Annotated in this window: 45 protein-coding genes, 1 tRNA gene and 1 pseudogene (2 of these 47 cut by a window edge); 17 read left to right on the top strand and 30 right to left on the bottom strand. The window is 67.1% G+C overall.

Features of this window, described 5'->3' with window-relative positions; translation table 11 throughout:
* From D2E24_RS03040 to D2E24_RS10785, 4 genes are all read left to right on the top strand, one after another.
* Positions 1-616 carry the 3' end of an MFS transporter gene (locus tag D2E24_RS03040; RefSeq protein WP_125967860.1) on the top strand. Its footprint begins 719 nt before the window's first position, so 616 of the gene's 1335 nt are visible here — the last part of the coding sequence; the start codon falls outside the window, past its left edge; it ends in the stop codon at positions 614-616.
* 125 nt (positions 617-741) lie between these two features.
* Positions 742-2298 (top strand): glycoside hydrolase family 32 protein, encoded by a 1557-nt coding sequence (locus D2E24_RS03045; protein ID WP_125967861.1) that lies wholly within the window; start codon positions 742-744, stop codon positions 2296-2298.
* A 138-nt stretch (positions 2299-2436) separates the two neighbouring features.
* The gene (locus D2E24_RS03050; RefSeq protein WP_125967862.1) at positions 2437-2739 is read left to right on the top strand and encodes a DUF7724 family protein; all 303 of its coding nucleotides are present in this window, start codon (positions 2437-2439) and stop codon (positions 2737-2739) included.
* Complete coding sequence (locus tag D2E24_RS10785) at positions 2732-2818, top strand: DUF7723 family protein (RefSeq protein WP_420897468.1); 87 nt, start codon at positions 2732-2734, stop codon at positions 2816-2818. The genes D2E24_RS03050 and D2E24_RS10785 overlap by 8 nt, the downstream gene beginning before the upstream one ends.
* A 4-nt stretch (positions 2819-2822) precedes the next feature.
* On the opposite strand, the gene D2E24_RS03055 is transcribed toward D2E24_RS10785, so the two are convergent.
* The 7 genes from D2E24_RS03055 to D2E24_RS10700 form a co-directional block, all read right to left on the bottom strand.
* Positions 2823-3542: a DUF4145 domain-containing protein gene (locus tag D2E24_RS03055; protein ID WP_164520977.1), complete on the bottom strand. Its 720-nt coding sequence runs from the start codon at positions 3540-3542 to the stop codon at positions 2823-2825.
* 11 nt (positions 3543-3553) lie between these two features.
* Entirely contained in the window at positions 3554-8416 is a 4863-nt protein-coding gene (locus tag D2E24_RS03060) for a type ISP restriction/modification enzyme (RefSeq protein WP_164520978.1), read from the bottom strand.
* A 344-nt stretch (positions 8417-8760) separates the two neighbouring features.
* Positions 8761-9549 (bottom strand): isoprenyl transferase, encoded by a 789-nt coding sequence (locus D2E24_RS03065; protein ID WP_125967865.1) that lies wholly within the window; start codon positions 9547-9549, stop codon positions 8761-8763.
* 2 nt (positions 9550-9551) lie between these two features.
* Positions 9552-10277, bottom strand: a complete 726-nt coding sequence (gene recO, locus D2E24_RS03070) for a DNA repair protein RecO (RefSeq protein ID WP_125967866.1) — start codon at positions 10275-10277, stop codon at positions 9552-9554.
* Positions 10277-11494 carry a flavodoxin-dependent (E)-4-hydroxy-3-methylbut-2-enyl-diphosphate synthase gene (gene ispG / locus D2E24_RS03075; protein ID WP_125967942.1) on the bottom strand — a complete coding sequence of 406 codons (1218 nt, stop codon included), beginning with the start codon at positions 11492-11494 and terminating at the stop codon, positions 10277-10279. Before ispG ends, recO begins: the two co-directional genes overlap by 1 nt.
* A 47-nt stretch (positions 11495-11541) precedes the next feature.
* Entirely contained in the window at positions 11542-12723 is a 1182-nt protein-coding gene (gene dxr / locus D2E24_RS03080; RefSeq protein ID WP_125967867.1) for a 1-deoxy-D-xylulose-5-phosphate reductoisomerase, read from the bottom strand.
* 4 nt (positions 12724-12727) lie between these two features.
* Complete coding sequence (locus D2E24_RS10700) at positions 12728-14203, bottom strand: DivIVA domain-containing protein (protein ID WP_125967868.1); 1476 nt, start codon at positions 14201-14203, stop codon at positions 12728-12730.
* 160 nt (positions 14204-14363) lie between these two features.
* Here D2E24_RS10700 and D2E24_RS03090 point away from each other — a divergent pair.
* Positions 14364-14437, top strand: a tRNA-Val gene (locus D2E24_RS03090).
* A gap of 51 nt (positions 14438-14488) precedes the next feature.
* Here D2E24_RS03090 and D2E24_RS03095 read toward each other — a convergent pair.
* A complete protein-coding gene (locus D2E24_RS03095) occupies positions 14489-14914 on the bottom strand; it encodes a DUF3052 domain-containing protein (RefSeq protein ID WP_164520979.1) in 426 nt (141 codons plus the stop codon).
* 77 nt (positions 14915-14991) lie between these two features.
* Positions 14992-15894 (bottom strand): YlbL family protein, encoded by a 903-nt coding sequence (locus D2E24_RS03100; protein ID WP_125967870.1) that lies wholly within the window; start codon positions 15892-15894, stop codon positions 14992-14994.
* 54 nt (positions 15895-15948) lie between these two features.
* Here D2E24_RS03100 and D2E24_RS03105 point away from each other — a divergent pair, with 54 nt between their 5' ends.
* Positions 15949-17508 (top strand): zinc-dependent metalloprotease, encoded by a 1560-nt coding sequence (locus D2E24_RS03105; protein WP_125967871.1) that lies wholly within the window; start codon positions 15949-15951, stop codon positions 17506-17508.
* 75 nt (positions 17509-17583) lie between these two features.
* On the opposite strand, the gene D2E24_RS03110 is transcribed toward D2E24_RS03105, so the two are convergent.
* Positions 17584-19113: an ATP-dependent helicase gene (locus D2E24_RS03110; protein ID WP_206430913.1), complete on the bottom strand. Its 1530-nt coding sequence runs from the start codon at positions 19111-19113 to the stop codon at positions 17584-17586.
* A gap of 88 nt (positions 19114-19201) precedes the next feature.
* Here D2E24_RS03110 and D2E24_RS03115 point away from each other — a divergent pair, with 88 nt between their 5' ends.
* Positions 19202-20887 (top strand): phosphotransferase, encoded by a 1686-nt coding sequence (locus D2E24_RS03115; RefSeq protein ID WP_338142201.1) that lies wholly within the window; start codon positions 19202-19204, stop codon positions 20885-20887.
* A 77-nt stretch (positions 20888-20964) separates the two neighbouring features.
* The gene (locus D2E24_RS03120; protein ID WP_125967873.1) at positions 20965-21189 is read left to right on the top strand and encodes a DUF3107 domain-containing protein; all 225 of its coding nucleotides are present in this window, start codon (positions 20965-20967) and stop codon (positions 21187-21189) included.
* Between the two features lie 122 nt (positions 21190-21311).
* Here the strand turns inward: D2E24_RS03120 and D2E24_RS03125 are convergent, their stop codons facing one another.
* On the bottom strand, positions 21312-22196 hold the full coding sequence (locus tag D2E24_RS03125; protein WP_125967874.1) for a PHP domain-containing protein: 885 nt from the start codon (positions 22194-22196) through the stop codon (positions 21312-21314).
* 160 nt (positions 22197-22356) lie between these two features.
* On the opposite strand from D2E24_RS03125, the gene D2E24_RS03130 reads away from it, so the two are divergent.
* The gene (locus tag D2E24_RS03130) at positions 22357-23025 is read left to right on the top strand and encodes a vitamin K epoxide reductase family protein (protein WP_125967875.1); all 669 of its coding nucleotides are present in this window, start codon (positions 22357-22359) and stop codon (positions 23023-23025) included.
* A 54-nt stretch (positions 23026-23079) separates the two neighbouring features.
* Here D2E24_RS03130 and dapF read toward each other — a convergent pair whose 3' ends face one another.
* Positions 23080-23976 carry a diaminopimelate epimerase gene (gene dapF / locus D2E24_RS03135; protein ID WP_125967876.1) on the bottom strand — a complete coding sequence of 299 codons (897 nt, stop codon included), beginning with the start codon at positions 23974-23976 and terminating at the stop codon, positions 23080-23082.
* A 74-nt stretch (positions 23977-24050) separates the two neighbouring features.
* Here dapF and murI point away from each other — a divergent pair, with 74 nt between their 5' ends.
* Together murI and D2E24_RS03145 are read left to right on the top strand one after the other, a co-directional pair.
* On the top strand, positions 24051-24875 hold the full coding sequence (gene murI, locus D2E24_RS03140) for a glutamate racemase (RefSeq protein ID WP_125967877.1): 825 nt from the start codon (positions 24051-24053) through the stop codon (positions 24873-24875).
* Positions 24876-25049: 174 nt separating this feature from the next.
* Positions 25050-26003, top strand: a complete 954-nt coding sequence (locus D2E24_RS03145; RefSeq protein WP_125967878.1) for a patatin-like phospholipase family protein — start codon at positions 25050-25052, stop codon at positions 26001-26003.
* A gap of 69 nt (positions 26004-26072) precedes the next feature.
* Here the strand turns inward: D2E24_RS03145 and D2E24_RS03150 are convergent, their stop codons facing one another.
* The 14 genes from D2E24_RS03150 to D2E24_RS03215 all read right to left on the bottom strand — a co-directional run bounded on the left by D2E24_RS03150 (position 26073) and on the right by D2E24_RS03215 (position 47851).
* Positions 26073-27062, bottom strand: coding sequence for a D-2-hydroxyacid dehydrogenase (locus D2E24_RS03150; RefSeq protein WP_420897467.1), 990 nt, complete (start codon positions 27060-27062; stop codon positions 26073-26075).
* Between the two features lie 19 nt (positions 27063-27081).
* Positions 27082-27981, bottom strand: coding sequence for an SPFH domain-containing protein (locus tag D2E24_RS03155; RefSeq protein WP_125967880.1), 900 nt, complete (start codon positions 27979-27981; stop codon positions 27082-27084).
* Positions 27982-28122: 141 nt separating this feature from the next.
* Complete coding sequence (locus D2E24_RS03160; protein ID WP_125967881.1) at positions 28123-30915, bottom strand: ABC transporter ATP-binding protein/permease; 2793 nt, start codon at positions 30913-30915, stop codon at positions 28123-28125.
* A 190-nt stretch (positions 30916-31105) separates the two neighbouring features.
* Entirely contained in the window at positions 31106-32401 is a 1296-nt protein-coding gene (locus D2E24_RS03165) for an O-acetylhomoserine aminocarboxypropyltransferase/cysteine synthase family protein (RefSeq protein ID WP_125967882.1), read from the bottom strand.
* Positions 32402-32558: 157 nt separating this feature from the next.
* Positions 32559-34514: an ATP-binding cassette domain-containing protein gene (locus tag D2E24_RS03170; RefSeq protein ID WP_125967883.1), complete on the bottom strand. Its 1956-nt coding sequence runs from the start codon at positions 34512-34514 to the stop codon at positions 32559-32561.
* A gap of 3 nt (positions 34515-34517) precedes the next feature.
* The gene (locus D2E24_RS03175; protein WP_125967884.1) at positions 34518-36329 is read right to left on the bottom strand and encodes an ABC transporter permease; all 1812 of its coding nucleotides are present in this window, start codon (positions 36327-36329) and stop codon (positions 34518-34520) included.
* 39 nt (positions 36330-36368) lie between these two features.
* A complete protein-coding gene (locus D2E24_RS03180) occupies positions 36369-37550 on the bottom strand; it encodes an ABC transporter substrate-binding protein (protein ID WP_125967885.1) in 1182 nt (393 codons plus the stop codon).
* 113 nt (positions 37551-37663) lie between these two features.
* Positions 37664-38704, bottom strand: a complete 1041-nt coding sequence (locus D2E24_RS03185; protein ID WP_125967886.1) for a uroporphyrinogen decarboxylase family protein — start codon at positions 38702-38704, stop codon at positions 37664-37666.
* A gap of 207 nt (positions 38705-38911) precedes the next feature.
* Entirely contained in the window at positions 38912-40141 is a 1230-nt protein-coding gene (locus D2E24_RS03190) for a trans-sulfuration enzyme family protein (protein ID WP_125967887.1), read from the bottom strand.
* Positions 40142-40455: 314 nt separating this feature from the next.
* The gene (locus tag D2E24_RS03195) at positions 40456-41280 is read right to left on the bottom strand and encodes a sulfite exporter TauE/SafE family protein (protein ID WP_125967888.1); all 825 of its coding nucleotides are present in this window, start codon (positions 41278-41280) and stop codon (positions 40456-40458) included.
* A gap of 108 nt (positions 41281-41388) precedes the next feature.
* On the bottom strand, positions 41389-43242 hold the full coding sequence (locus D2E24_RS03200) for an ABC transporter ATP-binding protein (RefSeq protein ID WP_125967889.1): 1854 nt from the start codon (positions 43240-43242) through the stop codon (positions 41389-41391).
* 1 nt (position 43243) lies between these two features.
* Entirely contained in the window at positions 43244-45001 is a 1758-nt protein-coding gene (locus D2E24_RS03205; protein WP_125967890.1) for an ABC transporter ATP-binding protein, read from the bottom strand.
* A gap of 226 nt (positions 45002-45227) precedes the next feature.
* The gene (locus D2E24_RS03210; protein ID WP_125967891.1) at positions 45228-45827 is read right to left on the bottom strand and encodes a TetR/AcrR family transcriptional regulator; all 600 of its coding nucleotides are present in this window, start codon (positions 45825-45827) and stop codon (positions 45228-45230) included.
* 263 nt (positions 45828-46090) lie between these two features.
* Positions 46091-47851: a 1-deoxy-D-xylulose-5-phosphate synthase gene (locus D2E24_RS03215; RefSeq protein ID WP_125967892.1), complete on the bottom strand. Its 1761-nt coding sequence runs from the start codon at positions 47849-47851 to the stop codon at positions 46091-46093.
* A gap of 308 nt (positions 47852-48159) precedes the next feature.
* Here D2E24_RS03215 and D2E24_RS03220 point away from each other — a divergent pair, with 308 nt between their 5' ends.
* From D2E24_RS03220 to D2E24_RS03230, 3 genes are read left to right on the top strand one after another with little or no spacing between them, the layout of a single operon-like run.
* Positions 48160-48393 (top strand): hypothetical protein, encoded by a 234-nt coding sequence (locus D2E24_RS03220; protein WP_125967893.1) that lies wholly within the window; start codon positions 48160-48162, stop codon positions 48391-48393.
* Entirely contained in the window at positions 48386-48658 is a 273-nt protein-coding gene (locus tag D2E24_RS03225) for a DUF4160 domain-containing protein (RefSeq protein ID WP_125967894.1), read from the top strand. The genes D2E24_RS03220 and D2E24_RS03225 overlap by 8 nt, the downstream gene beginning before the upstream one ends.
* 41 nt (positions 48659-48699) lie before the next feature.
* Positions 48700-49590, top strand: a complete 891-nt coding sequence (locus D2E24_RS03230) for a LysR family transcriptional regulator (RefSeq protein ID WP_125967895.1) — start codon at positions 48700-48702, stop codon at positions 49588-49590.
* Positions 49591-49608: 18 nt separating this feature from the next.
* Here D2E24_RS03230 and D2E24_RS03235 read toward each other — a convergent pair whose 3' ends face one another.
* The 4 genes and pseudogenes from D2E24_RS03235 to D2E24_RS03250 all read right to left on the bottom strand — a co-directional run.
* Positions 49609-50493: an aldo/keto reductase gene (locus D2E24_RS03235; protein ID WP_241222826.1), complete on the bottom strand. Its 885-nt coding sequence runs from the start codon at positions 50491-50493 to the stop codon at positions 49609-49611.
* A 122-nt stretch (positions 50494-50615) separates the two neighbouring features.
* Positions 50616-53510 carry a glycoside hydrolase family 3 N-terminal domain-containing protein gene (locus tag D2E24_RS03240; protein WP_125967896.1) on the bottom strand — a complete coding sequence of 965 codons (2895 nt, stop codon included), beginning with the start codon at positions 53508-53510 and terminating at the stop codon, positions 50616-50618.
* Between the two features lie 342 nt (positions 53511-53852).
* Positions 53853-54836, bottom strand: coding sequence for an aldo/keto reductase (locus D2E24_RS03245; protein WP_125967897.1), 984 nt, complete (start codon positions 54834-54836; stop codon positions 53853-53855).
* A 247-nt stretch (positions 54837-55083) separates the two neighbouring features.
* Positions 55084-55191, bottom strand: a pseudogene (locus D2E24_RS03250) (IMP dehydrogenase); the annotation flags it as partial.
* 134 nt (positions 55192-55325) lie between these two features.
* Here D2E24_RS03250 and D2E24_RS03255 point away from each other — a divergent pair.
* The 3 genes from D2E24_RS03255 to D2E24_RS03265 form a co-directional block, all read left to right on the top strand.
* Complete coding sequence (locus D2E24_RS03255) at positions 55326-55745, top strand: hypothetical protein (RefSeq protein ID WP_125967898.1); 420 nt, start codon at positions 55326-55328, stop codon at positions 55743-55745.
* A gap of 161 nt (positions 55746-55906) precedes the next feature.
* Positions 55907-56881: a DUF4236 domain-containing protein gene (locus tag D2E24_RS03260; protein ID WP_164520980.1), complete on the top strand. Its 975-nt coding sequence runs from the start codon at positions 55907-55909 to the stop codon at positions 56879-56881.
* Positions 56882-57256: 375 nt separating this feature from the next.
* Positions 57257-57671, top strand: the beginning of a protein-coding gene (locus tag D2E24_RS03265) for a Fic family protein (protein ID WP_125967900.1). Its footprint extends 827 nt past the window's final position; the window shows 415 of its 1242 coding nt (coding positions 1-415); its start codon is at positions 57257-57259; the stop codon falls past the right edge of the window.

Genomic DNA, 57671 nt, shown 5'->3' on the forward strand with positions numbered 1-57671 from the left:
CAACACCTTCTACGTCGTGTTCGACCAGCAGATGTTCCCGGTCTACTACGCCGGCCTGTTCCCCACCGCCGAGATCGGCAACGCCACCTACGGCACCCTCAACGGCTTCCAGGTCTTCCTCGAGTCCGCGATGATGGGCGTCGTGCCGATCATCATGAGGAAGATCGGCGTGCGCAACTCGCTGCTGCTGGGCGCCACCGTCATGTTCCTGCGCATCGGCCTGTGCGGCGTGTTCCACGACCCGATCATGGTCTCCGTCGTCAAGCTGTTCCACTCCATCGAGGTGCCGCTGTTCTGCCTGCCGGCGTTCCGCTACTTCACCCTGCACTTCGACACCAAGCTGTCGGCCACCCTGTACATGGTCGGCTTCCAGATCGCCTCGCAGGTCGGCCAGATCATCTTCTCCACCCCGCTGGGCGCATTCCACGGCTACATGAAGGGCATCCTGCCGGACAACGACATGGGTTCGCGCGTCACCTTCTGGCTGATCTCCGCCATCGTGCTCGCGGCGCTGATCTACGGCTTCTTCATCATCAAGCACGACGATCAGGAGGTCGGCGGCGACCCGTTCTACACTGACAAGCAGCTGCGTCAGATGGAAGCGGCCAAGGCCTGATCCACCCCATCCCGGCCGTAAGGCCGGAACACCGACTCCGGCGCCCCGCAAGGGGCGCCGCCCATAACCGAAAACCGAACAATCCGAAACCGAAACCCTCCGGAACCACCGAAAGGAACTCAACGATGAGCGATTTCACCCCCACCCTCACCCCCATCGCCGACCACGCCGAGAAGCTTGCCAAGGCCGAGGCCGGCGTCGCAGCCCTCGCCGCGACCCGCAACGACCGTTGGTACCCCAAGTTCCACATCGCCTCCAACGGCGGCTGGATCAACGACCCGAACGGCACCTGCTACTACAAGGGCCGCTGGCACGTCTTCTACCAGCTGCATCCGTACGGCACCCAGTGGGGTCCGATGCACTGGGGCCACGTCTCCTCCACCGACATGGTCACCTGGAAGCGCGAGCCCATCATGTTCGCCCCGTCGCTCGAGCAGGAGAAGCACGGCGTGTTCTCCGGCTCCGCCGTCATCGACGACAACGGCGAACTGAAGTTCTACTACACCGGCCACCGCTGGTGGAACGGCGTCGACAACACCGGCGGCGACTGGCAGGCCCAGATGTTCGCCACCCCGGACAACGACGAGCTGACCTCCGCCACCAAGCACGGCATGATCATCGACTGCCCGACCGACAAGGTCGACCACCACTTCCGCGACCCCAAGGTGTGGAAGACCGAAGGCGTGTGGTACATGACCTTCGGCGTCTCCTCCGCCGACAAGCGCGGCCAGATGTGGCTGTACACCTCCGAGGACATGGTCGAATGGACGTTCAAGACCGTCCTGTTCGAGCATCCGGATCCGGACGTGTTCATGCTCGAATGCCCCGACTTCTTCCCGATCAAGGACAAGGACGGCAACGAGAAGTGGGTCATCGGCTTCTCCGCCATGGGCGCCAAGAAGCACGGCTTCATGAACCGCAACGTCAACAACGCCGGCTACATGATCGGCACCTGGACGCCGGGCGAGGCGTTCGTGCCGGAGACCGAGTTCCGCCCGTGGGACTGCGGCCACAACTACTACGCGCCGCAGTCGTTCAACGCCGGCGGCGAGGACGGCCGCCAGATCATCCACGCGTGGATGAGCCCGTTCGTCGAGCCGGTCCCGATGCAGCAGGACGGCTGGTGCGGCCAGATGACCCTGCCGCGCGAGATCACGCTGGGCGAGGACGGTGACGTCGTCACCGCTCCGGTGGCCGAGGTCGAGGCGCTGCGCGAGGACACCGTCGACTTCGGCACGGTCGAGTTCGCGCTCGACGGCGAAAAGACGCTGCTCGACGACGCCGAGGCCGTGGAGATCGAGATGACGATCGACCTGGCCGCCTCCACCGCGGAGCGCTCCGGCATCAAGGTCCACGCCACCGAGGACGGCGCCTACACGTACGTCGCCTACGACGATCAGATCGGCCGCGTCGTGCTCGACCGTCAGGCCGTCAAGTACGGCGACAAGGGCTACCGCACCGCCCCGCTGACCGACGCCGAGCTCGCCTCCGGCAAGCTGGACCTGCGCGTGTTCGTCGACCGCGGCTCCGTCGAGGTGTACGTCAACGGCGGCCATCAGGTGCTCAGCTCCTACAGCTACGCCGCCGAAGGCCCGCGCGCCGTCAAGCTCGTCGCCGAGTCCGGCTCGCTTAAGGTCGAGAACCTCAAGATCCACCACCTGAAGTCCATCGGCCTCGAGTAAGGTCCGGGATTCCCTGAGCCGGGACTTTCCCGGCCTCCCCTACCGCTGAAGCGGCCTCTCCTTGGAGAGGCCGCTTCGTTTTTCCACGTATAATCACAGAGAGCTCTGATTACCGTTCCAAGGAAGGGAGCGCCGCTCATGTCGATACCGACGAACAACATCCAGACAACGGACGGCATCGCCCGTCTCGGAGTGGAAAACGGGTTCACCGTATTCGAATACGACGGGGAACGCATCCGCTTCCGGGCTCCGTATTCACTGGAACGGTACACGAACGTCAAGGAATGGGATCACGGCTATCTCGTCGTCGACGCACAATACCGGCATAACACCGAACCGGAAGAGGAGTACATCGATCTGGAACCCGTACTCCACGACCTATACATCAACGCCGACCGTTTCCTCGATCCCATTCGGAAAGTAGAGGTGTCCCATGCCTGATGTGGAATCCATCGCCCGCGCCGCCGGAATGATCGTGAACGGTTACTCGTTCACCCACACATCCTGCGGTCGCGCTTAGATGCTCAATCTCCTCGTGCTGCGAACAATTTCGAGGCCTTTGCCTGTTCAAATTTTTGATTCAAATTTGCCAGTTTCTTCAAGCGCTCCTCTTGTTGATAGAGATCTTCTATCAACAGATCCATGAAGCCCAGAATATAAGCCGCTTCATCCTTGCTGACTTCCTCGAAGATATTATGAGTCGCTCCGTTACCGATGTCCTTGATCGCTTTGGCAAGATCGCTTAAACGCCGATCGATGATGCCAGCGTCAGCTGCATCTTTCAATTTCACAGTCAGCGTCTTGTCTTTGCCTTGCTGATTGGCCGGATGCGAAATCTTCTCAGTAATGATGGCCTCAAGCACGCTACGTGCCATGATGACCACAGCCCGATAGGCACCTATGTTGAAGCACTTGTAGCATTCGGATGCAGCTTGGGCAACATCAGCAGGAACATCTGAGTACTGTTTGCCGGTAGCAGAAGCCGGAATCCACTCAAATGGCTCGAAGGGCTCATACGGATCATCAGAGGTCGGTTCAGCGTAATGTGCGATATTCGGATAGCCACATCGATCACATTTGTATATCACGAAATAGGTCCCATCATTCTCTTGACGATCCTCCTGCCTCGGGAACGTACAATCCATGAGATCAGTACCCCTGTCATAAGGCGTCTGTCCCCAAAATCGAGGCAGACTCATATTCGCATAAGTATGGCAATTCCAACATTCACGCGCTGATACCATGCTGCTTCTCCTTATTTCTTCCATGCGGTCGGCCAGTTGGGGGTTTGGGGAAGTTCTTCTAGGGCGGGAAGGGATTCCACTATGTCGAGGGTTTCCATGCTGACTCGGATGACCTTTTCCACGAGATCTACGATGTAGCGGGGATCGTCGCTGTAGTCGTTCGGGTCGTTGGTGATGCCGCTCTTCTTGTCGGTGGTGACCTTATAGCGGTCGATGAGCCAGCCGATGGCGCTCTTCCCGTTGACCACGTACTCGTAGGCGCGCAGCGGGATGCCCTCGATGGTCAGGTTCTCCGCCACTTTGAGCACCGTCAGGTCTGGCACCTTCCTGCCGGTCTCCGGATCCTTGATCTTCTTCGGGTAGGTCATCTTCTCGGTGCGTCCGGGGTTCGCCTTGTCGCCGACCTCCATGACCGGCCACGGGTCCAGCGACTCGTAGTCCAAGTGCAGGTGCGCGAGGGCGCGGCCTGCCTTCATGAACGCCTTGAAGTCTTTGGCCAGCGGGATGCGCGGCAGTTCCTTCTTGAGGTTGTTGGCGAAGCGTCGACGGTATTCGGGGCTGTGCAGCACGCCGTACACGTAGTAGAAGATATCCTCCTTGCTGATGCGCAGGTTCGGGTACGCTTCACGGAACACCTTGAGGCCAGTGTCGGTAATCACGTCATGGCGAATATAGCCTCGTTCATCCGCACCAGACGTATCTGACGCGGTGAACAAATCACGGTCATCCGAAGATTCGACCTTCTCATACCAATAGAGCGGGAGACATTGCGAATCTCCACAAAAATGAAGATCAGGAATCAGCTCTGCAATAAGCGCATCCCCATTGGAAACACATATTTCTCGCGTATTGCCACCCTCAACATGCAGTAATTTGATTTGAGAACTTGGACGCTCGATCAGCTGACCTGACGCATAGAGGTACTGCTTACAAAATGGACGATACGAAGCAATTCTTATTTCCTGATCCACAAAGGAAAAAACCCTCTTCTGATTAAACTTACGTTTTAAGCCGTCTGTCCATTTCAAAATATGAGACTCAGTTATAAAACCTGTTGATACACTCTGATTAAACAAATCAACACTACGGATAGCGGATGTATTCACAAAATCACGAGAGTAGTTCCAAACCCAAGCATCACGATTCGTCGAAACACCAAGCGACGAAATACTGAATAAACTATCAACAGGAATAAATTCGTTGAATGAGCCATCTCTCTTATCGAGCCAATCACCATGTGCATCAGGTTCAATACCGTCCCATTCCGGACTGAAGTTTACTACATCTTTGAGGATATTCAACTTCTCCTGTCGGGAAAGATAATCACCAATATCCCGATAGTAAACGACACCATGCTCATTGGATGATGGATTTTTAATAAGAAGAGTAATAGCAATAGTCGCGCGTGACCCAGAATCAAAAATTTTACCTCCTTCCTTCCTTGACTCCTCACCAACAGTACGCTGATTGCCACGCAGATTATATACGTAAATGGAATTAAATTCTTTGGTAAAGCATTTACGTACGCCAGCAGTTGATTCACCAGTAAGCCATCCACCATTAGTGACAAAGCAGATGACACCCGATTCCCCGATACGATCAGACGCCCATCGGAAGGCGCGAATATAGTGATCATACAGCTTACTATTCAAAGTAGCGTTCGATTCGGCCACATAGGTCTCTTCGATTCGCTTGTCGAGGGTCGGGTACTTGGTATTTTGATTGCCGGTGTTCTCGCTGTCACCGGCCCTATACGGCGGATTGCCGACGATGACCTTGATGGGCAGGCTCTTCTGTTCTTTAATGCGTTCGGTGTTCTCGGTGAACACGGTGTCGTCGAGTGTATCGCCGTCCTCGTGCATCTGGAATGTGTCCGTCAGCAGCGCACCCGGGAACGCCTGATACCCCCCCCCGATACGCTTGTGGTAGGACTGTTCGATGTTGATGTCCATGATGGTCGCGGCCAACGGCACGATTTCGTTGGAATGCAAATCATGCTCGTACTTGTACGGCAGATCCTCCGCGGCAATCAGCGACTCGTCCTCGATGAGTCGGCACATGTACGTGCCAGTGCCGGCGAATCCGTCGAGCACGTGCACGCCGCACGAACCGAGCGACTGGCCGAACTCGCGTTCCAGCGCGCGCTGGACCATGTGCAGCTGCGCGTCCACGACCTCGACGGGCGTGTACACGATGCCCAGCGAGTCGGCGGTGTCCTTGAACGCCTTGGTGAAGAACTCGTTGTAGATCTCCTTGATGAGGTTCTGCTTGGCGACGTCCGTTTCCAGCTGGCTTGCGGACAGCTGCACCGACGCGTACAGGTCACGCAGCGTGGGATTGTCGGTCGTTGCGGACAGTCCGGCCTCGTATAGGGCCGTCATCGTGCGGTCGAGTCCTCGGACGATGGGATTGTGGTCGATGACTTCCTTGTTGGTGAACAGGGTCTGGAAAATCGGCTTGGTGACCTCGTGTTGGGCGAGCACGGCGATGGCGTCCACTTCCGTGTAGCCCGGATTGAGGCTGTCCTTCAGACCGTCCACGAACTCGAGGAAGCTGTCGCGCGCACTACCGGGCTGGCTCACGAGCCGGTAGATAGCTTCGGCACGGCCGCGGGTGATGGCGGCGATGTCGTCGGTCCATTCGCCCCAGTAGATCTTCGTGCCACACTTGCGTACAATCTGCGCGTTGATGGCCTTCGCCATCTCGCCCACGCTCCAATCCAGTTCCACATCCGACCAGTTATCGGCCGTCAAAGCAGCAGTCTCGGGATCATCCTGCAAATCGTCGGACGGCTCCGAAGACTGCCCATTGCCACCGACACCGGACTTCTTCGTCTCGGCTCGCTTATGCTTGCGCAGCTTCGACTCGTCCAATACTTCAATCTCGATGATGCGCTTCAGCGACTCCTCGTCACCCAATGAGGCAGCGTTGATGATCGCGTCCAGGCGCTCGTCGTGGCTGCGCAGCGCCCGCACCACCTGCCATACGGTCTCGTAGGCGCCCGAGGAAAGCACCGCATCCGGGTCGGCGCCCAACGGAATGACCACAGGGATGATGATGTACCCGTACTCCTTGCCCGGAGCCGTGCGCATCACACGGCCGACGGACTGGATGATGTCCACCCTGCTACGCCGGGCGTTCAGATACATGACCGCGTCCAGAGCCGGCACGTCGATGCCTTCGGCAAGACAGCGCGCGTTCGAGAGAATGTGGCATTCGTTGTCGTCGGTTTCGGCGGCGAGCCATTCGAGCTTGCCCGCGCGGGTGGCGGCGTCCATGCCGCCGTCCACATGGTCGATCTCCACGTGCACTTCATGGTTCGCGGCGATCATCACCCGGTTCTGGTCCGTGTCCTCCAAGTTGCGCGTGTAGTCGTCGATGACGGTGCGGAACTTCGCGCTCAGCGCCTTCGAGTCCTTAATGGACGCGGCGAATGCAATGGCATGGTGCAGCACACGCTTGGAATCGTCCGGCGCGGTCTCAGCGGCATGCTTGCCACGGGATACGAGTTCGTCCACGCTCTTGGAGTGGCGGCGGTCGAACAATGCCTTCCAGCAGCCCACGAATTTGGCCGCGTCATCCAGCGGAATCTCGGAGTCCTTCGCACCGTACTGCCTCTGCATGACCGAACCCATCATGCTTTCCGCGACCTGCATGACCACGATCTTGTAGTCGGTGAGCAATCCCAGATCCACGGCCCTGCCGAAGCTCAGCCGGTATGCGATGCGCCCGTAGACGGTCTCGTCGTCCATGCTCGCGATTTCGATGGCGCCTTCCTTGGCCTTGTTCTTCGCCCCCTCGCCGAAGATGCGCGGCGTGGCCGTCATGTACACGCGCTTGCGTGACCGGATGAAATCAGCGTCGTGGATCTTCTGGAACGCGGCCTCCCCGTCCATCACGCCCGTGGTGCGATGCGCCTCGTCGCAGATGGTCATGTCGAATGCCGGAAGTCCCATGTCCTGCGCGTCATGGATGACCTGAATCGACTGGTAGGTGGAGAACACGACGTTCAACGCATCCGGACGGGGCTGGAAGCGATGCGCGACTGTCTCCGGATTCGTGGTCGCCGGGAACGGGATGTCCGTCAGCTGGCCGTAGGATTCCTGATCGGCCTTGCGCAGTTTGCTGGCCTTGCCGTCGGAGCACACCACGTACACGTTGATGCGGCTTCGGGTCTGGTTCACCCAGTCGCGCATCGACTGGGATACCAGTGAAATCGACGGGGCGAGGAACAACACCGTGCCACCATCGCCGACCTGCTCTTCGGCCAGACGCAGTGAGGTCAGCGTCTTGCCGGTGCCGCAGGCCATCACCAGCGAGCACCGGTCATGGCCGGCCAGTTCCGTCTTCACCGCATCGATGGCCTCACGCTGATGCGGACGGGGATCATAGGTCACACGGTCGGCGGATTCGGTGCCGTCGATGAACGCGCCCCAGTCGAGATTCGACCGTCGCATCGTATCCAAATCCAAACGCACCATATCTAGATTGGGATGCGACAGCATGTACTCCTCCAACACGGAGGTGTAGCCGGAAACCGTATCCGCGATCATGTAATGCTGGTATCGGTCGTCGGCGAGCGCATTCATGAAGAACGTCGACACGTCGCCCGCCGCGAGCTTGGGCTTGGCGTAGCATTTCGCCTGCACCGCCCAATACGAGCCGTCCGTATCCTGCGCGACCAGATCGATGCCGGTGTCCTGCTTGCCGTCGTTCGTCGGCGCCTCGTCCCACAGCCATACCTGACTGACCCGTTCCAGCCAAGCCGGATCCTGTTCAAGGAAGAACTTCACCGCACGCTCGAAGCGCGTCCCCTGTTCGCGTTTATCGACCGACTCCGACACGATGCGCGAAAAGATCTCGTCAATGCCCATTCCGGCTCCCTCGTCTATGTACACACCCACTGGGAACCAGAGTACATCGTCAGATGAGCTTTGACACGTAGATAAGCGGGCCGACACATGTCGAATCATCGAGTGAATTCAGTGGGAACCCACCCCGTCATGTCCCGGCAGCCTCACAATGCGCGCGCGATCGACGTGTCTGCGTGAGCATTGTGAGGGAACGAAGGCCCGAAACCTCACAATGCTCGCGCAGGCCTCGTGATTGCGCGTGCATTGTGACGAATTCCCGTGGAGAAAGCCGTTCTCGACACCGCAGAGGTCCGCATATGCGAACGGCCCCTCGTCGGAGGGGCCGTTGTCGGCGCGAATCGGCGCTACTTGACGCCGCCGAAGCGGCGGTCGCGGTGGATGTAGTGGTCGATGGAGCGCCACAGGACGTCGCGGCCGCAGTCGGGGAACAGTTCAGGCACGAAGTCGAGTTCGGCGTAGGCGGCCTGCCAGGGCAGGAAGTTCGACGTGCGCTGCTCGCCGGACGTGCGGATCACCAGATCGCAGTCGGGCACGTCGGGCAGGTAGAGGTGGTCGGCGATCATCTTCTCGGTGACGCGGTCGCCGCTGATCCGGCCGTCGCGCACGTCGCGCGCGATCGCGGCGCACGCGTCGGCGATCTCGGCGCGGCCGCCGTAGTTGATGCAGAACACCACGTCGATGACCTTGTTGTGCCTGGTCTTCTCCTGCGCGACCTCGAGCTCGTCGATGACGGACTTCCACAGCTTGGGCCGGCGGCCGGACCAGCGCACGCGCACGCCCCACTCGTTCATCTGGTCGACGCGGCGGTGGATGATCTCACGCGAGAAGCCCATGAGGAAGCGCACCTCCTGGGGGCTTCGCTTCCAGTTCTCGGTGGAGAACGTGTAGAGCGACAGGTAGCGCACGCCCGCCTCGATGGCGCCGGCGATCGTGTCGAAGACGACCGGTTCGGCGGCCTGATGGCCGTTGGTGCGGACCATGCCGCGCTCCTTGGCCCAACGGCCGTTGCCGTCCATGATCACGCCCACGTGGCGCGGCACGGCGCCTTTGGGGAAGTCGGGGATGCGGGACGGATCGGAAAAGGGCGCCGCGGGAATGTCCAGCGACGTGTAGTCGACGTTCTCAAAAGCCATGGTTACGAATCTAGCAACCGCAGTGAACGAATCGGGCGTTCCAGATAGTACTCGCTCCACTCCTCCACCAGCCGTCGGGTCGCCGCGTCCAGAGGCGCGGCGTCGAGTGTCGCCCAGTCGCCGTGCAGCAGCGCGCGCAGCCGATTCAGCGTGGCCGTTTCGACCCGGTGCGCGTCGCGCGTGCGGTCGGCCTGGCACATGACGCCGCCGGCCGCGACCGACAGGTACGCGGGGTCGCCGGCCGGCCGGCCGCATACGACGCATGCGTCCAGCCTCGGCGACCAGCCGGCCAGCGCGAGGGCGCGCATCACGTACGAGTCGGCGATGGCGGCCGGTTCGTGCGCGTGCGACGCGAGCGCGTGCAGCGCGCCGATGAGCAGCCGGTACTGGGCGTCGACGCGCTCATGTTCGGTGGTGACGATCCGTTCGACGGTTTCGACGATGACGCCGGCGGCCACGTACGCGTCGTAGTCGGCGCTGATGGGCGCGGCGTACGCGGCGACCGATTCGGCCTGGGAGACGCTGTCGAGCGTGCGTCCCTGCGCGACGAGCACGTCGACGCGCATGAACGGTTCGAGCCGTCCGCCGAAGCGCGAGCGCACCTTGCGCACGCCCTTGGCGACGGCCCGGATCTTGCCGTGGGAGCGGGTCAGCATCGTGATGATGCGGTCGGCCTCGCCGAGTTTGGCGGTGCGCAGCACGACCGCCTCGTCACGGTACAGCGGCATCAGGCGGCGTGGCCGGCGTGCGCGGCCGTGTGCGTGACGGGCACGACGACCGGACCGGTGGAACCGGCCGGGACGAGGCCGTCGGCCTCCATCTGCGCGGCGATCTCGTTGGCCTTCTCGAGCAGCGTGTCGACGATGCGGTCCTCGGGCACGGTCTCGATGACCTTGCCCTTGATGAAGATCTGGCCCTTGCCGTTGCCGGAGGCGACGCCCAGGTCGGCCTCGCGCGCCTCGCCCGGGCCGTTGACGATGCAGCCCATGACGGCCACGCGGATCGGCGCGGTCACGTCCTTGAGGCCTTCGGTGACGGCGGTGGCGAGCTGAATCACGTCGACCTGCGCGCGCCCGCAGCTCGGGCAGGAGATGATGTCGAACTTGCGCGGGCGCAGTCCCATGTATTCGAGCAGCTTGCAGCCGACCTTGACCTCCTCGACGGGCGGCGCGGACAGGGACACGCGGATCGTGTCGCCGATGCCCTCGGCCAGGAGCGCGCCGAACGCGAGGCACGACTTGATGGTGCCCTGCCAGGCGGGGCCGGCCTCGGTGACGCCCAGATGCAGCGGCCAGTCGCCCTTGGAGGCGAGCAGGCGGTACGTCTCGACCATGGTGATCACGTCGTGGTGCTTGACGGAGATCTTGAAGTCGTGGAAGCCGACGTCCTCGAACATGCGCGCCTCCTTGAGCGCGCTGGCGACGAGCGCCTCGGGGGTCGGGCCGCCGTACTTGGCGTACAGGTCCTTGTCGAGCGAGCCGGCGTTGACGCCGATGCGCAGGGAGATGCCCGCATCGGTGGCGGCCTTGCAGATGGCGGGGCCGACCTCGTCGAACTTGCGGATGTTGCCCGGGTTGACGCGCACGGCCGCACAGCCGGCGTCGATCGCCTGGAACACGTACTTCGACTGGAAGTGGATGTCGGCGATGACCGGGATCGGCGACTTGCGCACGATCTCGGGCAGCGCGTCGGCGTCGTCCTGGCTGGGCACGGCGACGCGCACGATGTCGCAGCCGGCGGCGGTCAGTTCGGCGATCTGCTGGAGCGTGGCGGGCACGTCGGCGGTGAGCGTGTTGGTCATCGACTGCACGCTCACGGGCGCTCCCCCGCCGACCGGCACCGGTCCGACCATGATGCGGCGGGATGCACGGCGCGGGTGCAGCGGCGACTCGCTGGTCAGGTCGACCGGATCCCCGGTCTTGCGGAACGGCTTGATGGCGGGGATGTTGTCGGTCAACTCGTGCTACCTCCGGGTATGCGTCTGGTTTCGGATCACTGCCTGTTTATCAGATCGTCGGCGCGGCGACGTGCCTCGTGTTCGATCCGGCTCATTTCCTCCACGGATTCGAACAGCGGCCTGCCGCGCAGTTCGCCGTCCATCTCGTCGAGCACGGCCTTGACGGTGTCGACGATGCCCAGATAGGGCAGACGGTGGTCGAGGAACGCGTGCACGGCCTGCTCGTTGGCCGCGTTGAGCACGGCCGTGTGCTTCTCGGATGCGCCCAGGCAGTGGCGGGCGAGCGAGACGGCGGGGAACGCGACGTCGTCGAGCGGCTCGAACGTCCAGGTCGCGGCCGTCGTCCAGTCGCATGCGGCGGACACGTCGCCCAGCCGCTCCGGCGCGGACAGGCCGAGCGCGATCGGCAGGCGCATGTCGGGCGGGGACGCCTGGCAGATCGTGGCGCCGTCGCGGAACTCGACCATCGAATGCACGACGGACTGCGGGTGCACGGTCACGTCGATGCGTTCGGGCGGCACGTCGAACAGGCGGCTCGCCTCGATGACCTCCAGTCCCTTGTTCATGAGCGTGGACGAGTTGATGGTGACGACCGGACCCATGTTCCAGGTCGGATGGTCGAGCGCCTGCTCGGGGGTCACGTCGCGCATCTGCTCGCGCGTGCGGCCGCGGAACGGGCCGCCGGACGCGGTGACGACGAGCTTGGATACCTCGCCGTGCGTGCCGGAGCGCAGCGACTGCCAGATGGCGGAATGCTCCGAGTCGACCGGGTTGATCTGATGCGCGCGCACCTGCGCGTCGAACAGCAGGTGGCCGCCGGCGACGACGGACTCCTTGTTCGCCAGCGCGAGCTGGGAGCCGGCGCGCAGCGCGGCGATGGACGGCTCCAGTCCGATCGAGCCGGTGATGCCGTTGAGCACGACGTCGGCGCCGGCGCCGGCCATCGCGTTGACGGCGTCCGGGCCGGCGTGCACCTGCACGTGATCGGCGCCGGCGGCGTGCAGCGCCTCACGCAGCGGGGCCGCGGCGGCCTTGTCGAACACGGCGACCTGCGGCACGCGGAAGCGCACGGCCTGCTGCGCGAGCAGCGCGACGTGCGCGCCGCCGGCGGCCAGGCCGGTCACGGTGAAACGGTCGGGATGCCGGGCGATGACGTCGAGGCCCTGCGTGCCGATCGAGCCGGTCGATCCGAGGATGATGACGGTTGCGGAGGTCATGCCGTCACTTCCTTTCGCCGTTGCCGTACAGGGGCGGGAACGACAGGTCGGGGATGTCGGTGTCGACCGACTCGTCGAGCTGCGGGAACATCGACGGACGGGTCGCCTGATCGATGCGGGCCGGCTGGTCGACGCCGGACGTCGGCGGCGTCGGGACCGCCGACTGGGCCACACGGCCCTGCGGCACCGTGCGTTCGGGCCTGCGCTCCGGCGCGTAGGACGCCGGCATCGAAGCCGGAGGCTCCGACAGCGCGGAGTCCGACGAGGTCCCCAGATCGGGAACGACGGGCGCGATGGCCGAAGGAAGGTCCGGGATGTGCGGACGGAACGCCTGGGGTGCGGTCTCGGCGGCCTGCTCCTGGGTCTTCTCGGCCAGCTGGGCCAGCTGCGCCAGCGACGAGTCGGCGCCCGGCATGGTCGGCGCGGCGAGCGGGGAATCCCCGGCGGGCGCGAGCGACGGGACGGACGACGGTTCGGCGTCCATCCCGGCCGTGGATTCCGCCACGGTGGGAGCCACGGGAGCCGGAGCGGCCGGGGCTGCCGGGGCTGCCGGAACGACCGGCTTCGGCGGCGCGAACGACGGGATGGTCTCCGGGAGCACGGAGGCGGCCGGCGTCGTCGGCGTCGATGCGACGGCCGGCGTCGCGGGCGCGGCCGGCGCGGCCGGAGCGACCGGCACCGGCGGCACCGGGACGGAGACCTTCGTCATCGCCGCGGTCGCCTCGACGGCGCTTGGCGCGAAGATCGCCCGTTCGGCCTCGTGCACCGCGTCGAAGGAGTCGTCGGCGGCGGGGAACAGCGGACGGGCCGTCGCATGCGGCTCCCCGTCGCCGTCATGCTGCATCATCTCGGACACGCGGGCGAAGGATTCGATGCGCGTGAGCAGCTGCACGCACGCGTTGAGGAAGAAGTCGACCTGACGCTCGTCGTAGCCGCGGGCGCCCTTGCGCTGGGTGAACACGCGGGCGGTCACGCCCGCCGCGGTCAGCTCGCCGCTGCGGTCGCGCGCGGCCGGGGCGACCGGCGCGTCCATGCCCAGTTCGTCGGCGGCCTTGGCGACGATGCCGTCGATCAGCCGGTCCACCTGCTTGCGGTCGTAGGAGGGCTGGCGCTTCCTGCCGTCACGGAAACGGGTGCGCGGCGCGCGTTCGGCGTGCGCGGCGACGCTCCGGTACAGCTCCTCGGTCTGGGCCCGCCATGCGACGCGGCCATGCTCGCCGATCTGCGCGGCGGTCTGGCGGTCCACCACGGCCTTCTCCAGCCGCGACAGGGCGGCGTCGACCTGGGCGATGTCGTAGCCGCCCTTGGCCAGGTCGAAGGAGACGTTCTGGATGTCCTGCTGGGTCAGCGACGCCTCGTCGTCCTCATACAAGGCGTGCGCCCGCTCGAGGAAGGCGTCCACCTGGCCGACGTCGTATCCCATCTTGCGCTTGCCTGCGCGGGCAATGGAACCGCGTTCGGTTTGGGCTTCCTTCGCCATCGTATTGACCTCCTACGGATAGTTCTGACGCATCAACCTTACGTTGCGCTTGCGACGCACGGGGTCCGCCGCGCCCCGGAACCGCCGCCGGGGCGCGGCGGACCGCGCGACGCGCGTGTGGCGCGCCGCCGTCGGGGCATGCGCTACAGTAGTGCCCTGCGGGCGATTAGCTCAGTCGGCTAGAGCGCCACCTTTACACGGTGGATGTCGGGGGTTCGAGCCCCTCATCGCCCACCTGCAACGAAAGGGGGATCCCACACCGGTGGGATCCCCCTTTCGTCATGTTCAGCGCCCCTTGCCGAAGGCGCGCAGCCGCACGCCGTTCCAGTCCGCGCTGACGGTCAGCGGGGTGGCGGCGTTCATGCCGGCGGTCTTGGCCGCCGACTGCACGGTGTTCGGATTGGCCGCGCCCGGACGTCCCGGCTTGGGGGTGAGCACCCACAGCGGGCCGTCCTGTCCCAGCACGGCGTAGGCGTCGACGATCACGTCGGACAGTTCGTCCTCGTCGTCCCCGTCACGCCACCAGATGATCACGCCGTCGACGGCGGACCCGTAGTCCTCGTCGACGAGGTCCTCCCCCGTCAGCTCCTCGATGCCGGCGCGGATGCCGTCATCCACGTCGTCGTCCCACAACCATTCCTGAACGAGGTCGCCCTCGTGGAATCCGAATTCCTCAGCGTTAGCAGTAGCCGTTTGATTCACGCGTCCCACATTACCAACATGAGGCGAACTGCCCCGCTCTCGCGTCCGATTCGTGGGAGCGCGTGTCGCGCGCCCCACACGTCGGTTCAGGCCGCGCAGTGCGGCAGGTCGTCGCCCTTGCCCTGTCCGATCGCCACGAGCGCCCGATACGCGTCGTCCAGCGTGCTCACCTTCACGTCGCGCAGACCGTCGGGCACGTGGCCGACGACCTCGTCGCAGTTCGATTCGGGGGCGAGGAACCAGGTGGCGCCGTCGCGTTTCGCGCCGATCATCTTGAGCCGGATGCCGCCGATTGCGCCGACGTCGCCGTCGTCGTCCATCGTGCCGGTGCCGGCGATCGTCAGCCCGCCGGTCTCCGATTCGGGCGTGAGCTTGTCGATCAGGCCCAGCGCGTACATCATGCCGGCGGACGGGCCGCCGATGTCGTCGACGTGCATCGTCACCTCCACGCCGTCCGTGTCGACGCCCAGCGTGCGCGCGTAGGCGAGCGCCGCCGTGGTGGCGGAGTCCTGCGAGCCGGTCATGTCGGCCTCGCTCTCCTCGACGTATTCCTCGGCGCTCTGGCCGACGGGGAAGACGGCCTCGCTGGGGGTGACGGTGTGGCCGGGGGCGAGCCACGCCCACAGGGCGACGAGGTTGGATACGGGGTAGCCGGGCACGCCGGACGCGTTGACGGTGACGAGGCGCAGCTGGCCGTCGTCGTCGTACGTGTCGGCGCCGGTGACGGTGATGATGGGCTTGCCGGAGTCGTCGCCGAGTACGTCCGCGGTGGGGCCTGGCCCTTCGACGGTGTAGGGGCTGGGCAGGCTGAGGGCGAGGGCGGACAGGAGCACGGCGAGCGTGGCTGCGGTGCGCCGGCGGGTGCCGAGCAGCGCGCGGTGCACCCGTGCCGCGTGGACGCGGACCGGGCCCGGCGCGCGTTCGGCCGCTTCGTTCGTCTCGTCTATGCCCTCGGCGTGAGTTCGGCGTTTCAGGTGCATTTTCGGCATACCTCCCATACTATGGAACCGACCGACGTTAACACATGAGTCAGGGAACGTGATATGGACGACAACACGCTGCGCCAATGGCTGATCGAATGCTTCGGACCGATCCAGGGCGAGATGGCCTTCCGGCAGATCGACGACCTGCCCGACATGATCAAGGACCAGCTGATGAGCCAGGATCCGTCGAAGCTGCCCAAGCCGGACGAGGTGCGTGCGATGATGCAGGCGTTCACCGCAGGAGGCCTGAACTCCCCGGCGGACATGCAGCGCACGGTGGCCGAGGGGCCGATCAACGTGAAGCTGGCCAAGTCGCTGGCGCTGCAGCGCGCCGGCGGCGAGGGGTCGCAGTCCTCGGTGAGCGCGGAGACGGCCGAGGCGGCGCGGCGGGCGATGAGCGAGGCGAGCCTGTGGCTGGATACGGCGTGCGAGCTGGATCCGCCGTCGGGCGAGCCGCAGGTGCTGACGCGCACCGGCTGGGTCGAGGGCACGATCGACGCGTGGGCGAAGTTCGCGGCGCCGGTGGCCGAGTCGATGAACAACGCGCTGGCGTCGGTGATCGCGGACCGTCTGGGCGACGCGTTCGGCGGGGAGATCACGGGCGTGTTCGCCGGCCCGGTGCCGATTCCGATCCCGGAGGGGATGAACAGCCCGGCGCAGATGATGAAGCTGCTGGGCAACACGTCGTTCGCGATGCAGCTGGGCCAGGCGGCGGGCGCGCTGTCGCGCGAGGTGCACGGCGGCTTCGATCAGGGCGTGGCGCTGCTGTCGAATCCGGCGGGCGCGCTGATCGCGCAGAACGTGGAGGAGTATGCGGCGTCGCTGGACATGCCGGTGGGCGAGGTCATGTCGTTCCTGGCGCTGCGCGAGATGGCGCATGCGCGCCTGTTCGCGTCGGTGCCGTGGCTGATGCCGCGCTTCGAGGCGCTGATCGGCAAGTACGCGCGCGGCGTCGACATCGATCTGGATGCGATGGAGGAGCAGCTGCGTGAGGCGAGCGCGATGGATCCGGAGTCGATCTCGGGTGCGGTGAACCTGACGAAGGTGGGCATCGCGGACACGCCGGAGCAGCGTGCGGCCAAGGAGTCGCTGGAGACGATGCTGGCGCTCGTGGAGGGCTGGGTGGACTGCGTGACGTGGCGTGCGGGCATCTCGCACCTGCCGCATCTTGACCAGCTGCGCGAGATGATGCGCCGCGAGCGTGCGACCGGCGGTCCGGCCGAGCGCACGTTCGAGTCGCTGCTGGGTCTGGAGCTGCGTCCGCGCCGCATGCGCGAGGCGACGGCCCTGTGGGAGCGCATCGGCGCGACGGAGGGTTCCGAGGCGCGCGACGCGAAGTGGGGCCATCCGGACCTGCTGCCCGTCCTGCCCGCCGACGACGCGGCCGGCACGGCCGGTGCCGCCGGTGCGATCGATGCAGCCCCGTCAGGCGCGGCTTCCGCTGACGGCTCCGAGGCCGCCGCGACGCCGGCCTCCGGCGCGGACGCCCTGTCCGCGGGCGCGGGCGACGGCATGACCGTCGACTGGGACGCCGAGCTGAGCCGTCTGCTCGACGCCGAATCCGGCGACGACGATGCCGATGACGGTGCCGCCCCCGCCGACGGCACCCCGCAGGACTGACCGTCCCGACGGCCGCGGATACGACCGCCGACATGACGAAGCCCCCTCAACCGCGAGGGGGCTTCGTCGTATCCGTCACAGGAACCGGCTGGGCGTGCGCCCGCGGCCCATGTCGAGGCCTTCTCGCGAGCGCGCGTACGACAGGTGCAGCGTGTCCTCGGCGCGGGTGATGCCCACGTACAGCAGGCGGCGCTCCTCCTCGAGCGCGTCGCCGTCCGGCGGCGAACCGTACGGGATGAGTCCTTCGGAGCATCCGACGAGGAACACGTGCGGGAATTCGAGGCCCTTGGACGCATGGATCGTCGATATCGTCACCTCGCCGCGCGCGGCCGAAACCGCGTCGCCCGCGCCGTTCGTCATGCCCGCCGACGCGCCGTCCACCGGCAGGCCGACGGTCGCCAGCGTGGCCGCCGTGCCGCCCGACCATCCGGCGTCGCGGCGCACGCGGCTGCGCAGACCGGCCTCGTGCAATGCGGCGCGCAGCATCGGCTGCTGCGCGTTGACGCGGGTCAGGACCGCGCAGTCGGCGGGGTCGACGCCGCCGGCGACCATGCGCGCGATCCGGCCGGCCACGCCGCGCGCCTCGTCCCGGTCGGTCGCGTACACGGTGTGCGCGACGCGAGCGCCCGGTTCGCGCGCGGACGTGAGCTTGAGATAGTCGGCGCGTTCGGGCGAGCGCGACAGCACCCGGTTGGCGTAATCGACGACCTGCGGGGTGGAACGGTAGTCGGTGTTCAGTGCGATGTCGGCGCGCAGCGGGCCGAACTGGCCGGCGAACGACAGCAGGTCGTAGCTGCTCGCGCCGGCGAACGAGTAGATCGTCTGCGCCGGGTCGCCCACCACGCACACATCGCGGCCGCCGTCGAGCCACAGCGTCATCAGCCGGTGCTGCAGCGGCGAAACGTCCTGGTATTCGTCGACGGTCAGCCAGCGGATCGACGAGCGGATGCGCGCGGCCGCCTCGTCGAAGCCCTCCATCACATGGCAGCAGACGAGCAGGATGTCATCGAAGTCGATGAGCCCGTGCGCGGTCTTCTCCCGTTCGTAGCCCTCGTATACGTCGGCGAAGCGGTCCGGGTCGAGGCCGGCGGGCGGGCGTCGACCCGTCGCCGCGCATGCGCGCACGTAGTCGCCGGGGGCGATCAGCGACACCTTCGCCCAATTGATCTCGGCCAGCACGTCGCGCACCGCGATCCGGTCGGGTTCGTCGCCGCCGACCGTGCGCCGCAGCGCGACCGCGACGAGACGGCCCGTGTCACCGTCGTCGACGACATGCGGGAACGGCGCGTCGCACACGTCGTCCCAGACGCGTCGCAGCTGGCGCAGCGCGGCGGAATGGAACGTCGCCGCGCGCACGCCGTCCACGCCCAGCGTCGCCAGACGCGAGCGCATCTCGGCGGCCGCCTTCACCGAGAACGTGACCGCGAGCACGCCCGTCGGATCCCACTCCCCCGACGCGCACGCGTACGCGATGCGGCGGGTCACGGTGCGCGTCTTGCCGGCGCCCGCGCCCGCGACGATGCGCACCGCGCCGTCCAATGCGACGGCCGCGGCGCGCTGCGCGTCGTCCAGTCCTTCGAGGATCCCTTCGGCTGATGCTCCCATGCCGACCATTGTGGCAGTCGGCCGGCGGCGCGTCCATTCCGGCGCGGCCCGGCCCGGTCGCGCCACGCCATGTATTAGGGTGGAGAGCGTGAGTGAACGAAGCAGATTCATGTTGGCGGCCCTCGCCTCGGCGGCCATGCCGAACGTCACCGTGACCGGCGTGCGCCCGGCTCCCGCATACGTCGCCGCGGACGAGGCGTGCGGCATCGACCATGCCGTCGTGCAGGATGCGTCGGGCCGATCGTACGACGTGTTCGTCTCGGACGCCGAGAACGGACGCAGGAGGCTCGCCGAACGGGTGCGCGCCGCCCAGGCGCTGGCCCTGTCGCGCGAGATCGCGGGACTGGGCGTGGGCATCGACCGGATCGTCGCGTTCGAGAAGGGCGACGACGCGCACGGGCCGACCGGGCGCACCGCGGTCCTCGTCGCCGCGCATCACGACGGCGAGCCGCGCAACCTCGACCTGCTCACGTTGGACGACTGCGCGGCGATCGGCACGGCGATCGGCGCGATCCACCGCCTGTCGCCGGCCACGGTCCGCCAGTCCGGCTACCCCGAGTATGCGACCGCGCAGATCCACGCGCAGCTGACCGCGTGGATCGCGCGCCTGCGCACCGCCGGGCACGTCCCGCCGGAGATCACCGCCAGCTGGGAGCGCATCATCGAGACCGAGGGCCTGTGGGCGTTCGCGACGTGCTTCGTGCACGGCGGCTTCGAGGACGGCGACGTGCTGTTCGCCGGCTCCACGATCACCGCGATCGGCAACTGGCAGAACATGCAGGTCAACGACCCGGCGCGCGATCTGGCGTGGATCTTCGCCAAGCTCAACGAGGAGCATCGCAACGCCGTGCTCGCCGCCTACGGGCGGATCATGGGCTCCAGGCTCGACGACCTGATCATGCTGCGCGCCAACCTGTGGCTGCAGATGGAGCAGGTGGGCGAGTTCATCCAGGCGCTCAACCACGCCGACAACGCGCGCATCATGCAGTTCAAGGCGCAGGTCGACCGGCTCGCCCACCAGCTGGACGTCGCCGCGCAGCGTTCCGCGTCCACGGGCGGCGCGAACCGCACCCCGGGCGCCAAGCCGCCGTCGACGATCACCGTCGGCACGCTGCTGCGCGAGGGCGAGCGCCGTCGTGCGGCCGCGCAGGCCGCCGCGGCGACGCAGGCCGGCGGCGCCGTGTCGGATTCGACCGGCGAGAGCGTCGTCGCGAACGATGCGACCGGCGACATGGACGCGACCGGCTCGGCGGGTCTGCGCGTGCACGACACGACCGGCAGCGCGCCGCGCATCGCGGCCCAGGCGGGCGGCTATCCGTCGTCGGCGGCGACGCAGGCCGCGCCGCGGCCGTCCACGTCGCCCACGATCGTCGTGGACCGCATGCATTTCGAGCTGGGCGGACCGTCCTCCTCCGACGCGGCCGTGTACAGCGAACCGTACGACCGCACCGGCGAGTCGGCGATGCAGCAGGCGTACGACGCGCATCCGCCGCTCGACCCGGCGCAGGCGAACGCCTCGTACGAGGCGCAGACGATGCTGATCCCGCTGCTCGAGCAGGAGGAGCGGGCGCTGCGCGACGCGCAGGCCGGACTCGAGGCGGCGCGGTTCCACGCGGCGGGCATGCCGGCGACCGGATCGAGCGTCGCATACGGTGGAGCCGACGCGGCCGGCGCCGCCGGCTCCACCGGCGCAACGGTCGCCGTCGAGCAGACGCCGGCCGCGTCCGGCACGGTCCCGGCGTACGACGGGCAGGCGGGCACGCCGACGGCGTAACGTGTCGGCCGGCACGGCCATCATGACGTCCATACGCAGCCGTCACCGAAACGGCTGCAACGGTTAAGGAGAGTCGAATGAACATCGAACTGGGCATCCAGAACGTGGCGCGCGCCGTCACCTTCAGCACCGAGCAGAACGCCGACGAGGTGTCCGCGGCCATCGCGGACGCGCTCGCCAAGCAGGGGCCGATCGAGCTGACCGACGACAAGGGCCGTCGCATCATCGTGCCGGCCGGCGCGCTCGGCTATGCGATCGTCGGTTCGGAGACGAAGCACGCCGTCGGATTCGGCGCGCTCTGATCCGGTGTCGCCGTCCCCGGACGGCGACGGTGCGGAACGGATATGAACGGGCGGCGGACCTCACGTAGGTCCGCCGCCCGTTCACGTATCCGCCGAAGCCGACTGGTGCGTTTCGCCGCCGGTCAGCGCCACAGCGGGATCGCGCCGCGGCGCACGATCTCGGCGACCGTCGCCTCGTCGGTGAGGTTCTCCCCCAGCGCGTTCGGCTTGCCGCGGCCATGCCAGTCGGACCCGCCGGTCACCAGCAGCCCGTACCGGTCCGCCAGCGCCAGCAGCCGTTCGCGCTGTTCGGGCGGATTGCCCCGATGCCACACCTCCAGACCGTCCAGGCCGGCCTGGGCGAGCTCGCCGATCTGCCCGTCGGTCAGCAGGCCCGTGTTGCGGCCGATGTCGCCGCCATGGGCGAGCACCGACACGCCGCCGGCCTCGGCGACGGCCTTCACCACCGTGACCGTGTCCGGCGACGGGGTCGGCACATAGTATCTGCTGCGCGTGTTCACCGCGCCGGCGAACGCGTCCGAACGCGTCTCGTACACGCCGGCGGCCACGAGCGCGTCGGCCACGTGCGGGCGGCCGATCGTGGTGCGCTCCCCCTCCCTGACCTGGTCCAGCACGCTCTGCCATGTGATCGGGAAGTCCTCGGCCAGCAGCTCCACCATGCGGCGGATGCGCCGCAGGCGCGACGCGCGCGTCGAGGCGAACAGCTCGCAGATGTGCCGGTTGCGCGGATCGTACTGGAAGGCGAGCATGTGCACCGACACGTGGCCGGTCTGCGCGGTGATCTCCGTGCCGCGCAGCAGCGGCATGCCGGCCGCCGTCGCGGCGTCCTGCGCCTCCTGCCAGCCGGCGGTCGTGTCGTGGTCGGCGACGCCCACGCCGGCCAGCCCCAGCGTCTTCGCCCGGGCGAGCAGCGTGGCGGGGCTTTCGGTCCCGTCGGAGAACACGGTATGGCAGTGGATGTCCCACCCCGAACGCGGCGGTGCGGAAGGAATGTCAACACGAGTCATACGACCATCGTAATCTGAAACCCGGCAACGACCAACCGAACCGGCCGGGACGCCGGCGTCCGACGCGACGCGCCATGATCCGCCACGATCCGATGGATCGGACGCGGCGCGGCGCGCGACGGCGCCGACGGCATGCGGCCGCCTACGCAAAGGAACGACGATGACCAACGACGCACCCATCACCGACGAACCCGACGGCATCGCGGACGCCATCCCCGCATGGCGGCTGCGCGCACGGCACCGCGCCACGTGGACGTATCTCGTCATGCTGATCGCGTCGGCGGTCGCCCTGCTCGTCTCGTTCATCCTGTCCGCGGAAACGCTCCAATTGGCCCGCAACCCCGACCAGATCCTCGACTGCGACTTCAACAGCACGCTCTCCTGCTCCGCCGTCGCCCAATCCTGGCAGGCCGAGATCGTGAAGTTCAACGGGCTGAGCTACCCGAACGCGTTCTTCGGCATCGCCGCCGAAAGCGTGTTCGTGACCGTCGCCGTCATCGGCCTGTGCCGCGTGGCCGTGCCCCGCTGGTTCGCCGCCTGCACGTGGCTCGGCGGACTCGCCGCGCTCGCCTACTCGTACTGGCTGACCTCCCAGTCGCTGTTCGTCATCAACGCGCTGTGCCCCTGGTGCCTGGCGCTCATGTTCTCCACGACCATCCAGTTCATGGCGCTCAGCCACGCCACCGTCACCGTCCAGGACCTGCCCGCGCGCGGCGACGGCCTGCGCACCTACTACCGGCTCAACTACGACCTGATGGTCGACGCGCTGTGGATCGTCGCCATCGTCGTGCTGATTCTGGTCAAGGATGGCCCGGCACTGTTTGCGTGAACGGCGCTGACGGCGTCAGCGCCGTTCACGGGTCGGACGATGATGCGGATTTTCCTATAGATCGATACGAGCCACAACAGTGGCGGAGCCGGTGAGTTTCACATCGTCGTCGGTGACGTCGACGCGCAGGACGCCGCCGCGCACGGTGATGTCCCAATGGCCGACGCCGGTCTTGGCACGCAGCGTGATCGCGGTGGCGCACAGGCCGGTGCCGCACGAGAGCGTCTCGCCGCAGCCGCGCTCGTGCACGCGCATCGTGGCCTCGCCCACGCCGCGCGCGGCGTCGATGCGGTCGATGCGCACGAATTCGACGTTCTGATCGGATTCGAGGACCGGGGCGACGACCGGCTTGACGTTCAGGTCGAGCGCCTCGACGGCGGGCAGTGTCGCCTCGCCGTCCTCGAGCACGGCGACGACATGCGGATTGCCCATGTCGACGTACGTGCCGCGCGCCGACCCGTCCGCGCCGGGCAGGGTCACCGTGAACGTGTCGGTCTCGCCGCGGCGCCAGCCGCCCATGTCCACGCGGAACACGTCACGGCCGAACGGCTCCAGATCGCCCAGCGAGGTGAGGATCTTCACGCCGGCGCGCGTGGCAAGGCGGAACGGGGCGCCGCCGGGCCTGTCGGCGTAGCCCATGCGCTGGGCGAACAGGGCAGTGGCGCGCGTGCCGTTGCCGCACATCTCGGCCAGCGTGCCGTCGGCGTTGCGGTAGTCCATGCACCATGCGGCGCCCGCCTCCTCGGCGGCGGCGACCTGCGCGGCGGTCAGGTCGGACACGTCGCGCGGATGGGCGAGACGGATGAGCCCGTCGCCGCCGATGCCGAAGTGGCGGTCGCACAGGAAGCGCACCTCGTCGGCGGTCGGCTCGTAGATGCCGTCGGGGTCGGCGTAGACGACGAAGTCGTTGCCGGTGGCATGGGTCTTGAACACGGTCTGGGGAATACTCATGTCCTTCACTGTACCGGCACAGGGGCGGAGTACTCTGGGGAACGTCCACAACCCGTCGTCCGTCTGGAGGATCCATGGCTTCCACTGCTCCCATCGGCGTGTTCGACTCCGGCCTGGGCGGCGTGTCCGTGGCCCGGCGGATCATGCGCGACCTGCCGCATGAGCGCGTCCTGTACTTCGGCGACTCCGCGAACGCGCCCTACGGCACGAAGACGCCGGCGCAGGTGCGCGACCTGAGCTTCGCCATCGTGGAACGCTTCGTGCAGCAGGGAGCCAAGGCGGTCGTCATCGCCTGCAACACGGCCACGTCAGCGGCGGTCAACGACCTGCGCGACGCGTACGACATCCCGATCATCGGCATGGAGCCGGCGCTCAAGGTCGCCTGCGACCGCGGCGACCGGCCGCACGACGGCCACGACGGCGGCGACGGCGAGCCGCCGGCCGACCACATCCCGCAGCGCGTCATCGTCGCGGCGACGCCGCTGACGCTGCGCGAACACAAGTTCGCCGCGCTCATGGCCCGCTTCGAGGCGGACAACACGATCCTCCCCCAGCCGTGCCCGGAGCTCGTCGAGATCGTCGAACAGGGGCGTCTCGCCGACCGCGAACTGGTGATGCGCACCCTGCACGGCTATTTCGACCGCTACGATCTGACGGGCGTCGATGCGGTCGTGCTCGGCTGCACGCATTTCGTGTTCTACCGTGACTACTTCCGCGAGCTGCTGCCCTCCTCGACGGCCATCGTCGACGGGCACGCCGGCACGGTGCGCCATCTGGCGGTCGTGCTCGAATCGTTGGGCGCGCTCGCGTCGGATGATGCCATCGGCGGCGTCGAGATCGCCAATTCGGATCCGTCGGCGCGCATCGCGACGCTGGCGCGCGACCTGCTGGCCGGCTGACCTTCCGCACCCGAACCGCATCGGCGAAACCGGACATCCTCGCCGCACCCGTCCGGTTTCCGGTTCGCCGCGGCCGAACGGACGCCGGTTGTCCCGACAACGCGAGTAGGGTCGATTCCGCGCAGGCGCCGCGCGACGGCGCCGGACGGGGACGACACGGCACGGGAGGACGGCATGGACACGCAACAGACGACGCACGCGACGGACACGGCGGATCGGGCGGACGCCACGGGGACGGCGACGAACGCGAACGGAACCGAGAACGTAACGGCGTCGCAGCCGCGCCCGCGCACGGCGCTCATCGACGTGGGCGGCGGCTTCCGCGCGATCTTCGGGTGCGGCGTCATGGACCGCATGCTCGAGGACGGCATCCTCGTGGACCACTGCTACGGCGTCTCGGCCGGCAGCGCGAACATGGTCTCGTACATCGCCGGCCAGCACGGCCGCAACCACACGTTCTACACCCAGTACGCGTTCCGCAAGGAGTACGCGAGCTTCGACAGCTACATCCGCAACCACAACTTCGCGAACCTCGACTACGTGTACAGCACGCTGAGCAACCACGACGGCGAGAACCCGGTCGACTACGCGGCGTTCGAGGCCAGCCCCATCGGGTTCACCGTCGTCGCCTGCGACGCGCGCGACGGTTCGGCCAGGTACTTCGACAAGTCGGACGTGCACTACGACGACTACGACATCATGAAGGCGTCGAGCGCCGTGCCGGTGGCGTGCGAACCGTATGTGATCGACGGCGTGCCCTATTTCGACGGCGGCATCGCCGACCCGGTCCCGGTGCAGCGGGCCATCGACGACGGATGCGAGCGCATCGTGCTGATCCTGAGCCGCCGACGCGACGAGCGGCGCGAGCAGCGGCGCGACCTGGCGCCGGCGCGCATCCTGCGGCGTTCGTGGCCGGCCGCGGCCGAACGGCTGCGCGAACGCTACCGCACGTACAACGACGAGCTGGACCTGGCCGAGGAGTATGCGCGCGACGGCCGCGTGCTCATCCTCGCCCCCGACGACCTGTGCGGGCTCAACACGCTGTCCAAGTCGTTCGAGGGACTGGAGCGCATGTACCGCAAGGGGTATGCGGCTGCCGAGGCGATCGGCGCGTTCCTCGCCGGCTGACCGGAAAACCGGCCGAGGGACGGCTGGACGCCGCCGGCATCCCGGCAGCGTCCGTGCAGGAGGCGCCGGCTAGCGTCGCACGTTCGTCAGCGGCTCGCCGGCCACGTAGCGGCGCGTGTTCTCGAGCGCGATCGCGATGATGCGCCCCTCGGTGACGGCCAGATGGTTGCCGCCGGCCACGTGCGGGGTGATCAGGCAGTGCGGTTCGGCCCACAGCGGGCTGTCGGCGGGCAGCGGTTCGGGTTCGGTCACGTCGAGGCCGGCGCCGTGCAGCTGGTCCTCGGCCAGTGCGCGGGACAGTGCGACCGGGTCGACGGCGTCGCCGCGGCCGGCGTTGAGCAGCACGGCCGTGGATTTGAGCATGACGAGCCGACGTCCGTCGATGAGGTGACGGGTCTGCGGCGTGGACGGCACGGCGAGCGCCACGACGTCCGCGTCGGGCAGGAGCGTGTCGAGGTCGGCGAAGCCGTGCATGTCGTCGATGCCGTCGGCCGGCGTGGCCGGGTCGCGGCGCACGCCGACCGTGTGCGCGCCGACGGCCTTGCACAGGCGGGCGAAATGCGAGCCTATGTCGCCGGTGCCGATGACGAGCACGGTGGCGCCGCTCGGGGTGAGGGCGGGGCCGAGGTCGTGCCAGCGGCGGTCTTGCTGCTGGCGCGCGTACGCGGGGATGTTCTTCATGAGCGCCATCATCATCGCGAACAGGTGTTCGGCGACGCTCTGCCCGTAGGCGCCGGTCGCGTTGGTGAGGGTGACGCCGTCGGGCAGGATGCCGGGCGCCAGATAGCGGTCGACGCCGGCGCTCCATGTCTGGAGCCATTCGAGCCGCGGGTATTGCGCGCACTCCCCCGGCGCGATGTTGCCGATGACGGCGGTCGCGTCGGCGCGCAGCGGTTCGGGGACGCTCGCCTTCCATCCCATCATGCCGCGCTGGCGCGGGTCGCCGGCGAATTCGAGGTGGATGTCGTCGCCGGGGCGGCGCACGTCGGCTATGGCCAGCATGAAGTCGCGTTTCTCGGCGTCGGTCAACGGCAGGCAGTTCACGATCGTCTTGCTCATGCGTCCCATTCTAGGCGTGTCACGCCTTGGTCTCGTTGGCGGTGACCATCGCCTTGGTGATCTGCTGGTAGAGGTCCTCGTAGCCGCCGGGCGTGGACGTGGGCAGCACGACGGTCTTCGCGTTGTCGGATTCGGCGAGGGAGCGCATCACGTCGAGGTACTGGTTGAACAGGACGACGTTGTTGACGTCGTTGATGTTCATGCCCACGGCCTGCAGGCTCTTGATCTGGTCGACGATGCCGCTGGCGATCTCGCGACGGTAGTTGGCCTGGCCTTCGCCCTGCAGGCGGGTCTTCTCCGCTTCCGCGGCGGCCTGGGTCTCGATCTGGATGCGCTGGGCCTCGGCGCGCTGGCGGGTGGCCTCCTTCTCGCGCTGGGCGGCGTTGATGGAGTCCATCGCGTTCTTAACCTGCGGCGACGGGTCGATGGCGGTGATGAGCGTCTTGACGACGGTGAAGCCGAAGCGGGCCATCTCGTTGCCGACGGTCTTCTGCACGTCGAAGGCGACGTCGTCCTTGCGGGCGAACGCGTCGTCGAGGGTCAGGGCGGGGATGGCGGAGCGCAGCGCGTCCTCCATGTAGCTGCGCAGCTGGCCGGCGGGGTCGCGCAGCTCGTAGTAGGCGGTGGCGACGTTCTCCGGGTTGACGCGGAACTGGGTGGAGGCGACGACGGTGACGAACACGTTGTCGAGCGTCTTGGTCTCCAGCTGCACGTTGAGCTGGCTGACGCGCATGTTGGTCTTGGTGGCGATGTGGTCGACGACCGGGATCCTCACGTGGATGCCGGCGAACTGGACCGTGCTGAACTTGCCGAAGCGTTCGATGATGTACGCCTGCTGCTGCGGGACGACGAAGACCGCGCCGCCCAATACGGCGGCGACGATGACGATGAGCACGACGAAGGCTATGAATCCCGGCATGACTGCCCCTTTCCTCGGTCGGCGCCGCCATGGCGCCGTCCTGCCGCCCATCGTAGCAGCGTGTTGACGCAAACGCCCGTCCCGTACACGTTTGCGTACAGGACGGGCGCAATCGCCGACGCCGAGACCGCGGCCAGGCGGCTACTCGGTGCGCAGCGCGGTCGCCGGGTCCTGGCGGGACGCCTTCTTCGACGGGATGAGGCCGCCGATGAGCGTGAGCACGATGCTCAGGACCACGAGGATCGCGGCGGCGGCCGGCGGCAGCACCGCGTTGACGCCGTCGTCGCCGATGAAGTGGTGCAGCACCGCGTTGATCGGCACGTTGAGCGCGACGGTGATCGCCACGCCGAGCACGCCGGAGCACAGGCCGATGATGCCGGTCTCCGCGTTGAACACCTGCGACACGTTGCGCTTGGACGCGCCCATCGCGCGCAGGATGCCGATCTCCTTGGTGCGTTCCAGCACGGAGATGTACGTGATGATGCCGATCATGATCGACGAGACGATCAGCGAGACGGACACGAACGCGATGAGCACGTAGGAGATGACGTTGATGATCGTGGTGACGGAGCTCATCATCAGGCCCACGTAGTCGGTGTACGTGATCCTGTCGTTCTCGTCGTCGACGGTCTCGTTGTAGTGGGCGATCGCGTCGGACACCTTGTCCTTGTCCTCGAAGCTGTCGGTGTAGATGTTGATCGACGAGGGCGCGTCGCGGCTGACGACGCCGAACGCGGCGAGGTTGTCGTCGTAGCTGCCGGTGGACACGTAGCGGTCGTAGATGGCGACGAGCGTCTCCTGCGGGGCGGTGGCGATGTACTGGTCGAAGCTGGCGGCGAGCTGCTGCTCGTCCATCTGCGCCATCGCGGCCGCCTGCGTCGGATCGGCGGCCTGCCCGGCCTGGGCGCTCTGGCCCATCATCGTCTTGGCCATCGTGGCCTTCTGGGTCACGCCGAGCGTGGCGACGTAGGCGCGCGCGTCGTCGGCCTTGGTCGCGTCGTCGTCGGGCGAGAACGTCATGCCGTTGAGCACGTTGTGCGTCGCGTCGGCCTTCTGGTCGGCGACGATGGCGCTGGAGTCGGCGCGGTCGATGAGCTCGTCGGTCAGGGCGCGCGTGTAGCCGACGCCGGTGGGCAGCGGCGTCGCGTTCGCGTCCTTCTTCGCCTTGACGACGCCGACGACCTTGAGCTTCGTCGCGTCGGCGAGGCGGGATTCGATCTCGTCCGCGTCGTCGCCGATGTACGTGTAGCGGCCGTCGTCGCCCTTGACGTACTGGTCGGAGGCGGGCAGGAGGTAGAGCTCGTGGTCGAGCGCCTCGGCGTAGTCGAGCTTGTCCTGCGGGGTGTCGAGTTCGTCGCCGGCGTCGAGCGCGGACATCATCTCGTTGTAGTCGGCGGCGGGCAGCATGCCCAGCTCGTAGAGCGTGGTCAGCGGGATCGAGTTGTTCTCGTCGAGCACGAGCACGACCTCGTCGGCGGCCTTGGGCCAGGAGCCTTCGACCACGCGGTAGTTGTCGGTGACGACCGTGCTGACGAGCTGCGAGTCGTCGGCGCCGGGCATGATCTCGTTGAACGAGTCCGGGGCGGCGTTCTCGTCGGTCTTGCCGGTGAGCATCGAGATGCGGCTGGACGTGAACGACGAGGCGGACATGCCGCTGTTGGTGCTGGTCGCCATCGCGGACGCCATCGACGAGGTGCCGGTGTCGCCCACGTTGACGCCGTCGGCGTTCACGAGCGTGCCGTCCTCGTCGTGGGAGAAGACGGAGAACCTCACGTCGTACGTGTATTGGATGCCGGTGTCGCCCACGTACTGGTGGATCTCGCTGCTTTCGTCGTCCAGGTAGCGTTTGAAGTCGGTGAGGTTGTTCTCGGTGATGGAGCTGGTGAGCGTGGACGTGGCCTTGAGGCTGCGGTCGTCCGGGTAGATGCCGTCGGCCTTGTGCGCCGTGCCTTCGCCGGCGTCGGCGGACTGGCCGGTCATCATCTCGGTCAGATCGAAGGTCTCGGCGTCGATGGTGATCGGGTAGGCGGTCATCGTGCTGCGCTGGATGTCGTCGATGTACGTGTTCACGCCGGTGGAGACGGACAGGATGAGCGCGATGCCGATGATGCCGATCGAGCCGGCGAACGACGTGAGGAACGTGCGCGCCTTCTTGGTGCGCAGGTTGTTGAAGCTCAATGCCAGCGACGTGGCGAACGACATCGAGGCGCGGCCCATCGTGCGGTGCTCGGCCTCGCCGGCCGCGGCCGTGTCGGGCTCGTACGGGTCGGAGTCGGAGCGGATGACGCCGTCGCGCAGGTTGACGATGCGCGTGGCGTACTCCTCGGCCAGTTCGGGGTTGTGCGTGACCATGACGACGAGCCGGTCGCGCGCCACCTCCTTGAGCAGTTCCATGATCTGCACGGACGTGTCGGAGTCGAGCGCGCCGGTGGGCTCGTCGGCCAGCACGATGTCGGGGTCGTTGACGAGCGCGCGGGCGATGGCGACGCGCTGCATCTGGCCTCCGGACAGCTGGTTGGGGCGCTTGTCGACGTGGTCGCCCAGGCCGACGCGTTCGAGCGCGCGGCGGGCGCGTTCGCGCCGGTCGGCCTTGGTGACGCCGGAGATGGTGAGCGCCAGCTCCACGTTGGACAGGATGCTCTGGTGCGGGATGAGGTTGTAGCTCTGGAACACGAAGCCGATCGTGTGGTTGCGGTACGAGTCCCAGTCGCGGTCCTTGTAGCGTCGGGTGGAGATGCCGTTGATGACCAGATCGCCCGAATCGTAGCGGTCGAGGCCGCCGATGATGTTGAGGAGCGTGGTCTTGCCCGAGCCGGACGGTCCTAGGATCGCGACGAATTCGCTGTCGCGCAGGTTGAGGCTGACGTCGTCGAGCGCCTTCTGGGTGAATCCTCCGGTCGTGTACTGCTTGGATATCGACTTGATCTGGAGCATGGGTGCCTATTCGTCTCGTGCCAACACGTATCCAGTCCACTCTATCGCCGCCCCGTCTCACCCGGACGGGACGGCGAGCGCCGTGTTCGCTCTCAGCGAGCGCCGCGGCGCCGATTGCGGCGGGTCAGGCCGATGCGTCGGGCGCATGTCCCGTCGCATCGGCCGCGTATCAGTCCTCCCCCCTGCCGGATCAGTAGGCGCCGGCGATGGCCTGGTCGAGGTCGGCGATCAGGTCGTCCGGATCCTCCAGTCCGATGGACAGGCGGATGAGATTGTCGGTGACGCCGGCGGCCAGACGGTATGCGGCGGGCACTTCGCGGTGGGTGATGCGCGCCGGGTCGACGATCAGCGAGCGCGCGTCGCCGATGTTGGGGATGTAGGAGAAGAGCCGCACGCCGTCGAGGATGCGCCGCACGTTGCTGTCGTCGCCGTCCACGGTGAAGGAGAGGATCTGGCCGACGCCCTGCGGGAAGTCGCGGCGCACCAGGTCACGCTGGCCGGTCAGGCCGAGGGCGGAGTGGTTGACGCGGGTCACGTGGGGCACGTCGAGCAGGTGCGCGGCGATGCGTTGCGCGCTGGCGGCCTGGCGGGCGACGCGCTGGGGCAATGTTTCAAGGCCGACGAGCGACAGGTAGGCGTTGAAGGGGCTGGGGACCGCGCCGAACGTGCGCAGGTATTTGATGCGCACGCGGCGGATGAACGCCTCGTTGCCGTAGCGGCTGGCGAAGCTGTGTTCGATGCCGGCGCGTTCGTCGCTGACGACGAGTTCGGGCGTGGTGAACTGGGGGAAGCGTCCGTTGGTCCAGTCGAAGCGTCCGGCGTCGACGACGACGCCGCCGACCGCGTTGCCGTGCCCGGTGATGCCCTTGGTGGTCGAGTGGACGACGATGTCGGCGCCGTGTTCGATGGGCCGGAACAGGTAGGGGGTGGGCACGGTGTTGTCGACGATGAGCGGGATGCCGTGCCGGTGGGCGAGGTCGGCGAGCGCGTCCACGTCGGTGACGTCCGTGGACGGGTTGGCGACGGTTTCGGCGTAGATGGCGCGCGTGTCCGGCCCGATGCGCGCTTCGACCTGCGCCAGGTCGTTGATGTCGGCCACGAAGTCGGTGTGGATGCCGAAGGCGGGGAAGAAGCTCTCCATCGCGTCGACGGACGCGCCGTACAGGTTGGTCGGCGAGATGATGCGCCCGCCTCCTTCGGCGGCGCACAGGAGCGCGAACGAGACGGCGGCCATGCCGGAGGCGACGGCCACGGCCGCGACGCCGCCTTCGAGCGCGGCGATGCGCCTCTCCAGCGCGTCGACGGTGGGGTTGGCGACGCGCGAGTAGGAGAATCCCTCGGCGGTGCCGGCGGACAGGGCGTCGCCGTGTTCGGCGCTTTCCATGTCGAAGGCGGCGGACGCGTAGATGGGCACGGTGGCGGCGCGCGCGTTGGCGGCGCGGTCGTATCCGGCGTGGACGGCTGCGGTACAGAAGTCGATGGTCATCGGATCGTTCCTTGCGTGATGGGGGTGGCGGTCGGGGCGGTACATCGTGCGGCGGCCGGCGGGATGGGAGGGATGGACGCGGCGGCCGGAAGGACCGCCGACGTCCGTGCCGCAGGCGGCAGGGCCGGCGGCACGGACGGGATGGACGGCGTGGCTCTCATCGGGCCGCACCGCCGAGGTAGGCCTCGCGCACCTGGTCGTTGCCGAGCAGGTCCGCCGCCTCGCCGTGCAGTCGGATGCGGCCGTTCTGCAGCACGTAGCCGTAGTCGGCGACCGACAGGGCGAGTTCGGCCTGCTGTTCGACCATGAGGACGGACACGCCCAGTTCGTCGCGCAGGCGGACGATCTGGTCGAGGACGTCCTCGACGAGTCGGGGCGACAGGCCCATCGTAGGCTCGTCCATGCAGATGAGCTTCGGATGGCTCATCAGCGCGCGGGCGAACGCGAGCATCTGCTGCTCGCCGCCGGACATCGTGCCGGCGAGCTGGCCGCGGCGCGCGCCCAGCCTCGGGAAGCGCTCGTACATGCGTTCCACGTCGTCGCGCACGCCGGCGCGGTCGGTGCGCGTGTACGCGCCGGCGAGCAGATTCTCGCGCACGGTCATGTCGGGGAAGATGCGGCGCGCCTCGGGCACGGCGGCGATGCCCCGGGCGACGCGGCGGCGGGTCGGCGTCGCCGTGATGTCGTCGCCCTCGTAGCGCAGCACGCCGCTCGCGGGACGGTTGAGCCCCAGGATCGTCTTCATCGTCGTGGACTTGCCGGACGCGTTGCCGCCCAGCAGGCACACGATCGCGCCCTGCGGCACGGCGATCGACACGTTCTGGAGCGCATGCACCTGCCCGTAGAACACGTTCACGTCCTCCAGGGCGAGCAGCGGCGTCTCCCCCGCCGTCGCCGGCGCCTGCGCGGCCGGGGCGGGCGACGAGACGCGCGCGACGCCGACGGCGGGCCGCGCCGCGGAACCGGCCGCGGCCTCGTCCGGCGCGCCCGCGGCGTCCGCACCGGCCTCGCCGATCGCGTTCTGCATCGCGAGCACGCCGCTCTGGCCGGCGGCGCGCGGCGAGACGCCCTCACGGCCGAGCCGCTTGCCCAGATACGCCTCGACCACCTGCGGCGCATGCCGCACGTCGTCCGGCGCGCCCTCCGCGATGACGCGGCCGCCGTCCATCGCCAGCACCCGGTCGGACACGGCCGTCACCAGGTCCATCTTGTGCTCGACGAGCAGGATCGTATGCCCCTGCGCCTTGAGATACTGCAGCTGCCGGGTCACCTCCGCCGTCTCGGACTGGTTCATGCCGGCCGTCGGCTCGTCCAGCAGCAGGATGCGCGGCTCGCTGATATGGGCGCGCGCGATCTCGGTGCGCCGCCGGTTCGCATACGACAGCGTGTACGTCGCGTTGCCGCGACGGTCGCCCAGGCGCTCGCGGAAGCGCATGATCTCGCGTTCCACGCGGATGTCGACCTCGGCGGATTCGCGTCGGGCGGCCGGTCCGGGGACGAGCGCGAGCGCGGTCTCACCCAGCAGCGACGCCCATCTGACGACCGGGTAGCGCTGCAGTCCCTTGGCGGGGCGCAGCGCGCGCAGGCGGCGATGGTAGCCGAGGGCGACGTTGTCGTCGACGCTGAGCGCGCCGAACACGCGGCCGTTCTGGAACGTGCGCGACAGGCCGCGTTCGGCCACGTCGACCGCGCCGCGGCCGGCCACCGGCTCGTCGTCGATGTCGACCAGGCCCGAATCGGGGGCGAGGAACCCGCTGATCAGGTTGATCAGCGTCGACTTGCCCGAGCCGTTGGGGCCGATGATCGAGATCACCTCGCCCTGATGCAGGTCGAACGAGACGTGGTCGACCGCGTGCAGTCCGGCGAACGACTTGTCGAGGTCGCGCACGCGCAGGATGGCCGGCGCGTCGAGGACGGCCCGGCGGTGGCGTTCGGCGTACGCGGCGAAGTCGCGCGCGTCGGTGAGCCGCTCGTTGTCGAGGTCGATGCCGGTGACGGCGTCGACGAGCGGCCAGGCGGGTTCGCCGGCCGTCGCGCCGGACGCGCCGGCGGGCACGGCGGCGGTCGCGGTCTCGTCGGTGGCGGTGTCGGGTTCGTGATGACGTTCGCTCATGGTTCACGCCTTCCTTGAGAACAGGCCCTGCGGGCGGAACAGGATGATGACGACCAGCAGCGCGCCGTAGATCAGCACACGCGCGTCGGTGGCGAAGCGCAAGGCCTCGGGCGCGCCGATCAGCACGATCGAGCCGAGCACCGCGCCCAGCGGCGACGACATGCCGCCCAGCACGACGACGGTCAGGATCAGCGTGGATACGGTGGACGTGAAGATCGTCGGGTCGATGTACGTGTACTGGTGGGCCAGCAGCGAGCCGGCGACTCCGGAGAGGAACGCGGCCAGCGCGTATGCGAGCGCCTTGTACGCGCCGGAGCGGATGCCGAGCGCCTCGGAGGCGCGTTCGTCGGAGCCGACGGCCTCGAACACATGGCCGAGATGGGATCGGCGCAGCCGGGTGACGGCGGCGAGCGCAATGAGCAGCACGATCACGTCGAGCAGGTACTGCATCTGCTGGGTGTAGAGCACCTGGCCGAACACGGTGGGCAGCGGGATGCCCTGAATGCCGAGCGAGCCGTTGGTCAGCGGCTGCGCCAGTCGGATCGCGGCGACCATGACGGCGCCCACGCCAATCGTGGCGATGGCCACGTAGTGGCCGCTGAGCTTCCAGACGGGGAACGTGAGCACGCAGGCGGCGATCGCGGCGATGACGCCGGCGGCAGGCAGGGCGGCGAGGAACGGCCATCCGGCGCGGGTGACGAGCAGTGCGGACGCGTAGGCGCCGACGGCGAACGGTCCGGCCATGCCGAGGATCGTCTGCCCGGCCGAACCGGAGATGAGGGTGAGGCCGACGGCGGCGATCGCGTAGATGGCGACCTGCGTGCCGATGCCGGCCAGATAGTCGGAGAACACGAACGGGGTGGCGACGAGCAGTGCGGCGAGCGCCCAGTTCGCCCATCGGGGCAGTTCGATCGGGCGGCCGGCGTCGAGGAACGTGCCGGTCATCGGCTCGGACTGCACGCCGGCGGCGCCGAACAGGCCCTGCGGGCGGACGATGAGGATGATGAGCAGCGCGCCGAACGTGATCAGGTCGTGCGCGCCGTCGCCGATCAGCGACACGCCGACCGATTCGACGAGGCCGAGCACGATGCCGCCGGCGAGCGCGCCGGGGATGGAGCCGAGTCCGCCGATGGTGGCGGCGACGAACGCGGTCATGCCGATCGAGCCGCCGTTGGTGGGGTTGACGTTCGCGTTGAACAGGCCGACGAAGATGCCGGACACGCCGGCGAGGACCGCTCCGATCGCGAACGACACGTTGCGCACCGTGCCCACGGGGATGCCCATCTGCTGGGCGGCCTGCGGGTCCTGCGAGGTGGCGCGGATCGCCTGGCCGACCTTGCCGAAGGTGAGGAACGCCCACAGGGCGGCCATCGAGGCGACGGCGAGGAGCGCCATCGTCACGTCGGAGGTGCCGAAGCGCACGCCGGCGAACTGCAGGTCGTGGGTGGGCAGCAGCTGCGGGAAGGCGCGCGTGCGCGTGCCGAACGTCAGCTGCAGGCCGCTGTCGATGATCTGGCCGACGCCGATCGTGGCGAGGAGCGCGGCGATCGGGCGGCGTCCTTCGAGCGGGGCGATGACGGCCGTGTTGATGAGCAGGCCGAGCACGCCGGTGGCGAGGGCGACGGCGAGGGTCACGGGGACGATGCCCCAGCCGAGCGTGCCGCCGAGCCACCAGGCGAGCATCATGCCCGCGGCGACGATGGAGCCCTGGGCGAAGTTGGCGACGTTGGTGACGCCGAAGATCAGCGACATGCCGACCGCGACGAGCGCGTAGACGCCGCCGTGGACGAGTCCGGAGAAGATGATGTCGATCATGGTCGATGCCTTCCTGTGCCGTGTGCGCGGCCGCGGCCGTCAGTCCTCGACCTGGACGAACCGGCCGTCCTCGACGCGCAGCAGGATCGGGGCGATGCCGTCGGCGCGGCGGGTCTTGACGTCGAAGCCGAACGTGCCGCCCTCGCCCTGGTAGAGCGGGAAGTCGTCGACGGTCTCGAGCGCCTTCTGGATGCCGTCGCGCGTCGCGTCGGTCTTGTTGGCCGCGTAGGCGAGGTCGATGATCGCCTGGTAGGCGGTCACTTCGAAGTTGCCCGGGTCGTTGCCGTACTCCTTGTTGAATTCCTTGACGAACGTCTTGGCCTTCTCGTCGGTGGTGCCGGTGGCGGAGAAGCAGCCGGTGATGGTGGTGCCTTCGGCGTTGTCGCCGGCGAGGTCGAGGAACTCCTGGGTCTCCTGGCCGCCGTAGAACGGGCCGTCGTAGTCGAGCTTGTCGCGCAGCGTGTTGAGCACGAGCGCGCCGTCGGGGCCGTAGCCGATGTTCACGACCGCGTCGGGCTGCGCGTCGCGGGCGGGGATGAGGATCGGCGACAGGTCGGTGGAGTCGGGCAGGTAGGAGGATTCGTAGACGATCTCGGTGCCGTTGCGTTCGGCCTCCTGCTTGAAGTACTCGTACGCCTGCTTGCCCCAGTCGTTCTCGATGTAGACGACCGAGACGCGCTTGGCGACCTTGGCGACCGCGTCGGCGTTCGCCTTCTGGTAGATGTCCTGGCCGATCTGCGGCGTCCACACGTGGTCGCCGGTGTCGGTGAACGTGGGCGCGGAGTTGTTGAAGCCGTAGTGGACGAGTCCGGCCTGCTGGAAGGTGGGCGACGCGGCGGCGGACGCCGGCGACGTGTAGTCGCCCACGACGGCGATGACCGACTGGTCGGAGGCGATCTTCGGTGCCACGGACGCGTCCTGTTTGGCGTCGGACTGCGTGTCGAAGTATGTGATCGCGAGCTTGCGGCCCTGCACGCCGCCGTCCGCGTTCACGTCCTTGACGGCCAGGTCGAAGCCCTGCTTGAACAGGCGGCCATATTCGGCGTACTGGCCGGTCTGCGGGTAGATCGCCGCGAAGTACACGGTGTCGGACGAGCCGCCCGCCGCGTTCGCCGCGTCGCCGCCCAGTCCGCAGGCGCCCGCGCCCAGCAGCGTGCCGGCCGCGATCGCGGCCGCGGCGGCGGTTCGTATCGTTCGTGCGATGGATGTACGGATGGTCATGATGTTGTTCCCTCTCTTGGTCGGCGGCCCGTCTGCCCGACGGGCCGCCCTCGTCTGTCTCTGTGTGCGCCGGCCGCCGGCGGACGTTCCCCCCGGCGCCGGCGGATGCCGTCTCAGGCGCGCGCCTCGCTCAGCAGTCGCAGCGCCTCGTCGGAGGCCGGCGTGGGCACGGTGCAGCTGGGCGCCAGCAGGAACGGGCGTCCGGCGGCCAGGGCGATCGTGTCGTCGATCTCGCCGCGGATGCGCGCCGTGTCGCCGTCGGACGCGAACAGCGTGTAGTTGGCGCCGGCGACCGGCACGGCCTTCAGCGCGGCGTCGGCCTTGGGGTTGCCGGGCAGGTACTGGTCCCAGTGGACCAGGTCGACGCCGAGGCGGTCGAACCATTCCGGGTGGGAGTCGGCGCGGCACGTGTGCAGCAGGACCGCCGCGTCCGGGTTCGCCTTGCGGATCGCGTCGATGACGATGCGGTCGTACGGTTCGGAGAACTCGCGGTAGCGCGCGTCGTCGAAGTAGCCTTCGCTGACGGTGCCGGTGACCGCGTAGAAGATGCCGTCGAGGCCGGCGCCACCCTCCGATTCGGGGCGCACGAGCGCGGCCGCGTAGTCGGCGAGCGTCTCGGCGATGTTCGCCAGCGCGCGCTTGGCGTCGTCGGGACGGGAGAGGATCACGTCGTCGATGGTCAGGTCGGGCGTCGCGTAGTCGTCGCCCGGGTACAGCGGCAGGTCGGCCAGCTGCAGCAGCACCGACAGCGGGGAGAAGATCGTCTGCACGACGGCGCGGTCGGGCAGGTTGCGGCGGATGATCGCCGCCGCGTCGTACGCCTCGCGCAGGAATTCATTGGCGGCCGGGTCGAGCCGTTCGATGCCGGCGACGTCCTCGGGGCGTCCGATCGCGGCGCGGACCTTGCGCGGGATCACGAAGCCGTTGTAGTCGTCGCGGTCGTAGACGCCGCCCCACGCCTCCGAGTAGTAGACGGCGCGCGGGTTGATCTTCACCCACTGCCAGTCCCAGCGGCGCACGAACTCGGTGTATGCGGCGGCGAACTCCTCGGCCCCGTACTCGTGGCCGATGAGATGCTGCCAGGCGCTCACCAGATAGGGCTTCTCGGCGTCGCCGGCGAGGATGTCGTGGAAGATGGTGCGAAGGTCGGACATGATGATGCTCCTTATGAGGATAGGTACGTGAATGGGTATCGGATGATCCGGGGTATGGAACGGATGAGGATAGGAACCGTCGATCGGCGCGCAGGCCGGCATCGAGCATGGCTCGCGCAGGGCATGCGCGTCGCATGAGGATGCGACGACGGATGGAAACGGTGATGGAACGGCGGCTGCGGCCGTCGTCGGACGGGCGCCGCGCCGTCAGGCGACGGCGGCGACTTCCGCGGAATCCGCCGCGGAATCGGCGTCGGCGTGCGCGCCGGATGCGAGGGCGAACGCATGGGCGAGGTCGTCGATCAGATCGGCCTTGTCCTCGATGCCGACGGCGAGTCGGATCAGCCCGTCGGTGATGCCCACCTTGAGCCGCTCCTCGCGCGGCAGTTCGAAATGCGTCATGCGCGACGGCAGTTCGGCGAGGCTCTCCACCGCGCCCAGGCTCACGGCCAGACGGAACACGTGCAGCGAGTCGAGCAGGACCTCCGGGTCCACCCCGTCGGCGACCTCGAAGCTCAGCACGCCGCCGAAGCCGCGCAGGCCGTTGTCGGCGAGCAGACGGTCGCGGTCGGCGGACACGCCCGGATAGTGGACGGCGACGACGAGCGGGCTGGCGGCCAGGTATTCGGCGATGGCCTGCGCGTTCTCCTGCTGGCGTTCGAGGCGCAGGGCGAGCGTCTGGATGCCGCGGCGCACGTCGTTGCATTCAGCCGGGGCGAGCACGCCGCCGAAGCGGTTCTGCGCGAAGTAGACCGCCTGGGCGAGCACGTCGTCGCGCACGACGACGAGGCCCGCGGTCACCTCGGAATGCCCGGCCAGATACTTGGTGGCCGAATGGATGACGACGTCCACGCCCAGATCGAGCGGCTGCTGCAGGTAGGGGGTGACGAACGTGTTGTCGACGATCGACAGCGCCCCGTAGCGGTGGGCGACGGCGCTGATGCGCGCCGCGTCGTTGACCTTGAGCAGCGGGTTGGTGAGTACCTCGAAGTAGACGGCGCGGGCGGGGGCGCGGCGCACGCCGTGCGGGCCGCGGCCGCTCACCGCCTGTTCGAGCGCCTCGAAGTCGGACGTGTCGACGGTGTCGAATTCGATGCCGCGTTCGGCGAAGTACTCGTTGAACAGCGAGTAGGTGCCGCCGTAGATGTTGTCGCCCACGACGATGCGGTCGCCGGGCGAGAACACCGACAGGACGGCGTGGATCGCGGCCAGGCCGGAGGCGAACGCGAATCCGCGGGTGCCGTGCTCGAGCTGGGCGATCTGGCGCTCGAGGAACTCGCGGGTCGGGTTGCCGCTGCGCGCATAGTCCCAGCGGGGCATCTCGCGCACCGACCCGAACGTGTACGTGGAAGAATTGTAGATGGGCGGGTTCACGGCGCCGGTGGCGTTGTCGCCGACCGGAAGCCCGTGGACCAGCTGGGTGTTGAACCTCGTCATGTGCGCACCTCCTCGGATGTCTGCTGTCTGCGTGTGGCCGATGCGGCCGTATGTGGCCTGGTATGGCCGCGAGGGGTCGTCCCTCTCGCTGATGCATCAACCTACACGCCGCTTCCGTGGTGCGCACCGGCGTGGCTATAGGGGCTGCTTATGGGCCGCTACCGCCGATCGCCGCAGGCGTGCGATCGTGCGGGTTCTATGGCCCGTCATAGATTTTCACGATGGGCGCTTTCGGGCCGTTCCGGCCGCCTACGGGCGCCGGGAGGAGCTTACGATGTCCGGAATGTGGACGGATCGGGGTCGGATCGGCATCGTCAGTAGGTCTTGAGCGCCAGGTCGGCGGCGAGGACGACGCCGGCGACGACCGCCGCGGCGCGCATCGCCCTGGCGGGGATGCGGCGCGTGATCGGCGGGGCGATGTAGCCGCCGATGAAGCATCCGACGCACAGCATGATCGCCGCCGGCCAGTCGACGACGCCCTTGGCGATGAAGATCACCGACGCGCTGATGTTCGCGCCCATGCCCACGAGCGTCTTGAGCGCGTTGATCTTGTGGAACGGGCCGATGCGGGCCGCGTCGAGCATCGCCAGACCCAGCGTGCCGGCGCCGGCGCCGAAGTAGCCGCTGTAGACGGCGACCGAGCACACGCCCAGCCACACCCACCACGCGTCGTCGCGCATCGGCTGCACCGGCCGGTCGATCGCGGGCGCGACGCCGTCCAATTGGGAGCGCACGTCCGCGCAGGCGCGGCGGGCCTGCATGCGGCCGCGCGGGTTGACGCCGATCAGCACGGCGCTGAACAGAATCAGCGCGGGCGCCAGATATTCGAACACGGTCGGATCGAGGCCCAGCAGCAGGAACGCGCCGGCGACGCCGCCGGACGCGCCGATCGCGATGTAGGCGACGACGCGGCCCGTCTGCCCGGCGAGCTCCCTGCGCGCGCCGAGCATGCCGCCCACGCCGGTGCCGATCACGCCGACCGTGTTGCTGGCGTTGGCCATGACCGGCGGGATGCCGAGCGCCAGCAGCGCCGGATACGAGACGAGCGACGAGGCGCCCACCGCGTATCCGACGAATCCGGCGCCGATGCCGGCCAGCAGGATCAGCAGCAGCGTGGTCAACGACAGTCCGGCGATCATGGGCGGGGTCCTCCTTCGGATTCATGCGACCCGAGCGAGGATACCCCGCTTCGCCCGTCCCGTCACCCGCCGCGCTGCCATGTGGACGGGCGGCGTTCCCGCGCCCGGCTACGCGAACTGGGAGTTGTAGAGGGAGGCGTACTTGCCGCCGCGCTCCAGCAGCGTGTGGTGGTCGCCCATCTCGATGATGTCGCCGTGCTCCATGTACAGGATCAGGTCGGCGTCGCGGATCGTGGACAGGCGGTGCGCGATCACGAAGCTCGTGCGTCCGGCCATCAGCTTCGCCATCGCCTTGCCGATCTCCGCCTCGGTGCGCGTGTCGACCGAGCTGGTCGCCTCGTCGAGGATGAGGATCGGCGGGTCGGCGAGGAACACGCGCGCGATGGTCAGCAGCTGGCGCTGGCCGACCGACAGGTTGCCGGCCTCGTTGTCGAGCGGCGTGTCGTATCCCTGCGGCAGCGTGCGGATGAAGTAGTCGGCGCGCGCCGCCTTCGCGGCCTCGACGATCTGCTCGCGCGTCGCGTCGGGACGCCCGTACGCGAGGTTCTCCGCGACGGTGCCGCCGAACAGCCACGTGTCCTGCAGTACCATGCCGAACTCGCGGCGCAGATCGCCGCGCGTCATCGCCGCGGTCGGCACGCCGTCGAGCGTGATCGAACCGCCGTCGATCTCGTAGAAGCGCATGAGCAGGTTGATGAGCGTGGTCTTGCCGGCGCCGGTCGTGCCGACGATCGCGATCTTCTTCCCCGGCTCGGCGGTGAACGACACGTCCTTCATCAGCGGACGGCCCGGCTCGTAGCCGAAGCGCACATGGTCGAACACGACGCGGCCGCGCACCGGTTCGGGCACCGCGGCGGCCTCGCCGGCCGACGGGTCGGGGCGTTCCTCCTCCTCGTCGAGCAGTTCGAACGTGCGTTCCGCGGAGGCGAGCGCCGACTGCAGCGAGTTGATCATGTAGCTGGCTTCGGTGAGCGGTTCGGACACCTGGTTGATGTACTGGTAGAACGCCTGGGCGACGCCGACGGTCATGCGGCCGCCGACGACCATCCAGCCGGCCATGAGCATGACGGCCATCTGGGAGAAGCGGGCGATCATGCGGATGAGCGGGTTGACGGACATCGTGATGAAGTCGGCGAGCTGGGCGGCGCGGCGGGTGCGTTCGGCGGCGTCGGCGACCGCGGCGACGCTGTCGTCCTCGCGGTTGTACGCCTTGATGATGTTGCGTCCCTTGTAGTACTCCTCGGTCAGGCCGGTCAGGTCGCCGATGGTCTCCTGGCGCAGGGATGCGACCTCGAGGTTCTTCCTGGCGACGAGCTTGGTGACCCACATGCTCAGGGCCATGAACGCGAGGAACACGGCGGTCAGCAGCCACGAGTACCAGATCATGATGATCAGCGAGCCGGTGATGGTGGTGATCGCGGTGATCAGGCGCAGCAGGCCGGTCTGCATGACCTCGCTGATGCGGTCGAGGTCGTTGGTGACCTTGCTGAGCACCTCGCCGGGCTTGTTGCGGTCGAAGAAGCGCAGCGGGAGCCGCTGGATCTTGGCGCTGATCTGCCGGCGCAGCGTCAGGTTGAGGTTCTCGGCGACGGAGGCCATCAGGTACGCCTGGAGGTAGTAGAATCCCCACTCCCCCACGTACAGAATCGCGAGGATCGCGATGGGCCGGCCGACGCCGTCGGCGTCCCAGCCGATCGCGAACGGCTCGCCGGCGTCCCATGCGGTCTGCACGGCGTTCCAGATCGCGTCGACGACGATGGCGCTGTACATGGGCGCGCCGATGTGGAAGAACGTGTACAGCACGATCGAGGCGACGACGATGGCGAGACGCACGCGCTGGTTCTTCAGTTGGGCGAAGAGCCGGCGGGCGGTGGCGGCCGCGTTCTTGGGGGCCTCGAGTTCGACGTCGTCCGTGTTCTGCTTGTTCTGCGCGGTTTCGGTGTTCTGCGTGGTCTCGCTCATGTCAGGCCTCCTCTCCCATCTGCGGCTCCCTGGTCTGCGATTCGACGATCTCCCGGTAGACGGGGCATCCGGCCATGAGCTCGTCGTGACGGCCGATGCCGGCGACCTCGCCGTCGGCGAGCACGACGATCTGGTCGGCGTGCTGGATGGTGCTCACGCGCTGGGCGATGATGAGCACGGCCTTGTCGCCCATGTTCTCGTCGAGAGCGCGGCGCAGCGCGGCGTCGGTGCGGAAGTCGAGCGCGGAGAAGCTGTCGTCGAAGATGATGAGCTGGCTGTCGCCCACGAGGGCGCGCGCGATCGACAGGCGCTGCTTCTGGCCGCCGGAGAAGTTCGTGCCGCCCTGGGCGACGCGCGAGTCGAGGCCGTCGGCCAGCGAGTCGACGAATTCGTCGGCCTGGGCGATCTCGACGGCGCGCCACAGGGCCTTCTCGCCCGCCTCGCGGTCGCCGTAGCGCAGGTTGTCGGCGATGGTGCCGGAGAACAGCCATGCCTGCTGCTGCACGTAGGCGATGCGTTCGCGCAGGTCGTGCTGGGTCATGTCCTTGACGTCGACGCCGTCGAGGCGCACGCTGCCCCAGGTGGCGTCGTGCAGGCGCAGGGCGAGCGTGGCGATCGTGGACTTGCCCGAGCCGGTGCCGCCGATGATGGCGGTCGTCTGGCCACGCCGGCAGGTGAACGTGACGTGGCGCAGCGCGTCCTCCTGGGCGTCGGCGAAGCGGAACGTCACGTCGCGGAAGGCGAGCACCTCGCCGTCGTCGAGCGGACCGCGGGCGGTCATGTCGACGGCCTTGCCGGGCTCGGGGTCGGCGATCTGCGGGTCGTGGTCGAGGACGAGGCGCACGCGGTCGCAGCATTCGAGGGCGCGCGGCAGCGTCATGATGACCATCTGGGCCATCATCAGGTAGAACAGCGCCATGATCGCGTATTCGACGATCGCGGTGATGTCGCCGATCTGGAAGCCGCCCGCGTGGATGCGTCCGCCGGCGAGCGCGTAGACGACGACGATGAACGCGTTCATACCGAAGTACGACAGGCCGTCGAGGTTGGCGAACAGGCGGTTCGCCTTGATGGACGTGATCGCGTAGTCGGCGAACGTGGCGTCCATGCGCTCCTGCTCGTGGCGCTCCTTGCCGAACGCGCGGATGACGCGCACGCCGGTGAGGTTCTCGAGTAGCACGGCGCCGATGCGGTCGAGCAGCTTCTGCAGGCGGCGGAACAGCGGCGACGCGGTGCGCATGATGAACCAGGCGACGACGCTGACGAACGCGATCGCGGCCAGCAGCCACAGCGACATCGTCAGGTCGAGGCGGAACGAGAGCGCCAGCGCGATCGCGAAGATCACCGGGACCGGCAGCAGCACGCCCATCACGTTCGTCATGGCCATCTGGATGTTGACCACGTCGTTGATGGTGCGGGTGGTGATCGACGCGGTGCCGAAGTTGCGGAAGTCGTAGATCGACAGGTCGAGCGACTTGCGGTAGAGGGCGACGCGCATGTCCTTGCCGACCTTGGACGTCAGCTGCGAGCAGCACCATCCGCCAGCCACGGCCGCCGCACCGGACAGCAGCGCGGCGACGCCCATCTTGACCGCGGTGACGGTCATCGCGTCGAACGACATGCCGTTCGCGCTCTCGTTGAGCAGCTCCGCGGCGAAGGTGGGGATGACGAGCGCGCCGATCACGTCGGCGAACATGAGGATCGTCGTGATGATGAACAGTGCCCAGTAGGGTCTGAGGAAACGGATGACCAGCCGCATGCTTCTCCTTCGCTCTCGGTCGCGCGTATCGTCTCTTCGTTGCGATGGGACGGCCGGGGCGGGCGGGTGAATCGTCTGCATCGTCAGCATCGTCTGCATCGTCAATCGTTGACGCAATCGCCGTATCCGACAGTCCACCATCCACCCTACGGCATGACGGGGTCCGGCGTTTCGCTCCGCGACGGCGTTTCGCTCCGGGATGAACCGGGGGCGGCCGGGCCGGCTGTTACCGGGAGGTCGCTGAATCGGACGCCGCGACCGGATGCGACGCATCGGCGGTGCGCGTCATGCCGGAGGCGCGGTACAGGCCGTCGCGGATCGTGTCCGGATCGCGGGCCACGTCGCCCAGCGCCCGGTGCAGGGTCAGGCCTTCGACGGTCGCGTCGATGAGCACGGCGGTGCGCGCGTCGAAGAACCGCTCGTAGTGGGCGCGCGACGCCGTCATCCACCTGCGCGAGATGTCCCGGTACGCGGGGTCGCGCGCGGCGAGCGTGTAGAACTCCAGACTGACGGTCAGGTCGCGCGCCGAATCCGACAGGTCGCCCTCGATGTGCCGCGCGATCGCCTCCAGCGCCTCGTCGGGCGTGGACGCACCGGCCATGCATGTATTGAACCGGTCGATCATGCGCTGCGCGAACCGGTCGAACGCCTGATGCAGCAGGTCGGCCATGCCGTCGAAATGGTAGGTCATCGACCCCAGCGGCACGCCCGCGGCCGCCGCGACGACACGATGCGACATGCCGGCGACGCCGCGTTCGGCGATCACGTCGAGGCATGCCTCGATGATGCGGTCCTTGCGTTCCGGGTCGAAACGACGGTCGGCCATGTCCCCTCCTTACGCGTCGGCGCACATTGCACGGTCTGCCGTCGCCGCGCGTCCACGCGGCGCGCCCGCATCATGCGCCCGCGCACGACGATACCATCCGCGACTCCCGCACGGGGGCCGTGCCGTCCGCACGGGAGCCGAGGTCATCATGGCCGTGGACCGACGGGCCTGCAACGCACGGAAGCGTCGCGGAACCGGTTTCCCGATTCCGTGACGCATCACATCGATCGTGACGGCCGTAAACCCGATGCCGCTCGGCAGGGTCACAGGCCGAGCATCGCGCGGATGTCGGCTGCGATGCCGTCGACGGTGATGCCGTTGGCGGCGAGCAGTTCGGCCGGATCGTAGCGGTCGGGCATCGACTTGGCGATGCCGTAGTTGCGCACGCGCATGCCGGTCGGACCGTAGTGGGAGGCGATCTTCTCTCCGAATCCGCCCTCCAGCTGGCCGTCCTCCAACGTGACGACGACGCGATGGTCGGCGGTCAGCGAGTCGAGCAGGTCGAGGTCGAGTCCGGTGATGAACTTCGGGTTGATGAGCGTCGCCTCGATGCCGTCGGTCTCGCGCAGCATGTCGGCGACGGCGGCGCCCATCGGCTGGAAGTCGCCCAGCGCCACGATCGCCACATCGCGGCCGGAGCGCACCGTCTCGTAGCGGTCCAGCTGCGAGTAGTCGGTCGTATCGGCCTTGCCGGTGGAGACGACGCCCATCGCGGGCACTCGGATGGCGACCGGACGCTCGCGCTGCGCGATCGCCCAGTCGAGCATCGCGAAGTACTCCTCCTTGCCGGACGGCGCCAGGTAGACGAGGTTGGGGATGTTGCCCATCATCGCGATGTCATAGAAGCCGAGGTGGGTCACGTCGTTCATGCCGTGCACGCCGGACGCGAAGTCGAGCAGCACCGCCGGATTGCCGTTCACGCACAGGTCCTGCATGAGCTGGTCGTAGGTGCGCTGGATGAACGTGCCGTAGAAGCCGTACACGGGGATGCCGCCGCCACGCGCGATGCCGGACGCCATCGCCACGGCCTGCTCCTCGGCGATGCCCACGTCGACCAGCTGGTCGCCGGCCTCGCGGCGCAGTTCCGGCGTGAAGCCCATCACCGTGGGCGTGCCGGACGTGATGGCCACGATGCGGCGGTCCTCCTTCATGCGGCGCAGCAGATATTCGCCAGTGAGCGTGGAATAGTCCTCCACAGCGGGCCTGTCCGCGAACTCGCCGGTCTGCGGGTCGAACCAGCCGTTCCAGTGCCAGGTCTCCTTGTCGGTTTCGGCCGGCTTGAATCCCTTGCCCTTGAGCGTGTGGATGTGCAGCACGATCGGATGGTCGATGTCCTTGACGTCGCGCAGCGCGTCGACGAGCACGGCCACGTCGTTGCCGTCCTCGATGTAGCGGTAGTCGAAGCCGAGCGCGGTGAAGTAGTTCGTGGACGCGCGCCCGTTCGTCTCACGCAGTTCGCGCAGATTCTTGTACAGGCCGCCGTGGTTCTCCGCGATGGACATCTCGTTGTCGTTGACGATGGCGATGAAGTTGGTGCCCATCTCCCCCACCGTGTCGAAGCCCTCGAACGCCTCGCCGCCGGAGAGCGAGCCGTCGCCGATGACCGCGACCACGTTGTTGTCGCCGTCCATGAGGTCGCGCGCCTTGGCCAGACCGGAGGCAAGCGAGATGGACGTGGACGTGTGGCCCACGTTGAACCAGTCGTGCTCGCTTTCGTTCGGGTTCGTGAAGCCGGAGTCGTCATCGTACTTCGCCGGGTCGGTGAACGCCTCGCGGCGGCCGGTGAGAATCTTGTGCGTGTAGCTCTGGTGGCTCACATCGAACACGAAGCGGTCGTGCGGCGAGTCGAACACGTAGTGCATGGCGATCTCCAGCTCCACCGCGCCCAGATTCGGGCCGACATGGCCGCCGTGCGCGGCGAGCTTGGCGATGAGCGCTTCGCGGATCTCCTGCGCGAGCGCCGGCAGTTCGCCGACGGCCAGCTTCTTGAGGTCGGCCGGCGAGTCGATGCGTTCCAGATACATTGGCGTTCCTTTACTGATATGTGTTGTTACCCACGCGCCGTACCGTTCCCCGTCATGTCCGGACGGACTCTTTGAACGGAACCTACGCGTGCGTGCTTCTTCGTACGCTTGACGATTCTGCTGACTTCAAGCGCTTGAGGTCAATCGCGGAAGGCCGGTCGTTCGCCCGGGGCGAACGCCTTCGACGCCCGATCGCGGCACGCGCCGCCATCCCCGACCAAATCACTATCATGGATGAAGAGGACCAGAAAACCGGGAAACCAGCTGACCAGCTGACCAGCTGAAACATCGACGACCAAGGGGGAATCATGGAGTCAGAGAACACCTTCACCATGATGGGAGTCACCACGCAATGGGACGACGACACCATCACCATCACTGAAGTCGGCTATCCGCATACCGCGGTCCTGGACGACAGCGGCAAGATCCTGTCCTCCACGTTCGGAGCCGAGGGCGAATCGTTCGTGCACCACTGGTTCGACCGCGTCAAGCCCACCGTGGACGGTCTGCGCGCCATCGACCGGGAATACGCCGATGCCTGAAATCTTCAGCTTCGCCGGATACTCCATCTACTTCACCGCGCTAGACCGGGACCACGGCGTGCACGTCCACATCGCGCAGGGGTCACGTCACGATCTCGCACGGTTCATGCTCGCCGAAGACGGAGCTGTCATACTCGCCCACAACAAAGGCGGCCTGCCATCGAAGGCGCTGCGACGACTCCAGTTCTTCCTGACCGCGAACTACTCGGACGTGCTCGCCGCGTGGCGCATGTTCTTCGGAGACGACTACCATTTCGACCGCTGAGCCCATCTCAACGGCGACGTCGGACGATGTGAAAGGACATCATGGTCGAGTTCTTTGAATTGGAGCAGCTGGTGGCGTTCGCCGATCACGGGACATTGTCGCGTGCGGCGGAACAGCTGCATCTGTCGCAGCCGTCGCTGACACGCACCATCAAACGGTTGGAGGCGGAGCTGCGCGTGCCGCTCGTGGACCGTGAACGCAACCGCGTCACGTTGAACGCGAACGGCGAGATGGCGGTGCGGCATGCGCGCCGCATCCTGGAGGCGCGCGACGGGCTGGTCGAGCAGGTGCGCGAGTTCGACCGGGCGAACCGCACCATCGCCATCGCATCGTGCGCGCCGGCGCCGTTGTGGGATATGGCGCCGTTGCTCTCGTCCCTGTATCCGGACACGTCGATCGCCACCACGTTGACCGAGACTGAGGATTTCACCAGTGACCTGATCGCCGGCCGTATCCAGCTGGCGATCGGCACGTCCGCTGCGTCTGAGGCCGGAGGGCTGCTGTCCATTCCTTTCATGCGCGAGCATCTGCATCTGGTGGTGCCGCGCTCGCACATGCTCGCCCGGCTCAACACCATCCGGTTCCGCGATTTCAACGGGCTGGACCTGCTGCTGCGTCCGGACATCGGGTTCTGGGCGCGCGTATGCCGCGAACTCCTGCCGGCCTCACGGCTCATGTTCCAGACCGGAGCGGACACGTTCCAGGCGCTGGTGCGGCGCACCGACCTGCCGTATTTCGCCACCGACGTGTCGTTGCGGTCCGTGAACCGCATTCCCGAAGACCGTGTGGCAATCCCCATCGCGGACGAGGAGGCTTCGGCGGTGTTCCACCTGCTGTGCCGCAAGACGGATGCGGAGCGTTTCGCCATGTTCCTGCGGAAGGTCGCGGACATGGGCCGGTCCGCGGGGTTGCTCGCCGCGGACCGGCCGTAGATGTCCGAAGCTCGTCACTTACTCGCGGCCGGCGCGCTCCTTGATGAGCCCCACCATGAAGTCGACGGTTTCCGGCGTGCGATGGTCGAAGAACAGGCTCGTCTCATCGTCCATGCCGGCGATCGTGGCCATGTCGGCGTCGGTGAGAGAGAAGTCGAACACGTCGAGGTTCTCGATCATGCGCTCGCGGTGCGTGGACTTCGCGAGCGCGACCACGCCGCGCTGCACGAGCCAGCGCATGATGACCTGCGCGACGGACTTGCCGTATTTCGCGCCGATCGCGGTGAGCGTCTCGTTGACGAACATGCCGTTGCGGCCTTCGCCGAACGGCGCCCACGCCTCGTGCACGACGCCGCGAGCGACCATGTGCTCGTGCGCGGCGACCTGCTGGTGGAACGGGTTCGTCTCGACCTGATTGACCATCGGCGCGATCTCGTTGAACGCGCACAGGTCGGCGAGACGGTCCGGGTAGAAGTTGCTCACGCCGATCGAACGCACCACGCCGTCGCGGTACAGCTTCTCCAGCGCGTGCCACGAACCGTACACGTCGGAGAACGGCTGGTGGAGCAGCAGCAGGTCGATGTAGCCGGTGCCGAGCCTGCACAGCGACTCGTCGACCGACTTGAGCGTCTCCTCGTAGCCGTAGCGGTCGATCCACACCTTGGTGGTGACGAACAGGTCGGCACGGTCGATGCCGCTCGCCTTGATGCCCTCGCCCACCTCCTGCTCGTTGTAGTACGCCTGCGCGGTGTCGATATGACGGTAGCCGACCTCGATCGCGTCGGCGACGCAGCGCGCCGCGTCCTCCTTGGCGACCTGGTACACGCCGTAGCCGACGATCGGCATCTCCACACCGTTGCGCAGCGTGACGGTCGGCGTGGTGGTCGTTTCCATGATGGTCATGATGGGTTTCCCTTTCGTTGATGGATGTTGTCGAAATCAGTGGAAGCCGTCCGAAAATCTCGGACGCCTTGGAGGAGACGGTCCGCATCCGGGGCAGCGGATGCGGGCCTTCGGGAGGAGAGTCAGTCGAGGGCCGCAGCCGATGCCTTGCGGCGGGCGGCGAACCTGCGGATGGTCAGGATCTCGAGTCCGATGGCCAGTGCCGCGGCCACGCCGGCGACGATCCAGGTGATGGTCTGCCACAGCGGGGTGGCGATTCTGGGCTCGCCGTCCGCGTAGTGGTAGCTGTTGACCGTCGTGTACAGGATGTTGTGCACGGCCTCACGCATCGCCTTCACCGAGGTAGCGGAACGGTCGGCGATGTGGTTCGTCCCGTCGATGGTGGAGAGCATCACGTCGTTGCCGTTGCGGATCATCTGGTCGCCGTTCTGGTATCCGAATCCGGCGAAGTAGTCGGACAGAACCATGCCGCGGAAGCCCCATTCGTCACGCAGCACGGTGTTCTGCAGTGGCGAATACGCGGCGGCGTAGGTGGGGCCGATGTAGTTGTAGGAGCTCATCACGGCCTGGGCGCCGCCGTCCTTGACGCTCATCTCGAACGGCTTGAGGTAGATCTCGCGGATCGACTGCTCGGTGGCCCACGTGGTGAGCATGGCCCAGCGGTTGGTCTCCTGGTCGTTGAGCGCGAAATGCTTCATGAACGCGTACACGCCCTTGGCCTTCGCTCCGGCGATCTCACGCGACGCCATCGCGCCGGAGAGCAGGCCGTCCTCGGAGAAGTATTCGAAGTTGCGGCCGGCGAATGGGCTGCGGTGGATGTTCATCGACGGCGCGTACCAGCCGGATGCGTCCATGTCGTGCGCCATGTCGGCGATGACGGAGCCGAACTCCTCGGCCAGGTCCGTGTTCCAGGTCGCGGCGAACGCGCTGGACGAGGGGAATCCGATGGAGCCGACGACGGTGAAGTTGTTGTTGAGCGAGGCGGGTCCGTCGAGGTCGCTCATGGCGATCTTGCCGATGGAGCGTACGGCCTGGGTGCCGTAGCCGCCCATCGCGATGAGGTTGTCCATCTCGTCGACGGTCAGCTCATCGAGCAGGTCGTCCCAGCGCGGGTCGTCCCAGTCGGCGCCGTACAGGTCGGCCAGTCGGACGTCGTTCTTCGCGCCGGTGGCCGGCATCTCGTCGGAGGCGTCGTCGTAGACGGTCGGATCGTAGTTGCCGTTGTTGACGAACAGCGCCTTGGACGCGTCGCCCATCGCGTAGTCGGCGGGGGCGGCGGTCGCCTTGTCGTAGTTGGCGAAGTGGCCGGCGCGGCTCAGGTAGGTCACGTCTCCACGGGCCTGGTCGAACTGGTTGGTGGCGACGGTCAGGTCGCCGTCGTGCGTGTCGTCGGCGGTGTTCCAGACGATGTCGTCGGCTACGGTGACGGTCTTCTCGTCGATGACGGTGTGCGCGTCGGAGCGGATGGAGATGCCGTAGTCGCCGGCTTCCAGCACATACGCCTTGGCATCGGTGTCGTCGTAGGAGGCCATGTCGTCATCGTCGAACGTGACGGTCAGCGTCTGCGATGTGCCCGGTTCCAGCAGGTCGGTCTTGTCGAAGGCGACGAGGTTGACGCTCGCCTTCTCGATGCCGCCGTCTGTGTACGGCGGGTTGTAGTAGACCTCGACCACTTCCTTGCCGGCACGGTCGCCCGTGTTGGTGACGGTCACGTCGAACGTGATCTTGCCGTCCGCGTAGGTCACGTCGCCCATCGTCTGCGAGAACGTGGTGTACGACAGGCCATGGCCGAACGGGTAGGCGACCGCCTCGTCATAGTCGATGAGTCCTTCCTCGGCGGCGGTCTCGTAGAAGCGGTAGCCCACGTAGATGCCTTCGACGTAGTGCACGAAGGTGGGCGTCTGGCCGGGCATGTACGGGTCGTCGTCGGGGACGGCGTACTCGTCCATGTTGTCGTAGGTGAAGCTGCCGATGTTGTTCCACCAGGGGCTGGCCTTGAGGTCGGTGACGAACGTGTCGGCGGTGCGGCCGGACGGGTTCGTCTCGCCGGTCAGGACCTCGCCGAGCGCGGTGAAGCCGTTCTGTCCGGCCGGCGGCACCCAGAGCACGGAATCGATGCCCGGATAGTCGGCGAGGAAGTCGAACTGCAGCGCGTTGGCGCCGTTGTAGATGAAGGTGACGTTGTCGAAGTTCGCAGTGACCAGGTCGAGCAGGTCGCGTTCGCTGCGGCTCAGTTCGAGGATGCTCTGACCCTGTTCGTAGTCGGCGTAGTCGTCGGAGTTGTCGGTGTAGGCGACGCCGTCGGCCGTCATGTCGGTCGGCAGGTCGATGTGCTCGCCGCCGGTGCGGGACACCACGACGACGGCGTTGTCGGAGAAGTTCTTCGCGTCGGCGATCAGATCGGACGGATAGTCGGCGGCGGGCACTTCGGGCAGCGTCCAGTCCTGCTCCCGCATGCCCACGACGGGACGGTCGGCGCGGTATGACGTGTACAGATCGCTCAGCTCGTCGTTGGTCGCCAGTCCGGCGTTGTGCAGGCCGTCGAGCAGCGACACGGTGGGATAGGTGTCGGACAGCGAGCCCGATCCGGTGCCGCCGTAGACAGGGTTGACGGAAGCCCAGCCGAACACGTTGACGTTGCGGTCGCCTTCGGCGTACGGCAGGCTGCCGTCGTCGTTCTTAAGCAGGGTGACGGCCTCGCGTTCGATTTCGGTGCCAAGCTCGTTGGCGGTGGCGACCGTCTCGTCGGTCAGCATGCGGCGCTCGGCGGTCGCGTTGGTCAGAATCGTGGCGAGCGGACCGTATGCCATCATCATCACGGAGACGACGATGGCGACGAACGCGACAATCCACGTCTGCGCGTGCGTGAACTTGCGGACCGCCGTGTCCGCGACCGTCCTGCGGTTGACGGCGAACGCGACGACGATCGCGACCGCGAGGGCGACGCCGATGGCGACCAGGTACGGGGTGAGCGTGCCGAGTATGTTGACGACATCGCTCCAGTTGATGCCCAGCATGGGACTCTCTCCTTCGATCTTCGTTGACTGTGTGGCGGGATGCCTTGCGTCGGAATCATGTCCGCCGCGCATCCGATGTCTTTCATCCTATGGAGTGATTCGCTGGAATATCAGTGAAATCAACGTTTCAGCGATATCGTGAACGTATCACTGTATACGCTCCACGCATAACAGAACATGCACGGTTTTCGACAGGACATGCATGCGCCGGCGACGCGCAGCCTTCTTCCGCCTGCGTACGTAAAGAAGAACCGGCCCTCGGGATTCCGAGAACCGGTTCCGTGCACGGCTGCGCCAGTCCGTCCAGCCGCGGCTCGGACGGCAACGGCGTGCAGCCCGCGGTCAGTGCACCGCGTGGCCGCCGAATACGGCGGACATGTCGACGCCGTCGAGCACCGCGTCTATGGACGCGACCTCGTCGGGTGACAGGCACAGGTCGGCGGCCCCGGCGTTCTCCGCCAGCCGCGTCTCGTTGCGGGTGCCGGGGATCGGCACGATCCACGGGCGTTTGTCGATCATCCACGCCATCGACAGCTGGGCGGGCGTCGCATCGTGCGCTGCGGCGAGGTCGCGCAGCAGGGCGAGGAGCGCGCGGTTGCGTTCGTCGCTGCCGGCGGCGTACTGGGGCATCGTGTTGCGAAAGTCGCCGTCGGCGAACCGCTGGCCGGCGTGGAACGCGGTGGACAGGAAGCCGTTCGCCATCGGCGAGAACGCGACGAATCCGACGCCCAGTTCGTCGCATACGTCGAACAGCGGCTCGTGCCAGCGGGCCATCATCGAATAGCGGTTCTGGATCGCGGTGACCGGGCAGACGGCGTGCGCGCGCCGCAGGTACGTCTCGTCGGTTTCGGAGATGCCCCAGTGGCGGATTTTGCCGGCGGCGATCAGCTCGCCCATCACGCCGGCCACGGTCTCCGGTTCGACGCGCGGGTCGATGCGATGCTGGTAGTAGAGGTCAATCGTTTCGACGCCGAGCCGGCGCAGACTGCCGTCGACGGACCGGCGGATCGTCTCGGGCGACGAGTCGACCGTGAGCGTCGTCCCGTGGTGGGCGACGCCGAATTTGGTGGCGATGACGACCTGGTCGCGCACCGGGGCGAGCGCCTCCCCCACGATGCGTTCGTTGTTCGACTCGGTGCCGTCGGCGAACGTGCCGGTGTAGCATTCGGCGGTGTCGAACAGCGTGTACCCGAGTTCGACGGCCCTGCGGATGATGCGGACCGCCTCGTCTTCCGGTATGGCCGGACCATACGCGTGGGACAGGCCCATGCACCCGTATCCGACCGCCGACACCGTCAAATCCCGGCCCAGCACTCTCGTTCGCATGTTTTGCAATTTCCTTCTTCGATACGTGTTCTACGCCGTTCAGCGTAGTGGAGCGGACACCATCGAAGAACGATTCGAGGGAAGAATCCCATAGCCGTTCGTCATATAGCCATGCACGGTACGCATGACCTTGAGCGCGAATTCTCCGAAGGAGTCCGGGATCCATCGCCCCGACATCGGGAAGGCTCCGTTCCCGACCGTACGGAAACGGAGCCTTCGGGCAGCCACTGCCGGCCGACGGTTGCGACTAGAAGCGGATCAGGGCCTTGATGACGCGACGGGCGTCCATGTCCTCGTAGGCGGACTGGACGTCGTCGAGCGCATACTCCTTGGTGAACACGCGGCCCGGGTCGATTCGCCACCACATGCACTTCATCATCCCAAACCATCCGCTCAGCGTAGGCCCGGCCGCACGTCGGAGGGACGGCCGCCGTACACTGGAGGCACCGGCGACGATGCCGGATTGATTGCAAGGGAAGGTGCGTCATCATGTGGTTTCCATTCGATGCGATGTTCTCGATGTTCTCGATCGTGTCCGCGATCATCACACTGGTAATCATCGGCATGCTGATCGCCATTCCGGTGCACCTGTCGCGCGAGCGCCGCGAGATCCGTCAGGCGTGGCATGACGGGTACGCGCATGCGATGGCCGTCCATCAGGCCACGCCCGGCGCATCCGCCGCATCCGTCGTCTCCGCCGGCTCCGACGCACCGTCCTCCGGCGGCTCGCGCGATCCGGGTTCCGGGTTCCGGTCGCGCAGCGACGCGTGGGCGGCCGGCTACCGGCAGGCGGTCGGCGAGCATGGCTGGCGATGGTCGGAGCGTGATTCGCAGGAGCTGTGGCACAATCCGCATGCCACGGGCGATGCGGCGCGCATCATCGCCCGCAGTCAGCCGCCGATGGCGTAGAACGTCCATCATCATTCCAACATTTCCACCGGTACCGGCGGCATGATCACCTGACGGTCGTGTCGGATATCATCGAATCGACGGCGACGTCACGAATGACGGTCAATGAGGAACGGTCTTCCGCGACGTCGCACCGATCGGTTCCATCAGGAGAGGAAGTCATGGGATTCAGATTCCGCAAGACCATTTCGCTCGGCAAGGGCGTTCGGCTGAACGTCGGCAGCAAGGGCGTGTCCAGCATCACCTTCGGCAAGCGCGGCGCGCCGCATGTGACCGTCGGGCGGAACGGGACACGCGTGGGCGCATCCATCCCCGGCACGGGCATCAGCTACAGCACCAAGATCGCCGGGACGGCCAAGCCAGCAGGTGCGACACGCAAGGAGAAGCGCAAGGAGGACCGCAGCATGCGACGCATGGGCAAGAAGACCGTCTCCCCCGGCACCGACGTGCAGGTCATCGACACCGTCAGCCTGCCGGTCATCGACGCCACGGAGATTCCGCCGACCGATCCCCCGGCGATGGCGCCGGACGGGTCCCGCTCTCCGTCCGGGAAGCGCAAGGGAGGATGGAAGCCCGTCGCGGCGCTGGCCGTGGCGTTCGTGCTGGGCGTCGGCGCGGGAGGCATGACCGCGAACCCGACCGACAGCACCCAGTACAAGGAGCTGCAGACGCAACTCGTCGAAGAGCAGTCGAGATCCGCCGAGATCCAGCAGCGGCTGGACGACCTGTCCGATCAGGTCGACGGTCTCGACGAGCAACGCACCCAGATCGAACAGCAGCAGGCTGAGCTGGACAAGAAGCAGACCGAACTCGAGAAGCAGCAATCCGAACTCGACAAGCAGAAGACCCAGCAGGAGCAGACGCAGAAGGATCAGGACAAACGCCAGTCCGACCTCGACGCGAGGGAGGCCAACATCGCCCAACGCGAGCAGGAGAAGCAGCGCAAGCAGCAGGAGGCCATCCAGGCGGCCCAGCAACAGCAGTCGCAGGCCGTGGCGCCCCAGCAGCCCCAGCAGAACGTCTACTTCAAGAACTGTTCGGAGGCCCGTGCCGCCGGCGCGGCGCCCATCTACCGCGGCCAGCCCGGCTACTCGAGCAAGCTCGACCGCGACGGCGACGGCATCGCCTGCGAATAAAAGCGAATAAGCCGATTCCCGCCATGGAGACCACATCATGGTTTCGGCGACCTTCACTTGGAGATGCCGGAACCATGGTGTCCGTATATCTGGCGTCATATATTCCGCAGCCGCGAAGCATGCTCGCGGTCGGATGAATGATGTCCGAAGCAGACGCTCTTCTTCGCTCCGACGACTCCCCTACATCATGAATCGCAGCGAATCCGTGGCCACATGGTCAATGACATTCTTTCGGATAGTTCATTACCTCTATTTTCGGGCATATCCTTGAACACTGCATTTCATCTATATATTGATTTTTACCATTTTCGACATATAGAAGGCTAGACTGAATACATAAAACATAGATATGCCCGAAATCAAGGTGATCGGTAAATGCAGTACAAGAGCATCAGGCAGACCATCGGCATGTCCAGGTCGACGGAGCCGCCGTCGGAGCTGGCGCAACGCGAATACGAGTCGCGACTGAACGGGTGGTCGACGTTCCGTTCCGGGATCACGTTCGACGGGCATGAGATGTTCGTCGTATGCTTCCGGGAGCTGAGCACGGCGCTCGATGCCGTCAGAGAGCTCGAGGTGCGCGTCGAATCCCTGTGGAACGGGCTGCCGACCATCGCGAGGCGCGCCTATCTGTTCGACCTCATCGGCGCCGAAGTGCAGAGCACCAACACGATCGAAGGCGTCCATACCACTCGTAGGGAGGTCACGGACGCATTGGAGGCGGCGAGCGGAGAAGGATCGCACAAACGGCTGGTGGAATTCGCCAAGCTGTTCCTCGGCCTGTCCGGCG

This window comes from Bifidobacterium samirii (genome assembly GCF_003952945.1).
Classification (GTDB): Bacteria; Actinomycetota; Actinomycetes; order Actinomycetales; family Bifidobacteriaceae; genus Bifidobacterium; species Bifidobacterium samirii.

What these genes read in the sequence shown, in the direction of transcription:
- D2E24_RS03130 (WP_125967875.1), top strand. Translation starts at nt 22,357, where the DNA reads ATGACCAACGACGCACCCATCACCGACGAACCCGACGGCATCGCGGAC.
- D2E24_RS03180 (WP_125967885.1), bottom strand. Translation starts at nt 37,550, where the DNA reads ATGACCATCCGTACATCCATCGCACGAACGATACGAACCGCCGCCGCG.
- dapF (WP_125967876.1), bottom strand. Translation starts at nt 23,976, where the DNA reads ATGAGTATTCCCCAGACCGTGTTCAAGACCCATGCCACCGGCAACGAC.
- D2E24_RS03245 (WP_125967897.1), bottom strand. Translation starts at nt 54,836, where the DNA reads ATGCGAACGAGAGTGCTGGGCCGGGATTTGACGGTGTCGGCGGTCGGA.
- D2E24_RS03230 (WP_125967895.1), top strand. Translation starts at nt 48,700, where the DNA reads ATGGTCGAGTTCTTTGAATTGGAGCAGCTGGTGGCGTTCGCCGATCAC.
- recO (WP_125967866.1), bottom strand. Translation starts at nt 10,277, where the DNA reads ATGCCGCTGTACCGTGACGAGGCGGTCGTGCTGCGCACCGCCAAACTC.
- D2E24_RS03120 (WP_125967873.1), top strand. Translation starts at nt 20,965, where the DNA reads ATGAACATCGAACTGGGCATCCAGAACGTGGCGCGCGCCGTCACCTTC.
- D2E24_RS03175 (WP_125967884.1), bottom strand. Translation starts at nt 36,329, where the DNA reads ATGATCGACATCATCTTCTCCGGACTCGTCCACGGCGGCGTCTACGCG.
- D2E24_RS03185 (WP_125967886.1), bottom strand. Translation starts at nt 38,704, where the DNA reads ATGTCCGACCTTCGCACCATCTTCCACGACATCCTCGCCGGCGACGCC.
- D2E24_RS03215 (WP_125967892.1), bottom strand. Translation starts at nt 47,851, where the DNA reads ATGTATCTGGAACGCATCGACTCGCCGGCCGACCTCAAGAAGCTGGCC.
- D2E24_RS03160 (WP_125967881.1), bottom strand. Translation starts at nt 30,915, where the DNA reads ATGCTCCAGATCAAGTCGATATCCAAGCAGTACACGACCGGAGGATTC.
- D2E24_RS03125 (WP_125967874.1), bottom strand. Translation starts at nt 22,196, where the DNA reads ATGACTCGTGTTGACATTCCTTCCGCACCGCCGCGTTCGGGGTGGGAC.
- D2E24_RS03065 (WP_125967865.1), bottom strand. Translation starts at nt 9,549, where the DNA reads ATGGCTTTTGAGAACGTCGACTACACGTCGCTGGACATTCCCGCGGCG.
- D2E24_RS03110 (WP_206430913.1), bottom strand. Translation starts at nt 19,113, where the DNA reads ATGGGAGCATCAGCCGAAGGGATCCTCGAAGGACTGGACGACGCGCAG.
- D2E24_RS10785 (WP_420897468.1), top strand. Translation starts at nt 2,732, where the DNA reads ATGCCTGATGTGGAATCCATCGCCCGCGCCGCCGGAATGATCGTGAAC.
- D2E24_RS03200 (WP_125967889.1), bottom strand. Translation starts at nt 43,242, where the DNA reads ATGAGCGAGACCACGCAGAACACCGAAACCGCGCAGAACAAGCAGAAC.
- D2E24_RS03255 (WP_125967898.1), top strand. Translation starts at nt 55,326, where the DNA reads ATGTGGTTTCCATTCGATGCGATGTTCTCGATGTTCTCGATCGTGTCC.
- D2E24_RS03060 (WP_164520978.1), bottom strand. Translation starts at nt 8,416, where the DNA reads ATGGGCATTGACGAGATCTTTTCGCGCATCGTGTCGGAGTCGGTCGAT.
- murI (WP_125967877.1), top strand. Translation starts at nt 24,051, where the DNA reads ATGGCTTCCACTGCTCCCATCGGCGTGTTCGACTCCGGCCTGGGCGGC.
- D2E24_RS03100 (WP_125967870.1), bottom strand. Translation starts at nt 15,894, where the DNA reads ATGCCGAAAATGCACCTGAAACGCCGAACTCACGCCGAGGGCATAGAC.
- D2E24_RS03155 (WP_125967880.1), bottom strand. Translation starts at nt 27,981, where the DNA reads ATGCCGGGATTCATAGCCTTCGTCGTGCTCATCGTCATCGTCGCCGCC.
- D2E24_RS03220 (WP_125967893.1), top strand. Translation starts at nt 48,160, where the DNA reads ATGGAGTCAGAGAACACCTTCACCATGATGGGAGTCACCACGCAATGG.
- D2E24_RS03055 (WP_164520977.1), bottom strand. Translation starts at nt 3,542, where the DNA reads ATGGTATCAGCGCGTGAATGTTGGAATTGCCATACTTATGCGAATATG.
- D2E24_RS03190 (WP_125967887.1), bottom strand. Translation starts at nt 40,141, where the DNA reads ATGACGAGGTTCAACACCCAGCTGGTCCACGGGCTTCCGGTCGGCGAC.
- D2E24_RS03170 (WP_125967883.1), bottom strand. Translation starts at nt 34,514, where the DNA reads ATGAGCGAACGTCATCACGAACCCGACACCGCCACCGACGAGACCGCG.
- D2E24_RS03210 (WP_125967891.1), bottom strand. Translation starts at nt 45,827, where the DNA reads ATGGCCGACCGTCGTTTCGACCCGGAACGCAAGGACCGCATCATCGAG.
- D2E24_RS10700 (WP_125967868.1), bottom strand. Translation starts at nt 14,203, where the DNA reads ATGGCGAAGGAAGCCCAAACCGAACGCGGTTCCATTGCCCGCGCAGGC.
- D2E24_RS03050 (WP_125967862.1), top strand. Translation starts at nt 2,437, where the DNA reads ATGTCGATACCGACGAACAACATCCAGACAACGGACGGCATCGCCCGT.
- D2E24_RS03195 (WP_125967888.1), bottom strand. Translation starts at nt 41,280, where the DNA reads ATGATCGCCGGACTGTCGTTGACCACGCTGCTGCTGATCCTGCTGGCC.
- D2E24_RS03240 (WP_125967896.1), bottom strand. Translation starts at nt 53,510, where the DNA reads ATGCTGGGCATCAACTGGAGCGATGTCGTCAACATACTCGGCACGCTC.
- D2E24_RS03145 (WP_125967878.1), top strand. Translation starts at nt 25,050, where the DNA reads ATGGACACGCAACAGACGACGCACGCGACGGACACGGCGGATCGGGCG.
- D2E24_RS03165 (WP_125967882.1), bottom strand. Translation starts at nt 32,401, where the DNA reads ATGACCATCGACTTCTGTACCGCAGCCGTCCACGCCGGATACGACCGC.
- D2E24_RS03150 (WP_420897467.1), bottom strand. Translation starts at nt 27,062, where the DNA reads ATGAGCAAGACGATCGTGAACTGCCTGCCGTTGACCGACGCCGAGAAA.
- D2E24_RS03105 (WP_125967871.1), top strand. Translation starts at nt 15,949, where the DNA reads ATGGACGACAACACGCTGCGCCAATGGCTGATCGAATGCTTCGGACCG.
- D2E24_RS03225 (WP_125967894.1), top strand. Translation starts at nt 48,386, where the DNA reads ATGCCTGAAATCTTCAGCTTCGCCGGATACTCCATCTACTTCACCGCG.
- D2E24_RS03260 (WP_164520980.1), top strand. Translation starts at nt 55,907, where the DNA reads ATGGGATTCAGATTCCGCAAGACCATTTCGCTCGGCAAGGGCGTTCGG.
- D2E24_RS03205 (WP_125967890.1), bottom strand. Translation starts at nt 45,001, where the DNA reads ATGCGGCTGGTCATCCGTTTCCTCAGACCCTACTGGGCACTGTTCATC.
- D2E24_RS03045 (WP_125967861.1), top strand. Translation starts at nt 742, where the DNA reads ATGAGCGATTTCACCCCCACCCTCACCCCCATCGCCGACCACGCCGAG.
- D2E24_RS03235 (WP_241222826.1), bottom strand. Translation starts at nt 50,493, where the DNA reads ATGACCATCATGGAAACGACCACCACGCCGACCGTCACGCTGCGCAAC.
- dxr (WP_125967867.1), bottom strand. Translation starts at nt 12,723, where the DNA reads ATGACCTCCGCAACCGTCATCATCCTCGGATCGACCGGCTCGATCGGC.